The sequence below is a fragment of the Arcicella gelida genome (assembly GCF_034931025.1).
Classification (GTDB): domain Bacteria; phylum Bacteroidota; class Bacteroidia; order Cytophagales; family Spirosomataceae; genus Arcicella; species Arcicella gelida.
On the sequence record NZ_JAYGIL010000004.1, the window covers coordinates 288,358 to 346,028 of the forward strand.

General features: G+C 34.6%; 48 protein-coding genes (1 of these 48 running past the window's edge). 33 read left to right on the forward strand and 15 right to left on the reverse strand.

Annotated elements, in window-relative coordinates; all coding sequences use genetic code 11:
• Positions 1-83: 83 nt before the first annotated feature.
• Positions 84-1,415 carry a DUF58 domain-containing protein gene (locus VB776_RS04905; RefSeq protein WP_407653791.1) on the reverse strand — a complete coding sequence of 444 codons (1,332 nt, stop codon included), beginning with the start codon at positions 1,413-1,415 and terminating at the stop codon, positions 84-86.
• Positions 1,415-1,840 carry a DUF4296 domain-containing protein gene (locus VB776_RS04910; RefSeq protein WP_323326582.1) on the reverse strand — a complete coding sequence of 142 codons (426 nt, stop codon included), beginning with the start codon at positions 1,838-1,840 and terminating at the stop codon, positions 1,415-1,417. Before VB776_RS04910 ends, VB776_RS04905 begins: the two co-directional genes overlap by 1 nt.
• A gap of 108 nt (positions 1,841-1,948) precedes the next feature.
• Between VB776_RS04910 and VB776_RS04915 the strand changes: the two genes are divergently transcribed.
• The 6 genes from VB776_RS04915 (at position 1,949) to VB776_RS04940 (ending at position 8,913) form a co-directional block, all read left to right on the forward strand.
• A complete protein-coding gene (locus VB776_RS04915; protein ID WP_323258309.1) occupies positions 1,949-2,815 on the forward strand; it encodes a DUF58 domain-containing protein in 867 nt (288 codons plus the stop codon).
• Positions 2,816-3,139: 324 nt separating this feature from the next.
• A complete protein-coding gene (locus VB776_RS04920; RefSeq protein WP_323326584.1) occupies positions 3,140-3,955 on the forward strand; it encodes a hypothetical protein in 816 nt (271 codons plus the stop codon).
• 21 nt (positions 3,956-3,976) lie between these two features.
• Positions 3,977-4,969: a VWA domain-containing protein gene (locus VB776_RS04925; RefSeq protein ID WP_323326586.1), complete on the forward strand. Its 993-nt coding sequence runs from the start codon at positions 3,977-3,979 to the stop codon at positions 4,967-4,969.
• A 262-nt stretch (positions 4,970-5,231) separates the two neighbouring features.
• Complete coding sequence (locus VB776_RS04930) at positions 5,232-6,686, forward strand: inorganic phosphate transporter (protein ID WP_323326588.1); 1,455 nt, start codon at positions 5,232-5,234, stop codon at positions 6,684-6,686.
• Between the two features lie 98 nt (positions 6,687-6,784).
• A complete protein-coding gene (locus VB776_RS04935) occupies positions 6,785-7,615 on the forward strand; it encodes a DUF2490 domain-containing protein (RefSeq protein ID WP_323326590.1) in 831 nt (276 codons plus the stop codon).
• 86 nt (positions 7,616-7,701) lie between these two features.
• On the forward strand, positions 7,702-8,913 hold the full coding sequence (locus VB776_RS04940; protein WP_323326592.1) for a porin: 1,212 nt from the start codon (positions 7,702-7,704) through the stop codon (positions 8,911-8,913).
• A gap of 43 nt (positions 8,914-8,956) precedes the next feature.
• On the opposite strand, the gene VB776_RS04945 is transcribed toward VB776_RS04940, so the two are convergent.
• Positions 8,957-10,234 carry a metallophosphoesterase gene (locus tag VB776_RS04945; RefSeq protein ID WP_323326594.1) on the reverse strand — a complete coding sequence of 426 codons (1,278 nt, stop codon included), beginning with the start codon at positions 10,232-10,234 and terminating at the stop codon, positions 8,957-8,959.
• Positions 10,235-10,368: 134 nt separating this feature from the next.
• A complete protein-coding gene (locus VB776_RS04950; RefSeq protein WP_323326596.1) occupies positions 10,369-11,238 on the reverse strand; it encodes an AraC family transcriptional regulator in 870 nt (289 codons plus the stop codon).
• A 155-nt stretch (positions 11,239-11,393) separates the two neighbouring features.
• Between VB776_RS04950 and VB776_RS04955 the strand changes: the two genes are divergently transcribed.
• Positions 11,394-11,951, forward strand: a complete 558-nt coding sequence (locus tag VB776_RS04955; RefSeq protein WP_323326598.1) for an RNA polymerase sigma factor — start codon at positions 11,394-11,396, stop codon at positions 11,949-11,951.
• Positions 11,952-12,367: 416 nt separating this feature from the next.
• Here VB776_RS04955 and VB776_RS04960 read toward each other — a convergent pair whose 3' ends face one another.
• Entirely contained in the window at positions 12,368-12,742 is a 375-nt protein-coding gene (locus tag VB776_RS04960) for a hypothetical protein (protein WP_323326600.1), read from the reverse strand.
• Between the two features lie 161 nt (positions 12,743-12,903).
• Between VB776_RS04960 and VB776_RS04965 the strand changes: the two genes are divergently transcribed.
• The 6 genes from VB776_RS04965 (at position 12,904) to VB776_RS04990 (ending at position 22,056) form a co-directional block, all read left to right on the forward strand.
• Complete coding sequence (locus VB776_RS04965) at positions 12,904-14,109, forward strand: acetyl-CoA C-acetyltransferase (RefSeq protein WP_323326602.1); 1,206 nt, start codon at positions 12,904-12,906, stop codon at positions 14,107-14,109.
• Between the two features lie 300 nt (positions 14,110-14,409).
• Positions 14,410-16,566 carry a 3-hydroxyacyl-CoA dehydrogenase NAD-binding domain-containing protein gene (locus VB776_RS04970; protein WP_323326604.1) on the forward strand — a complete coding sequence of 719 codons (2,157 nt, stop codon included), beginning with the start codon at positions 14,410-14,412 and terminating at the stop codon, positions 16,564-16,566.
• 84 nt (positions 16,567-16,650) lie between these two features.
• On the forward strand, positions 16,651-17,562 hold the full coding sequence (locus VB776_RS04975) for a TraB/GumN family protein (RefSeq protein WP_323326606.1): 912 nt from the start codon (positions 16,651-16,653) through the stop codon (positions 17,560-17,562).
• 98 nt (positions 17,563-17,660) lie between these two features.
• Positions 17,661-18,275, forward strand: coding sequence for a 2OG-Fe(II) oxygenase (locus VB776_RS04980; RefSeq protein WP_323326690.1), 615 nt, complete (start codon positions 17,661-17,663; stop codon positions 18,273-18,275).
• Between the two features lie 524 nt (positions 18,276-18,799).
• Positions 18,800-20,140, forward strand: a complete 1,341-nt coding sequence (locus VB776_RS04985) for a toll/interleukin-1 receptor domain-containing protein (protein WP_323326608.1) — start codon at positions 18,800-18,802, stop codon at positions 20,138-20,140.
• The gene (locus tag VB776_RS04990) at positions 20,137-22,056 is read left to right on the forward strand and encodes an nSTAND1 domain-containing NTPase (protein WP_323326610.1); all 1,920 of its coding nucleotides are present in this window, start codon (positions 20,137-20,139) and stop codon (positions 22,054-22,056) included. The genes VB776_RS04985 and VB776_RS04990 overlap by 4 nt, the downstream gene beginning before the upstream one ends.
• Before the next feature lie 4 nt (positions 22,057-22,060).
• Here the strand turns inward: VB776_RS04990 and VB776_RS04995 are convergent, their stop codons facing one another.
• The 3 genes from VB776_RS04995 to VB776_RS05005 form a co-directional block, all read right to left on the reverse strand.
• Complete coding sequence (locus tag VB776_RS04995) at positions 22,061-22,525, reverse strand: DUF4231 domain-containing protein (protein WP_323326612.1); 465 nt, start codon at positions 22,523-22,525, stop codon at positions 22,061-22,063.
• A gap of 131 nt (positions 22,526-22,656) precedes the next feature.
• Complete coding sequence (locus VB776_RS05000) at positions 22,657-23,391, reverse strand: tetratricopeptide repeat protein (protein ID WP_323326614.1); 735 nt, start codon at positions 23,389-23,391, stop codon at positions 22,657-22,659.
• 262 nt (positions 23,392-23,653) lie between these two features.
• Positions 23,654-24,661, reverse strand: a complete 1,008-nt coding sequence (locus tag VB776_RS05005) for a hypothetical protein (protein ID WP_323326616.1) — start codon at positions 24,659-24,661, stop codon at positions 23,654-23,656.
• Positions 24,662-25,071: 410 nt separating this feature from the next.
• Here VB776_RS05005 and pbpC point away from each other — a divergent pair, with 410 nt between their 5' ends.
• Entirely contained in the window at positions 25,072-27,402 is a 2,331-nt protein-coding gene (gene pbpC / locus VB776_RS05010) for a penicillin-binding protein 1C (protein ID WP_407653792.1), read from the forward strand.
• Between the two features lie 120 nt (positions 27,403-27,522).
• On the opposite strand, the gene VB776_RS05015 is transcribed toward pbpC, so the two are convergent.
• Complete coding sequence (locus VB776_RS05015) at positions 27,523-29,973, reverse strand: OmpA family protein (protein ID WP_323326620.1); 2,451 nt, start codon at positions 29,971-29,973, stop codon at positions 27,523-27,525.
• 289 nt (positions 29,974-30,262) lie between these two features.
• Here VB776_RS05015 and VB776_RS05020 point away from each other — a divergent pair, with 289 nt between their 5' ends.
• The 6 genes from VB776_RS05020 to VB776_RS05045 all read left to right on the forward strand — a co-directional run bounded on the left by VB776_RS05020 (position 30,263) and on the right by VB776_RS05045 (position 35,743).
• Positions 30,263-30,835 (forward strand): ribonuclease HII, encoded by a 573-nt coding sequence (locus VB776_RS05020; protein ID WP_323326622.1) that lies wholly within the window; start codon positions 30,263-30,265, stop codon positions 30,833-30,835.
• Positions 30,836-30,913: 78 nt separating this feature from the next.
• Positions 30,914-32,398, forward strand: a complete 1,485-nt coding sequence (locus VB776_RS05025; protein WP_323326624.1) for a GH3 auxin-responsive promoter family protein — start codon at positions 30,914-30,916, stop codon at positions 32,396-32,398.
• 293 nt (positions 32,399-32,691) lie between these two features.
• On the forward strand, positions 32,692-33,888 hold the full coding sequence (gene uxuA / locus VB776_RS05030; RefSeq protein WP_323326626.1) for a mannonate dehydratase: 1,197 nt from the start codon (positions 32,692-32,694) through the stop codon (positions 33,886-33,888).
• Between the two features lie 162 nt (positions 33,889-34,050).
• A complete protein-coding gene (rpsL, locus tag VB776_RS05035) occupies positions 34,051-34,473 on the forward strand; it encodes a 30S ribosomal protein S12 (protein ID WP_309921726.1) in 423 nt (140 codons plus the stop codon).
• 140 nt (positions 34,474-34,613) lie between these two features.
• On the forward strand, positions 34,614-35,084 hold the full coding sequence (rpsG, locus tag VB776_RS05040; RefSeq protein WP_323326628.1) for a 30S ribosomal protein S7: 471 nt from the start codon (positions 34,614-34,616) through the stop codon (positions 35,082-35,084).
• Positions 35,085-35,416: 332 nt separating this feature from the next.
• Entirely contained in the window at positions 35,417-35,743 is a 327-nt protein-coding gene (locus VB776_RS05045) for a hypothetical protein (protein WP_323326630.1), read from the forward strand.
• A gap of 75 nt (positions 35,744-35,818) precedes the next feature.
• On the opposite strand, the gene purB is transcribed toward VB776_RS05045, so the two are convergent.
• Positions 35,819-37,165 (reverse strand): adenylosuccinate lyase, encoded by a 1,347-nt coding sequence (purB, locus tag VB776_RS05050; RefSeq protein ID WP_323326632.1) that lies wholly within the window; start codon positions 37,163-37,165, stop codon positions 35,819-35,821.
• A gap of 256 nt (positions 37,166-37,421) precedes the next feature.
• Between purB and VB776_RS05055 the strand changes: the two genes are divergently transcribed.
• Both VB776_RS05055 and VB776_RS05060 read left to right on the forward strand, forming a co-directional pair.
• Positions 37,422-38,462 carry a sensor histidine kinase gene (locus VB776_RS05055; protein WP_323326634.1) on the forward strand — a complete coding sequence of 347 codons (1,041 nt, stop codon included), beginning with the start codon at positions 37,422-37,424 and terminating at the stop codon, positions 38,460-38,462.
• 45 nt (positions 38,463-38,507) lie between these two features.
• Positions 38,508-38,927, forward strand: coding sequence for a hypothetical protein (locus VB776_RS05060; protein WP_323326636.1), 420 nt, complete (start codon positions 38,508-38,510; stop codon positions 38,925-38,927).
• A gap of 107 nt (positions 38,928-39,034) precedes the next feature.
• Here the strand turns inward: VB776_RS05060 and prfA are convergent, their stop codons facing one another.
• A complete protein-coding gene (gene prfA, locus VB776_RS05065; protein ID WP_323326638.1) occupies positions 39,035-40,111 on the reverse strand; it encodes a peptide chain release factor 1 in 1,077 nt (358 codons plus the stop codon).
• Positions 40,112-40,339: 228 nt separating this feature from the next.
• Here prfA and VB776_RS05070 point away from each other — a divergent pair, with 228 nt between their 5' ends.
• Positions 40,340-40,597, forward strand: coding sequence for a hypothetical protein (locus tag VB776_RS05070; RefSeq protein WP_323326640.1), 258 nt, complete (start codon positions 40,340-40,342; stop codon positions 40,595-40,597).
• 99 nt (positions 40,598-40,696) lie between these two features.
• Positions 40,697-41,332: a hypothetical protein gene (locus tag VB776_RS05075; RefSeq protein WP_323326642.1), complete on the forward strand. Its 636-nt coding sequence runs from the start codon at positions 40,697-40,699 to the stop codon at positions 41,330-41,332.
• Positions 41,333-41,395: 63 nt separating this feature from the next.
• Here the strand turns inward: VB776_RS05075 and VB776_RS05080 are convergent, their stop codons facing one another.
• Positions 41,396-41,848, reverse strand: a complete 453-nt coding sequence (locus tag VB776_RS05080; RefSeq protein WP_323326644.1) for a hypothetical protein — start codon at positions 41,846-41,848, stop codon at positions 41,396-41,398.
• 290 nt (positions 41,849-42,138) lie between these two features.
• Here VB776_RS05080 and VB776_RS05085 point away from each other — a divergent pair, with 290 nt between their 5' ends.
• The 3 genes from VB776_RS05085 (at position 42,139) to mazG (ending at position 46,062) form a co-directional block, all read left to right on the forward strand.
• Positions 42,139-44,241, forward strand: a complete 2,103-nt coding sequence (locus VB776_RS05085) for a nitrite reductase (protein ID WP_323326646.1) — start codon at positions 42,139-42,141, stop codon at positions 44,239-44,241.
• Between the two features lie 92 nt (positions 44,242-44,333).
• Complete coding sequence (cobA, locus tag VB776_RS05090; protein ID WP_323326648.1) at positions 44,334-45,125, forward strand: uroporphyrinogen-III C-methyltransferase; 792 nt, start codon at positions 44,334-44,336, stop codon at positions 45,123-45,125.
• Between the two features lie 130 nt (positions 45,126-45,255).
• Positions 45,256-46,062, forward strand: a complete 807-nt coding sequence (gene mazG, locus VB776_RS05095; protein WP_323326650.1) for a nucleoside triphosphate pyrophosphohydrolase — start codon at positions 45,256-45,258, stop codon at positions 46,060-46,062.
• A gap of 106 nt (positions 46,063-46,168) precedes the next feature.
• On the opposite strand, the gene VB776_RS05100 is transcribed toward mazG, so the two are convergent.
• Together VB776_RS05100 and VB776_RS05105 are read right to left on the reverse strand one after the other, a co-directional pair.
• Positions 46,169-47,557, reverse strand: coding sequence for an alpha-L-fucosidase (locus VB776_RS05100; protein WP_323326652.1), 1,389 nt, complete (start codon positions 47,555-47,557; stop codon positions 46,169-46,171).
• 63 nt (positions 47,558-47,620) lie between these two features.
• Positions 47,621-48,412 (reverse strand): glycoside hydrolase family 16 protein, encoded by a 792-nt coding sequence (locus VB776_RS05105; protein ID WP_407653793.1) that lies wholly within the window; start codon positions 48,410-48,412, stop codon positions 47,621-47,623.
• 256 nt (positions 48,413-48,668) lie between these two features.
• On the opposite strand from VB776_RS05105, the gene uvrB reads away from it, so the two are divergent.
• From uvrB to VB776_RS05135, 6 genes are all read left to right on the forward strand, one after another.
• Positions 48,669-50,699: an excinuclease ABC subunit UvrB gene (gene uvrB / locus VB776_RS05110; protein WP_323326654.1), complete on the forward strand. Its 2,031-nt coding sequence runs from the start codon at positions 48,669-48,671 to the stop codon at positions 50,697-50,699.
• Positions 50,700-50,759: 60 nt separating this feature from the next.
• Entirely contained in the window at positions 50,760-54,293 is a 3,534-nt protein-coding gene (locus VB776_RS05115; protein WP_323326656.1) for a leucine-rich repeat domain-containing protein, read from the forward strand.
• Positions 54,294-54,334: 41 nt separating this feature from the next.
• Positions 54,335-55,765, forward strand: coding sequence for an amidohydrolase (locus VB776_RS05120; RefSeq protein WP_323326658.1), 1,431 nt, complete (start codon positions 54,335-54,337; stop codon positions 55,763-55,765).
• A gap of 115 nt (positions 55,766-55,880) precedes the next feature.
• On the forward strand, positions 55,881-56,144 hold the full coding sequence (locus VB776_RS05125) for a hypothetical protein (RefSeq protein ID WP_323326660.1): 264 nt from the start codon (positions 55,881-55,883) through the stop codon (positions 56,142-56,144).
• Positions 56,137-56,757: a zeta toxin family protein gene (locus VB776_RS05130; RefSeq protein ID WP_323326662.1), complete on the forward strand. Its 621-nt coding sequence runs from the start codon at positions 56,137-56,139 to the stop codon at positions 56,755-56,757. Before VB776_RS05125 ends, VB776_RS05130 begins: the two co-directional genes overlap by 8 nt.
• 33 nt (positions 56,758-56,790) lie before the next feature.
• On the forward strand, positions 56,791-57,132 hold the full coding sequence (locus VB776_RS05135; protein ID WP_323326664.1) for an ArsC family reductase: 342 nt from the start codon (positions 56,791-56,793) through the stop codon (positions 57,130-57,132).
• A gap of 108 nt (positions 57,133-57,240) precedes the next feature.
• Here VB776_RS05135 and VB776_RS05140 read toward each other — a convergent pair whose 3' ends face one another.
• A protein-coding gene (locus VB776_RS05140; protein ID WP_323326666.1) for a head GIN domain-containing protein crosses the window boundary here: on the reverse strand, positions 57,241-57,671 show its 3' portion. Its footprint extends 295 nt past the window's final position; 431 of the gene's 726 nt are visible here — the last part of the coding sequence; its start codon lies off the right edge, out of view — the gene reads right to left on this strand; the stop codon is at positions 57,241-57,243.

The window sequence follows — 57,671 nt, forward strand, 5'->3', positions numbered from 1 at the left end:
ATTCATTTATCAAGTACTCAATTTTGACATTTAAACTACGTCAACAGACAGACAATTCATCACTCTTAATTCACCACTCTTACTTAAATCATTCCTCTTGATTTTAGTTCTAAATACTTATTAACGGTATTTACGGTTAAATTTTGCGGAGCGGTTAATAATGCTTGGATACCATATTGAGCCAGTTCTCGTACAATTTGCTGTTTTTCATAAAAGTACTTTTCGGCAATCGTTTTATGATATATTTCTTCTGTGGTTTCAGCTGGTTTTTCTAACAATGTTTTCAAGGCTGTATTTTCAAAGAAAACAATCATTAGCAAATGGTCTTTTGCTAGTTTTCTAAAATAAGGCAATTGCCTCCGCATAGAAGCTACCGTTTCAAAATTTGTGTACAATAACAAAAGACTTCGCTGACGAATATGTGTTTTGGTATGTATATACAAAGCTTCATAGTCAGTTTCCATGTAGCGTGTTTTCTGTTTATACAATAAATCCAAAATTTTGGTCATTTGTCCAGCCTTTTTATCGGCTGATAAAACCTGTCCGATTCTATCCGAAAAAGTAATTACGCCTGCTTTATCTTGTTTATTAATCGCAATGTTCGATAGAATAAGCGTAGCATTGATGGCATAATCTAGCAAAGAAAGTCCATCGAAAGGCATTTGCATCACTCTTCCTTTATCAATCAAACAATAAACATTTTGTGATTTTTCTTCTTGATAAGCATTTACCATCACATCATTTCTACGAGCGGTAGCTTTCCAGTTAATACTCCGCACATCATCTCCTTGAACATACTGGCGAATTTGTTCAAACTCTTGGCTTTGTCCAATTCTACGAATTTTCTTGATGCCCAATTCCGTCAATCGGTTTGAAATTGCCATCAATTCGTAAGCTCGCATTTGTAGAAATGATGGATACACTGCCACCATTTTATCTTGAGAAAACTGAAAACGACGCTGCAATAAACGAATAGGACTTTTTACATAAACATTTACTGCACCAAAACTGTACTCGCCTCTTTTGGTAGGGCGAAGTTGATATTCAACAATTTGTTGTTCCGCAGATTTTAGGGAAGTATGAAAGAGTAAATCTCGTTTCTGAAACTGAAAAGGAATTTCATCAATAATTTCAAGTAAGATTGAGAAACTGTAATGATTTTCAATAAAAATTGAAATCGGGTTTTCATCACCATTCGAAAGCCTTTCGGGAACATCTCTTCTGCAAAAAATACCCTTTTTAGCCATGAAAAGAATAATGCCGTCTGCCAACAAGAGCAATATTAAAATCATAAAACACAATTGTGCTATTCCCAACAACCAAGGGAACACAAAAGCAAAGACAAACAAAATGACAATCCCAATGACGAAGTGGAACACCACTTTTGAAAAATATAAGGATTTGAAAAGATGTATCATGGTTGTTTAACAGGTTGGCTAACAGCTACTTTTTTTATTGTATCACTTTTAGCTTTTAGTGTATCCCTTTTTACTTTTTTAGGTTTAATTGTCTGTGCTGCTTTTCGACGGTTTTCTAATATTATTTTCACATCCTCGTACATTGCTTTAAAAGCAGGTGGATGCATAATATAATACTTCAAACTTACTCTAAAAGTAGCGGTATCGGTTTGATGTTGCTTCATGATTTTCCATCGCAAACGTTGGTACGCCAACAAGGAAGAATCTTGCCCACCCAAGTGCATATTATTTACATGAGCTTCCGCCTCATGAACATCTGCCAAGATTTTTGACATTTTATCTTGCTCTATCAAATTTGCGGGCTTATCTTCCGAACCGCAAGCTATCAACAAAGTTGCTAACAACAGAATTATTAATCTCATATTTCAAATTTACAGGGAATTTGGGTAGTTTTAAACTTGTGAAAGTTTTTTAAGTAAAATTATGAAATGATTTTTGTTTGAAGGAAGCTTCGACGAATGAACCAATAGATGACTCCCAACGAATTTTTAGCCAAACTTTACAAATATGAAATTAAAATCCGCAAGGCTGTTACTTCACAGATGCGGGGAAATTTCCATTCTATTTTCAAAGGTTCTGGACTAGAATTTAGCGATTTACGCCAATATCAATATGGTGATGATGTCCGTTTAATTGATTGGAATACTTCAGCTAAAGGACACGGAACTTATGTTAAAATCTTCAAAGAAGAAAAAGAACAATCTGTATTTTTTGTGGTAGATGTAAGTGCTTCGCAAGATGTGGGGCGGTCTGACCGTTCTAAATTAGATACTACCAAAGAAATCTGTGGAGTTTTGGCTTTATCGGCAATCAAGGAAGCTAGTCATGTTGGTTTACTTTGTTTTTCTGATCAAAAAGAAAAATACATCAAACCTGCCAATACTTTAAAACATGGCTATCAGACTATTTTAGAATTATTTAAACTCAAAACAGAATCTACAGGGACTAATTTGAAGAAAATGATTCTTTTTACTTTGGATGTTTTGAAAAGAAGAAGTTTGGTAATTTTGGTTTCTGATTTTATTGATACTGGTTATGAAGAAAACCTAAAAGCCTTGGCTCGAAAACATGATTTAATCGTGATTCACTTATTCGACCAACGAGAAACGAATCTTCCACGCTTGGGAATCATTCCTGTTTATGATACCGAAACTCGAAAAACAATTTGGGTAAATGCTTCATCAAGTTGGTTTAGAAATCGCATGAAAATTTTGTTCGATAAAAATTCACAACAAGTAGAACAAGTCTGTAAACAACACCGAGCAAACTATTTAGCCATTGATGCTTCGGAAGATTATGTTCCTAAATTGATAAAATTATTTAAAGTAAGAAAGTAACAATCTTTCGCTCATTAAATTTCATGAAACCCTTTTTTAATGAAGTACACAATCATCAAATTTTCTGATTCATTAAAAGAAATATCTGTACAGTTTCGTTCCTGCAAAGTTTCAATAATTTTCCAGGCAATAATCTGTGGCTTAAAAACTAGTTTTAGACAAATTCTAGCTCATATCTTTCATCAACTAAACTTTAAATCTAGTATCTCAAGTCACACCTCCTTTAGTCTTATTTCTTTTGTCTTTTCTCTTGTTTCTTTCCTTTTCTTTTCATCAAATATCAATGCACAGAATCAGAATTGGCAACCACCCAAAGGACAATTTTTGAGTGATAGTTTAAAAGTAGGCTTACCGATAAAGTATGCTTTGAGTTATCGACATAAACCCACTGCCGACATTTTCTTTCCAGATTCAACCTATAATTTTGCACCTTTCGAACTCGTTTCGAGAGAATACTTTCCGACAGTTACCAATCCCAAAGGAAGTCTTGATAGTGCTATTTATACCTTAATTTCATTTGAGGTATTGCCTGTACAAGAACTTAGTTTGCCTGTTTTTGTCAGAGATAATCTTGATTGTACTCGTGTTTTTGCTCCGATAGATTATGTTCGTTTGCAAGGTACGATTTCAGCAAGTGGAGAAATGGATACGATGTCTTTGAAAAAAGATACTCAAGTAATTCCGTTACCGCAACAGCCCAATTATCCTTTAATATTTTTATTCATTATTGGTTTAAGCTTTTTAGGCGTATTAACTTTTTGGTTTTTTGGTACTCCTATCAAAAGACAAATTAAATTATTCAGGTTTAAACGTCGTTACGATGAGTATCTAAGACTTTTCCAAAGATTAAGCAGAGCAACCGACGATAAGAAAAAGGGTTTGGAAAATGTAGAAAAAGCAGTAATTCTCTGGAAAAAATATGTTGAACGCCTTGAAAATAAACCATTTACTACTTTTACTACAAAAGAAATTTTAGATAATTTACAAGATAACCGTTTGTCGGATGCCCTCAGAGAAATTGATGCTACTGTTTATGGAGGTATTTATTCTAAAACAACAGCTTCTTCTTTGAATATTCTTCAAGAACTCGCTGAAAGCCTTTACAAAAAACACAGACAAATATTAGTACAAAGTACTTGATGGCTGTTAAATGATTTTTTTATGGAAGATTGGTTTTCAAAATACTGGTTTTTACCTTCTACCCTTTCAAGTTTTGACTGGGCAAATCCTTTCTTTCTATATAGTTTACCCATCATTCCTTTATTGTTTATCATCAGAAGTTGGTTGCGTGGCAATGCGATTCAAAAACTAAATATTGCTTTTCCTGCCAACGATATTCAGTCCAACTGGATAAGTTACTTGCGATTTGTCCCTGCTATCTTTTTGTTATTATCAATTACCTCAATGTTTTTAGCCTTGGCTCGTCCGCAAAGAGTAGTTTCTGAAACAGAAGAGTTTTCTGATGGAATTGACATTATGTTGGCATTGGATATTTCAAAATCAATGGATAGCAAAGATATTCCACCAACAAGGCTGGCTGTTGCACAAAGTGTAGCCAAGAAGTTTATCAGTGGTAGATTGTACGATAGAATCGGTATGGTTATTTTTTCTGGAGAACCTTATTCTTTATGTCCACTTACGACAGACTATGAAATGCTACAAGAGTATGTAGATGAAATTTCGTCTGACTTAATTAAAACCTCTGGAACTGCCATTGGTAACGCTTTAGGAATGTGTATCAATCGTCTAAGAGAAATCAATTCTAAAAGTAAAGTAGCCATTCTGATTTCGGATGGAGACAATACTGCTGGAAACCTCGACCCCGTAACATCAGCACAACTTGCCAAAGCTTTTGGCATTCGGGTTTACACGATTGCAGTAGGAAGTAATAAAAACGTAACCGAAAAAGTAGATGAAGGAACACTACGTGAAATTGCGAAAATAAGCGAAGGGAAATTCTTTAGAGCAAAAGATGCAAAATCTTTAGAAACGATTTTTGAAGAAATTAACCTTTTAGAAAAAGTTGAAATCAAGCAAAATAAATCTAGAAATGTACGTGATTTTTATCATCCTTATTTAAGGTGGTCAATCGCTTTTTTACTTTTATCCTTTGCTTTTAAGAATACTTTTATGGGAAACATTTTAGAAGATTAAGCTAATCGATTCATAATCATTACTATACACAACACCAAAATGCTATAAAAACTAAGATAAGTATAAATATCAATGTATATTTTTTGTAAAAAATAGATTTAATAATTCCTTAACATTGCGATAACTAAGTATTTATACCTTTGTGGCGAAATTACCAATATGAAAAACCACGATAATTGAAGATTTACTTATTACTGTAAAGGTTTTGTAAATTTTCATATTAACATTAGAGTGATTTATCGCTCTTCAAATCAATAAAATAATGTTCGGATTAGAAACTTCTCTATTCATTTTACTTTTCCTGTGTTTGTTTTTGGCTTGTGCCTTTGAGTTCGTCAATGGCTTTCATGATACAGCAAATGCCGTAGCTACAGTAATTTATACAAATTCATTAAAACCTACGCAAGCAGTAGTTTGGTCTGGATTGATGAATTTCTTAGGCTTACTTACTGGTGGTGTTGGTGTAACGATGTCGATTATTGGTTTACTGCCTACAGAGCTACTCATAGACCCCAACGTTTATCATTCCATGGCAACAGCATTAGCAATGTTGATTACTGCTATTCTTTGGAACTTGGGTACTTGGTATTTTGGTATTCCTGCTTCGTCTTCTCATACTTTAATTGGTTCTATTATTGGTATTGGTGTAGGCTATGCACTTTTACCTGAAAATAAAGCAGGTTTAGAAACAGTAAACTGGGACAAAGCCATCGAGATTGGTAGAGCACTTTTGTTATCTCCATTATTCGGTTTCGCAGTGGCAATCGTATTGATGTATATCATGAAAAAAGGAATCTCTAACAAAGATATTTTCAAAGAACCTAAAAAAGATACTCCTCCACCAATGTGGATTCGTGCCATATTATTCACTACTTGTACTTTAGTAAGTTTCTTCCACGGTCGTAATGACGGGCAAAAAGGAATCGGTTTAGTAATGATGATTCTAATTGCTTTTTTACCAGGTTATTTTGCTATCAATACTGATGTTGACCCTTTTAAATTGCAAGCAGAAGTAAATACTGTTCAACAAGTAATTACGAAAATTGATACTACAAAATTATCAGCGACAGAGAAAGAAGGTTATCATAAAATCATTAAAGCAACTACTGGTTTAACTGCCATTTTAGAAGACAAAACACTTACTAATGATAATTTAACAGTTGAGAAAAAATTAGAAATTCGTAAAGATGTTTTATCAATCAACAAATTCGCTAAAAAATTATCTGAAAGTGATGCTGTTACTTTAAGTAAAGATGATAAAAGTGCTTTGAAAAAAGCAACTGCTGGTTCTTCTCCCCCTTTCTTTACTTTTGGAAACTCAACAAGTGGATTATCATCATTAACAGACTTTGCACCAACTTGGGTAATGTGGATGATTGCACTTTCTTTGGGTTTAGGAACAATGATTGGCTGGAAACGTATTGTAGTAACAGTAGGTGAAAAAATCGGAAAGCAACATTTATCATATGCACAAGGTGCTTCTGCTGAATTAGTTGCTTCATTTACCATTGCATTATCTACTATTTACAAATGGCCTGTATCAACTACTCACGTACTTTCTTCGGGTATTGCAGGTTCGATGGTAGCTTCAAAAGGTATTAAAAACTTACAAGGTGGTACTGTAAAAAGTATCGTAATGGCTTGGGTACTTACTTTGCCTGTTACGATTTTAGTATCTGCCACAATATTCTATTTACTTCGTACAATTATCGGTTAGTATTAAAATTTCAAAAGAGCGTATGGAAACAATTTCATACGCTTTTTAAGTACCCGCTTACATTGCAATTGCCCCAACTACCAATATAGAAAATCCAAATGAAAAACGTTATCCTGTCTGCAATTTTATTGCTGACCTTGCCAAACTCGTCCTTTTCTCAAAGTCCACGGCAGTATTATCATATTTCTAATGGTTGGACTGACATCAATATTTCAGGAAAAATTGCTGGACAATTTACTTGGCAATTAGAAAATCAGCATCGTCGTGAAGATATGCAAGGAGATTATAATCCCCAAACAACAACTGGAGACCCTTATAATAACCTAAATCAACACGTTTTTCGTCCTTGGTTACATTACCAATTCAATCCAAACATTCGTTTTTCTTTAATGCCTTTAGGTTGGATAGGTTCAAATCGTTTTAAAGAGGGTGAACCGTATGCTTTCTTTTCAGAAATCCGTGTTTCTCCACAAGTAATGTTCACTCAAAACTTCGGAAGAGTACGTATAGATAATAGATTGCGTTATGAATTCCGCTGGTTCGGACAAAATCAAGATGTAAACAACAAAAGCTTTTTGTATGGTGGCGATTTTTCTACGACTACTTTCAAAGAACGTTTTCGTTATCAGCTAAAAGTAACTGTGCCAATCAATCATGCTAAAATGGACGATAATACGCTGTACGCCCAAACTTACAATGAACTATTTGTGAATACAGGCGAGCAAGTTGCCAACACAAATCTATTAGACCAAAACAGGGTATTGATTGGGCTTGGCTATAAATTCAATAAGTATTTAGCCGTTGAAGCAGGTTATATGCAACAGACAATCTTTAAGTTTAACAATGCTACCCAAAGCAATGTTGACATCAATAATATTATTCAGCTAAACTTAGCTGTCAGTAATTTCGAACAGTTATTTAAGAAGTAAATTTTGTATAATTTTATTTGAGGCGGCTTCATTGTCTCTAATATTTTTTTCATTAGCCCAACTACCAATATAGAAAATCTAAATTAATGAAAACTTTCAAGGGACTATTTGTTCTGGTGACTTTGTTTGTCATCAGCAATTTAACTATTGCACAAAGCTCGGTAAATGAGCCTAAAAAAGAAACTCTATCTCCTAAAAAATGGTTTGAGAAAATCTCATTAAGAGGTTATGCACAGGTTCGTTATAACCGTTTATTAGAAACTAACGAAAAAGTAAAGTGTGAACAATGTGATAGATCTTGGGGCGAAAATGGTGGATTTTTCATCCGTCGTGGACGATTAATTTTCTCTGGAGATATTTCAGATAGATTATATATTTATATTCAACCAGATTTTGCTTCTAGTGTAAGTAATTCTTTTCAGCACTCTTTCCAAATTCGTGATGCTTATTTTGATTTAGCCCTAGATGCTAAAAAAGAATCTCGCCTTCGTATTGGGCAAAGTAAAGTTCCTTACGGTTTTGAAAACATGCAGTCTTCACAAAACCGTTTGGCGTTAGACCGTGCTGACCCAACTAACAGCCCAGTTTCAAACGAACGAGATTTAGGAATTTTCTTTTATTGGGCTAAAGCCGAAATTCGTAAGCGTTTTGCTTACTTAGTTAGCTCAGGATTAAAAGGAAGTGGAGATTATGGCGTTTTTGCTTTTGGGCTTTATAACGGACAAAATGCCAATAAGACTGAACAAAACAATCAACCCCATGTAGTTTCAAGAATTACGTATCCATTTAAACTAAAATCTGGACAAATCATTGAAACAGGTATTCAAGCTTATACAGGGAAATTTGTCATTGAAAAAAACACTAAAAACAAAGCGACTGAATCTTCTTTTATCGACCGTCGTGTAGCCGCTACATTGGTGGTTTATCCACAACCTTTTGGTTTTCAAGCAGAGTATAATGTCGGAGAAGGACCAGAGTTTAACCCAAATACAACCACTACTGAAGTAAAAAGTCTAAATGGTGGTTATGCTCAAGTAATGTATCGAAAAAAAATTAATGAAAATCATATTACACCATTTATCAAGTATCAATATTATAATGGTGGAAAAAAACATGAAATTGATGCTCGTAGATACATTGTAAAAGACTTAGAAATTGGTGCAGAATGGCAACTAAAAGATTATTTTGAACTTACAGCAATCTATACAATTTCTGATAGAACTTTTGAAGATGTAGCCTTGCCTGATAATCATCAAAAAGGTAATTTATTGCGACTTCAAGCACAGTTCAATTTTTAGACACAAAAAGAGTTGTCAGTTTCGAATTGACAACTCTTTTTATTTACGCTCGTTTTAATTCAAAAACGGTGATTTCTGGTGGCATTCCAATTCTGCCTGGATAGCCGATGTAACCATAACCACGGTTTACATATAATTTTTGGTCTCCTTCTTCATATAAACCTCCCCATTGTTTATAAACATATTGTGCTGGCGACCACGTTTCGTTGCCAATCGTAATACCAAATTGTGTTCCGTGTGTATGTCCTGAAAACATTACATCAATATCTTTGAATTTGGTATTTACTTCCTTGTCCCAATGGGTTGGGTCGTGTGAAAGCAATAATTTTACAGGTGCTTCCTCTGTTCCTTTCACTGCTTTTGATAAATCGCCATAAGTATGAAAACGATTTTGTCCACTAATATTTTGAACACCAATAATGGCTAATTTTTCGCCGCCTTGTTCAATGAATCGGTTTTCATCCATCAATAAATCGTAGCCCATTACTTTGTGTGCACGCATTAAATCATTTAGATTTTTTTGTTTTCCAATTAAGTCATTATCCCAACGTACATAATCGGCATAATCGTGATTCCCCAAAGTACTGTAAACCCCCAAAGGAGCTTTTACTTTATTGAAAATATCAATATATTCCTGTACTTCTGAAGCTAAATTATTCACTAAATCTCCTGTGAAGAAAACCACATCTGGTTTTTCTTTCATCAACATTTCTACACCACCTTTTACAGCAACACGATTGAAAAAAGAACCAGAGTGAATATCAGAAATCTGAGCAATCGTCATTCCATCAAATTGCTTTGGTAAATTTTTCAACGCTAATTTTACTTTGCGTACTCTATAATCATGCGCTCCAGAAATAATTCCCCATGTCAAACCTAAAGCTGGCACAGCACCTGCAATCACAGCGGTTTTCATCAAAAACTCACTTCTTGTAATCGGAGTATTCAGTGCAGAAGGCTGGTCGGGCGTTGAAATGGATGTGGTAGAAGTACTTGAAAATTTAGAAACAATCAAACGGAACAATCTAACGATATCGTCTATCAATAAAAAGAGTACCACAAATATTTTAGAGAAGTAATTAATAAAAACACCAACCATAATAATGGTTCTTAGGTTTTTACCAAGCCATTCTGGAGGAGTAAAATTATAAAGCCACATGCCAAGCATCGTGATTGAAGTAAGCCCCCAAAAAATGTATTTTGTAATATTCTGAGTATTAGCAGAAGTATTTTGAATAGATACTTTTACGGCTTGCCAAACGTACCAATCAATCAATAAAAGAACAATTGATACAATTGGAATAATAATTAATTTATTCATTGAAGTATAAGGATATTTTTATCAGAAAAGAGTATTCAATAGTTTGTTTTAACTATTTGATTAAACCCTAATTCAATGACTTGGGTTCTGGATGTACTTATTTTTATGATAAACGGCAAAATGCTGTACAAAATTTACTTTTGTCGATATAACCTTTGGTAAGCCTGTGGCTTCATTTGCATTAAAGATTTGAAGGAACGATTGAAATGTGAAAGATTATTAAAGCCACTTTCAAAGGCTACTTGCGAAATACTGAGTTTCTCGCCTGCCAATAATTTACAAGCATGTCCGATTCTGAGTTCTTGCAAAAACTGAAAATACGTTTTCCGAGTATGGGTTTTAAAGTAACGACAAAAAGAATTCACGCTGATATTGGCGACTTCGGCTACTTCTTCTAAAGTAATTTCTCGGGCAAAATTATTCAGTGAAAAAGAGTAAATCATGTCAATTCTTCTAGTATTATACTCATCTAAAGAAACATTAAATTCTGTTTTTGATAAATCCGAAACATCATCTGAACTGGCTATGTAACTCAAAATATTCAATAATTGAATTACTTTATCAATTCCTGTTGTATGAAGCATTTCCTCCATCAAAATACCAACCTTTTCACGAACAGCACCGCCAACCAATAAACCTTTCTTCGCTTTTTGAAATAATTCATTCAATGAAACAGATTCGGGTATTTTCATAAAACCATCCCCCCAAAAGTTCGGGTTGAAGTGAATTACAACCGAACGTGACATTAAAGTAGAATTTTGTTCAAAATAATGTGGGTCGCTTCTAAAAAAGTGTGGCACATTGGGTCCAATCATGATTAAATCATTTTCTTTGAAACTCCTTACACCATTTCCTACCAAAAGCGTTCCTGTTCCTTCAAAAATATATACAATTTCAATCTCAGGATGATAATGCCAGTGATTATAGAAAAATGGGACAAAATCTTTATTAACACTGAACGATTGCTCAGGCATTATCTGAACTTTTCTGAATAATGGCTTCATTGTATGTAAATTATTACCGAAATAAAGTATTCAATAAAATTAATGCTAATATAGTATTAAAATGTACTAATAACGGAAAAGTTTATGTAAGAAAAATACGCTCTCTTTGTAATGAAGTTTTTTAATAATTTATTGTAATAAAAATAGATTTAAAGATGATTAAGCGTCAACATTACGATAATTTTGAGCTTTGGCAAAGATTTAAGAAAGGAGATCAGCAGGCTTTTCACTTGATTTATAAATTAAATCATAAAGTTTTAGTCAATTATGGTAGTAAAATAACACAAGACATAGAACTTGTGAGAGATACCGTACAAGATTTATTCGTGAATTTATGGCTTAGAAAACACAATCTTGCCGATACCGACAATATTGAACCTTATTTAAAAACTTCATTACGCCATGATTTAGTTAGAAAAATTACTGAATCAAGAAATGGTGTTCCATTCGATAACATTTCTGAACTTGCTCATCAGCTTGAAAAATATCATTTTTCGTATATTCATGAAAATGAAGAACGTGAAGAGATGTTTGTAAAACTTGAAAAAGCATTATTGTCATTGCCTAGCAGAGTTTCGCAAGCATTGAAAATGCGCTATTTTGATAAGATGGGTAATCAGGAAATAGCTTCGAAGATGTCAATCAATTATCAATCGGTTAACAATAATATTCATCGTGGAGTAGAAACGCTCAGAATTGCGATGACCCAATAGTCTATAACTTATCTATCCATTTGATTAAAGTAAACAATAAAGTGGATAGATAAGTATAAAAGTATTTTACACACAATTCTACAGAGAAATTCAGGCAAATTCACATTCTTTTTTCTGATTTAAAATTCTCAATTCCCAAAATTCATCTCTAATTTATCTCGAACAAATACGAAATATCTCTTTAATCTAATATTGGACTTATTTACTTCATTATCTTTTGATAATGCGTGTATAGACACATATATTTGTTTCAAATAAATAACTAATCACAATTTACCCACTAAATTTCTTTATTGTTTACAGAAACAATAAAGTATAAACGACAGTACAAAACTCCTGAATTTTAATCTTTTTGGTCTGAAAAATCATGGTGGCGGCTTTGGTTTTTTGAAACCAAGATTAACACAGGAGTTTTTTTATTCCTTTGTTCCTAGTAATTCTTGTCCTTGAACTAGCACTTTAATGCCTGTCACTAAGCCCTCTGTACGTACAAAAATTATTTGAGCACCAAAATTACCTTCTTCAAACTCATCATCTTTTTTGCGAATTAATTTGGTTTCAGGATAGTCTGAAGCTTGTCCGAATAACTCCCCTGCCTTGAAGTAAACTTTCATTTTTTGTACATAGGGATTTTCTACCATTTTGTAGCTTCCATAGTAATCTTTGAAGTCAAGGGAATCTAGGAGTCTAATCTGCACTCCCACACTTAAATTAACCTTTTCTGAAGTTTTTGCCTGAGTGGCTAAACATAATGCCGACAATAAAATGCCGAATAGTAAACTCTTTTTCATGTTTATTTAGTAAAGTTATACATCAAAATAATTAACCTAGAAAATAGATTAATGTTTGATTTTTCAAATTTTACCTAAAAATATTATAATAATATTATGCTAGCATAATGATTTTATTAAATTCGTAATATTATTATGAACATTTATAAATCATCTTCAACATGAATGTAGCCTATATTTATGATGCCGTTCGTACTCCTCGTGGGCGAGGAAAATCAGACGGTTCATTGCATGATATTCAACCTGTTCAACTAGCACAACAAGTATTACAACAACTCCGAGAGCGAAATCAATTAGATACTTCGCTGATTGATGATGTAATTCTTGGTTGTGTTACGCCCATCGGTGAACAAGGGGCAGACATTGCTCGCACGGCAGTTTTGGCGTCTGGTTACGACCAAAGAGTAGCAGGTGTACAAATTAATCGCTTTTGTTCATCGGGACTCGAAGCCGTAAATATGGCATCTGCTTACATCATGTCGGGGCAACAGGAACTGATTATTGCAGGGGGAATCGAGTCGATGTCGAGAGTTGCTATGGGTAGTGACGGAGGAGCGATGATGATAAATCCGCAATTAATTGCCGAACACAAATTTGTACCTCAAGGAATCTCTGCTGATTTAATTGCCACAAAATATGGCTACTCTCGTGAATTATTAGATAGCTATGCCGTAGCTTCTCAGCAAAAAGCTGCCTCAGCACAGCAAAATCAACGTTTTTCAAAATCTATGTTTGCTGTAAAAGACGACATCGGACAAGAAGTATTGACTTTCGACGAAGGTATGCGACCCGATACTTCATTTGATTCTTTAGCGAAATTAAAACCTGCTTTTGAAACCATCGGACAAATGGGCTTAGACCATCTGGCTCTGATGAAATATCCAGAACTGAATGAAATCAAACATTTGCATCATGCAGGGAATTCTTCTCAAATTGTAGATGGTGCGGCTGGTATTATAATTGGAAATAAAGCCATTGGCGAAAAACTGGGATTGAAACCAAGAGCTAAAATTACTGCCTTCGGTGTTTCTGGTTCTGAGCCAACCATTATGCTGACTGGGCCAATTCCTGCCACTCAAAAAGTACTCAAACGCAATGGCATGAATATTAATGACATTGATTTATTTGAAATCAACGAGGCTTTTGCTGCCATTCCTTTGTTGTTTATGGACGTGCTAAATGTTGATGCTTCAAAAGTAAATGCCAATGGCGGAGCAATTGCCCTTGGTCATCCACTTGGTGCGACGGGTGCCATTATTTTAATGACGCTTTTGGATGAATTAGAAAGAACTGACAAAAGCACTGGTTTAGCAAGTTTATGTATCGGTGGCGGAATGGGAATTGCTACGGTTATTGAAAGAGTTTAGCTTGGGAATTGAGGATGTTGGACTTTAGGACTAAAAGACTTTAAGACTTTAAGACTGGGAGACTTTGGATTTAAAGATTAAAATATTAATTCAAACCAGTTTTATTACTAACTCCTCAATAAAGTCACAGAGTCCAACAATATCATAAGTCTCAAAATCCTAATTTTTTAATCATCAAATTTAAAAGTCCAATATCCTAAAGTCACTTAGTCTTAAAGTCCGACCTCCTAAATTCCTTTAATCCGCAAATCCATCATCATAAAGTCCTTTAGTCCATAATCCTAAAGTCCCCTTAAAAAAATGCTCTCATACAATCTTTTACATAACGTCGCCATTTTAAGTATCAATGTTGCGAATCAGGCAATGAATGTCTTGAATGACGAATCAATTCCTGCACTTGCTAAGGCATTGGAGCAGGCATATTCCGACCCAGAAGCCAAAGGAATTATCATTACTTCCGAGCGACCAGAGTTTATCGCTGGTGCAGATTTACGCATGATTCTCAATAATAATGGCAAAGCACCCGAAGAACTCTATCAGCTTTCAAGGTCATTGAATACCATTTTCCGAAAAATGGAAACCAACGGAAAACCCATTGTAGCCGCCATCAACGGCACAGCTTTGGGCGGTGGCTATGAAGTATGCTTGGCTTGTCATCATCGAGTAGCCATTAATAACCCTAAAGCCTTAATTGGTTTGCCAGAAGTAACGATTGGTTTACTGCCCGGCGGTGGTGGTACGCAGCGTTTGCCACGTATGATAGGCTTAGAAATGGCCGCTCCACTTTTATTAGAAGGCAAAAAAGTATCGCCAAAAGATGCTCTTGCACTTGGCATGATAGACGAATTAGTAGATTCGCACGAGGCGATGATGGAAAAAGCTTTTGCATGGATCAACGCCAATCCTGTTGCTTTACAACCTTGGGACGAAATCAATCGAAAAACTGGGAAAATTCAGGCAAAAGAAAATTATAAAGTACCCAACGGGAATATCCTAAGCCCCAAAGGAGTACAATTAATGATGGGCGGAACTGCCATGACGATGACTAAAACCAATGGAAATTATCCTTCCCCAATCGCTATTATGTCTTGCGTGTATGAAGGACTATTAGTGAATATCGACCGTGGACTTATCATCGAAGCTCGTCATTTTGTAAAAGTTGCCAATTCTTCAGTGGCTAAAAACCTGATTCGGACGATGTTTTTTGGGCTAAATGAAGTAAATAAAGGTGTAAACAGACCCAAAAACATTGAAAAAACCGAAGTAAAGAAACTGGGCATTTTGGGTGCTGGCATGATGGGTTCGGGTATTGCTTACGTTTCGGCAATGGCAGGAATTGAAGTTGTATTAAAAGATGTCTCGCTCGAAGCTGCCGAAAAAGGAAAACAGTATTCACGGACTTTACTCGAAAAAGCCATCAGTAAAGGCAAGATGAGTCCTGAAAAAGCAAATGGTATTTTAAGTCTTATCAAAACTACTGATAATTATGCCGAGTTTGAAGGAGCTGATTTAATCATCGAAGCAGTATTTGAAAATCCTCAATTAAAAGCAGAAGTAACTAAAGCAGCAGAACTTTTCTTGCAAAAAGATTCGGGTGTTTTTGCTTCAAATACTTCTACTTTGCCTATTTCAAATTTAGCCAAAGCGACCATTCAGCCCGATAAATTTATTGGTATTCATTTCTTTTCGCCGGTTGATAGAATGCAATTGGTAGAAATCATCATGGGAAAAGAGACTTCTGATTATACGCTTGCTGTGGCAATGGATTTTGTCAAGAAGATTCGTAAAACACCAATTGTCGTAAACGATTCTCAAGGTTTTTATACTTCCAGAGTATTCTTTACTTATACTTCCGAAGGCATAGAATTATTAAAAGATGGTGTAAATCCTGTGGTTATCGAAAACATCGCTAAACAAATGGGAATGCCCGTTGGTCCTTTGGCTGTTTCCGACGAAGTAGCCTTAGACTTGGCTTATAAAATCGCTCAAGCGGGAGTAGATGAAGGTCTTTTGTCTGAAACAGATACTACTTATCAAGTCAGCAAACAGTTTACTGAAATGGGACGTTTGGGCAAAAAAGCCAAAGCTGGCTTTTATACTTATCCAGAAAACGGCAAAAAGTATTTGTGGGAAGGCTTAGCTGAAATTTTTCCTTTGAAAGAAGAACAGTTAGCCGTAGAAGAAATCAAGAAAAGATTACTGTACCGACAAGCATTAGAAACCGTAAAATGTGTGGAAGAAGGCGTAATTCGTAAGTATTTGGATGCCGATTTGGGTTCTATCTTCGCTTGGGGATTTCCTGCATATTTGGGTGGAACACTTTCTTTTGTGGATACTGTGGGAATCAAAACCTTTGTAACCGAAGCCGATCGTTTAGCTGATACTTATGGCGAAAGATTCAGACCAACCGAAAAACTCAGAGCTATGGCAGAAGCTGGCAAGGGTTTTTATGAGTAATGATTTTTTAATTTGATTCAGTATTTTTGAATGCAAGTCGTCACTGACTTGCATTATTTATACCATAATCCCAATAATTAAACGATGAAATTAATTTACAAACACCTGGCTTTTATTTTGCTACTTTTTTACTCAACAAACTCCTCCGCTCAGTCTGTTTTATGGATAGTAGAAGGTAATGGTTTAGAAAAACCTTCCTATATTTTTGGTAGTGTTCATGAAATGTGTAAACAAAATCTCAAGTGGGACATAGAAATAGAAAATATAACCAAAGTTACTAACAGGGTATTCTTTGACCTAAACCTTAGCCTTATTATGCAGACATTCAAACACAAAGGGTCTAAGAAAATGCTTTATGGTTATTCTTTAAATGACTTGTATTCTGAAGAAGACTACAAAGAGGTATCTGAATATTTTGAGGGAGAATATAAAATTAATATTGAGAAGGAAAAAAGATTTTCTCCAATGGATTTGATGTTTAAAGCCATTCAAAAAGGGAAAAAAGGAAACTGTAAAAAGAAAACATTCTACCACTATAAGATTACTAAACTATATAAAGAGTCATATTATTTGCCATTAAATGTCAATCAAGTACCTAAACTGGATAGTATTCCTGAGCGAGACTTTTTTATGATAAAAAGACACTATCAAAAATATGCTGATGTTCTACTTCAAATGATTAGAAAAGATAAACTCAACAAAACTTTTCCTAATACAGATGATAACCAACTGATTGATTCATATTATAAAATGGATATTGATGAAATTAAAGAGATTTCAAATAAATACCCTAGTATGAACAATTTTGAAGATTCTATTGTAAGCGAAAGAATCAAAATATGGTTAGGTATTATGCCTTCGATTATGGAAGAAAAACCAAGTTTTTTTGTTGTAGATGTTGCTCATCTAGGTGGTAATAATGGCATAATTAATTCATTAAAAGATGAAGGTTATACAGTACGCCCCTTAAAAATGACTTGGGATAAGAAATTATAGTTTCACGCCAGAACTTATTCGTTCAACTTTCATTACCTTTACGAAAACCCCAAAAACCCTTGTAAATCCGCAAGATTTACAAGGGTTTTTTTGTGGTGATGCAAAGTCAGGAAGAAAAGTTTGAAGGCCTCATTGCAGGCATTGTTGCCAATGGCTACGGCGTTTGTGATGATTTTTTGAGTACGGAAGAAGTAGCAATGCTAAATGCAAGATTTACCGAAAGGTTTGATGATGGTAATTTTAAAGAAGCGGGCATCGGCAAGCAAAGTGAAGTACATCAAGCCAAAGAAATCAGAGGCGATAAAATACTTTGGTTGGAAACTAACACAACAAACATTGCCGAAAGAATACTTTTGGATAAAAATCAAGCATTTATTAATTATCTCAATCAAACCTGTTATTTGGGTATCGTTGATGCAGAAATACACTTTGCCAAATATGACATTGGTAAATTTTACCGTCGTCACCGAGATACTTTCCAAGCTCAAAAAGGTAGAATACTTTCCGTAATTTATTATTTAAACAATCATTGGCAAGCCGAAAACGGTGGTAACTTATTGATTTATACCCAAGAAAATAATATTGAAAAAACAATTAGTATCGCTCCTTTAGCAGGAAGATTAGTCTGTTTTGAAAGCGATAAACTCGACCATGAAGTAAGCGAAACTTTTAGAGAGAGATTGAGTATTACGGGGTGGTTGTTGAATTGCTAAGTTTTGGTTTTGACAACTTTTGAGGGAAATCAACAGTAGGTCGAGTTTCCAACTCGACCAAAATTGCAAGAGCAAAAAAGCAATCCATCTTTTTTACACGCAATCCCATCTAAAAGAACCAACAACTCATCTCCAAGATAAAGAAACCCATCTTTTTCATAAGACGAGCTATCACCGAGATAGGTTGATGAGTATTTTTTGCGGTTTTTTGCGTGAAAAAGATAGGAAATCCTATCTCTGAGATGGAATTTCCTATCTTTTTCACGCAATTCTCTATACAAAAACGAAGAAAACCGCAAAACAATCAAGCCTAATTTATCTTCGTACCAAGGCTTATCTCCCGACCGATACTTCTTTTTTGTGGAATGGTTAAGAAACCAGTTACGGAGATAAACTAATTAATCTATCTCAATACACTCCACTAAATACCGCTTAATAAGAATAAGATGATTTCTTTTGATGTCGTTTCGAGTTTTGGTATATTTCTATCAAATTTATTATCAGATGCTTAACTCATAAATTTTATGGATGATTCGCTCGTTTTTGAAGATTGGGACTTAATTATTGAAGACATTCAAAATCAGAAATGTATTGTCATTGTTGGGCCAGACATTATCGAGTATGATGGCTATGCTAGTTTCTTTGAAGCAGTTTCCAATGAATTAATTGATAATAAATATATCAGTCAATCTTTTGTAGAAGAGCAATTATTCCAAATAAAAATCAGCAATCCTGTTAGAGCTAAAGCCGAAAAAAATGACGGTATTCGCCACATTGCCAAGGCGATGCAAAGGGTAATTGAACAGAATCAAACTAAACTTGATGCGATTGCAACGTTATTAAAAAAATTGCCTTCGCAATTAATACTTTCTCTAATTCCCGAAGAAGCTACTTTCTCTCGCATTTTACAGACGCCCGTTCGATATTATCATAAAAATAAAACCTCTGAAAAAGAAGCACTCCCTCCGCTCAGTCCCGATTCGCCAACGGTTTATAATATCTTAGGTTCATTGAGTCAATCAGAATCATTAGTTTTTACTTATGATGACTTGTTCGAATATATTTTTAGTATTCTAGGAGACAATCGTTTGCCTCAAGAATTACAAATTGCCTTAAAAAGTGCCGAACGTTTTATTTTTCTAGGAGTCAATTTTAATAAATGGTATATGCACTTATTATTGAAACTCTTGGCTTCTGATAAAAATGTTTTGGCGATAGATGCCCACATTCCCGAAGCTTCACGCACCTTTATTATGAATCGTTTATCTTTAGAAATGATGGATTATACACCTTCAGCTTTCTTGGATAAATTGACTTGTAATTGTCATGATGCGACAAAACCTAAAGAAGATACTTCGCCCAAAATAGTTGTTCAACCGATTAGCACTCCTATTTCGGTTAATAAACCTAAAAATACTCCTGTAAGGATTTTTCTTTCTTATGCCCATGTAGATGAAGAATTCAAGAAAGAGTTACTCATTACTTTATCGCCTTTGATTAACCAATCGAAAGAAATAGAAATTTGGGAAGACCGACAAATTGTGGCTGGACAAGAATGGGGAAAAGCTATTACGACCGAATTGAAAGATGCTGAATTAATGATTTGTTTGGTAAGTAGAAATTTCCTGAATTCTAAATACTGTATCGAACAAGAAGTAGCAAACGCTATCAATCAACAAAAACACGTTTTACCAGTTTTGCTTAAATCTTGTGCTTGGAAAGACTTCCCTTTTCTGGCATCTCGACAAGTAATTCCCAGAGATAATAATTCAATTATAAGCTTTAAAGACCAAGATGAGGCTTATCAAAGTATTTATGAAGAAGTAAAACGTTTAGTTACATTGATTAAATCTGAAAGAGCATGACAGTCAGTAAAAATCGTTATCCTGGTCCTAAACCATTTAGAACAGACGAAAAAGATATTTTCTTTGGAAGAGATACCGACATTGCCGAATTCTATAAGTACATTTTTTTACACCAAAGCGTAGTACTCTTTGGTAAAAGTGGCTATGGTAAAAGCTCATTAATCAATGCTGGGATTATTCCTTTATTGGCAGAAAAAAATAAACAAGTACATTTCTTCGAAGTAAAATTTGGTCCTTATGTTTCTGGTTCGGATAGGTCAACACCCATCGAAAGAATTAATGCCATCATCAAAGAAAAATCAACAGAAGAGTCTTCATTGATTTTAGAAAAATACTTTGAAACAGATAATTCCTTTTGGCATACACTCAAAAATTATCAGATTAGCCACGAAGCCAACGAGATAATTTTCTTTTTTGACCAATTCGAAGAACTATTTACTTATCCTCAAGAACTTATTTTTGAGTTTAAGCAACAATTGGCAGATGTTTTGTACACAACCGTACCAGCCTTTTTTAGAAATCAAGAAGATTTATTAGACCAAGAAGGAATATCAGAAGAATTCAGGCTTAATTTCTATCAAAAACCAGAAATCAAAGTAGTGTTTGCCATTCGTTCGGATAGGTTAGCCCAATTAGAAGAACTTAAAGATTTTCATCCAGCCATTCTAAAAGACTGTTACGAATTAAAAGGTTTGGATAAAGAAGGTGCTTTAGCTGCCGTTGTAAAACCTGCTACTTTGCCAGATGAACCAGCAGGAACATTTAAAACCCCAACTTTTGAAATAAAACAAGAACTCGCCGAACAGCTAGTCAGTGAATTACAAGATAGAAATGGACGTATTGAAACTTCTACGCTACAAATCATCTGTTGGCAAGTAGAAGATAAATTTGTTCCTGCTTGGATACAAGGCGATGAAAAATTTGTACTGACTTTCGAACAAATTGATATTGACCAAGACGGACAAATAAAAGGAGACATCGAAACCGTTTTTGATAATTATTATAAAGATACTATTGAAACCAAAATTGATGCACCCTTCCGTGAAGCTGCTTATCGTTTGGTTGAAGAAGTATTGGTTCAGAATGGACAAAGAATCCCTTTTGAACACCATTATTTGATGTTTGTGGTTTTAGTAGAACAATTACATATTCCTGACAGAAAAATTGCCCAACAAATTTTAGATATTTTACGAGAAGCATCTTTATTGAAAGTAGAACAAGATTCTCAAAGACGCTTGATGTATGAATTAGGACACGATACTTTGGTTGACCCAATTAGTAAAGCAGCAAAACTCCGTGAAGAAAGAGATGAACAAATACGAGTATGGGAAGAAGCCGAAAATGCAAAAGAATTAGCCCAGAAAGCTCAAGATGAAAAAGATAGAGCCAACGAACAAGCAGCACAGTTTTTAGTGTTGAAACGCCGAGCAGAAGTACGCTCAATCATTGCTTTTGTTGGTTTTATCATTGCTTTTATCGTTGCCTTTTATGCTTATTATCTAAAAAGAGAAGCTGACGATTTAAGTTTAAAACTCAAATCGGCTTATTTAATAACAGAACAAGCTAAAACGAAAGTACAAAGTCAGCTAGATACCGCTCTAACTACCATTGCTCATGATGTGATTGATAAAAGTATCAAAAAGACAGAAGTAGATAGCGATAATAAAAAGCCCACCTCCCAAAAATCTAGCTATGATTCTGCCATCGCAATTTTAGCTAAAATAAAAAATACAACCCTAAGAACACAAGTAAAGAAGGAACTTCAAAAAGCGAATACTTCAAAGAAATATGATGAATATGATACAAAAAGTTTAGCACCTATCAGTTCAAAATATTCGCCAAAGGAATTTGATTCTAGTAAAATCAAACCTGTACTCAGACCTAGTAAATTGATTGAGAAAAAAATCTTACCATAACTTTTTACTTCTCTTCTCCTTCTTTAACATCAGGATTAACTTGATGTGAATTTTGCTGTTGATGATTATTCAAATTAAACCATTCCGCATTTTCTGTTGACATAATGGCTTCAATATTCGTTACGAATTGCTGAAAAGGAGGATTTCCTTGATATGGGCCTGATTTTGTTAAATACAAGAATTTTTCTCTTTTGAGTACCTCTCGTACTTTTCGGTAATTTACCCAACTTTCATGATAATTAAAAAGTGCGTCTAAGCCACTTAAAATAGCGATTAATACACCTATAAAACTTATTATTGCAGGAAATGAAGGCACGTCACTATACTTTGTTGCCAAAGGTAAAGACGCTGAAAGAACTATTATTAACACCTTGGTTCTAACATAGTTAGTTTTATTAATCTTACTTTTCTGAGCAAAGAAATTCATTTGCTCATCTAGTCTTTGTTCGATATATTCTTGTTCTGTCATGGTTATTTAGGAGTTTGGAGATATTAACCATAATTTAAAAATATCTTGATGAAAGAACAAATTTCGATAGAAAATATAAAACAAAAACGCCTGTCTCTAATGCTAGAAACAGGCGTTTAAAATGTCTTTGTTTATTTGAAAACTCCTAATGGATCTTCTTTTTTAGCGATTAATTCTTGAAGGAAATTCATATCTAGAAAAGTAATATCTAGTATTCTACACTTATGAAAATATTCCCAAGCTTTGTCAAAATGTTCTAATTGAAACTCGGCGATGGCATATTTTAACCAACCATTTGCATTGGTTGAATCAATTTTTAATGATTTCTCCAACAACATTAAAGCGTCGTCGATATCATCACATTTTTTTTGTTCTTTAAAACAAGCCAATTGCACTGTAGCAACGTCAATCATTAAGGTTGGATTTTCAGGTGCTAAAGCCAATCCTTTTCTCAATAATTTAGCTGACTCTTCGTAATTTTTTCTTTGATAACTTATCGAACCTAATCCCCAATAAGCTTCAACATTATTCTGGTCGAGTAAAAAACTAAGGTTGAATCGGTAAGTAGCCGTATCCAATAGACCCTCACTTAAATACTCCCAACCTCTTTCAGCAAAAAACTTACTTGCTTCAGCACGATCTTTGAAGTTTTGTTCACATTGAGCAAAGAATTCTTTAGATTTCAAAATCTGTTCATCCACGGTCTTTTTGCTACCAAAAAGTGGGATATACTTCACATCTTGACTATCAACTGCAAGTTCTTTTTTGGGAGCTTCTTTAGTACTAGCCAAAGGAATTGGTTGAACCTGAGCTAATAATGACTGAAAGCTAGACGATAAAATAAATATATATATTAACTGCTTCATAATGGTGGTAACAATACGAATCTTATAACGATGTTTAATAATAATTATTGTTTTGTACAAAGCTTCTTTCAAAAACCAAGCCTAACTAGCATTGAATGATAAATTATGCTAATCAAGAATCATAAATATCATGAATTTATAAATACTATCAACTTTATTAGCATTTTTTTTATGCTATTCAATGTAAAAATAGCAATATCTAGCACAAAAAAAGGACTGATTCTAAAGAACCAATCCTTTTTAGCAATTAAAAAAATTTTTTTTAAGGTAAATCAAGTAGAAAACCAATGGTAAAGTTTGCGTCCCAGTCAAACACAAATTGTTCGCAACTTGTTGATTCTGCAATGGCTTTGTAAATATTCAAGCCTGCTTTCGATTTAGCATTATCTAATTGATAAGCAGAAGGTGCATCCAAAACAGTATAACGTTCTTTGTCTTTTCTTACTTTCTTGGCTAATTCAAAAGGTACACCACCGATGATAAAACAAGTTTTGCGATTGGCTTCCGGAATTTTTTTAGACTTTTCGCTAACTTCTTTGCTTACAGTTTCATCACTTACACCATTCTGAAAATACTTCGCACCATACGATTCTACGGAAGTTAATTTGCCATTTTCTTTCCAAGAGATTTTAGTATTTCCAGAACCAATATCTGCTACAAATGAATTATCAGCATATTCGGCAGGTTGTACACATTTCAAACCTAAAATTCCTTCTTGTTCTGGTGTTACGGTATTCACAAAGTATTTTAAAGATTTCAATACTTTAATAATTTTCTGTGTGCCTTCAGCTTTTACAGCTCCAGAACTCACTACAAAGTGAATATCTTTTCCACTTACACCATAATCCAACATTCCACCGATGTATTTTTTCAAGCCCGCTCTGATGTCGTCATCACTTGCCATGTTTTCAATCACCAAGCTGTTTCCGAATTCTGCTTTTTCAAGCTTCCAACGTTTGTCAGCATCAATTCTGATAATAAATGAATTGAAACCACTTGCACCTAATTCAACTACTCCTTTCAGTTTCCCTGCGATTGGACCAGGAGGAGTATAATCAAAACTCTTTTTTTCTCCTTCAACAGTTGCTGAAGAACTTTCTTCCGAAGAAGAGGATTCATTAGAATCAGAAGTATTACTTACAGAAGCTGTTGTTGCTGGAGCTAATTTTTGGAGTGCTTCTTGTCCTCCGAATTTAGTAAAACCATAGTAAATTGCTCCTACGATAATGGCGGTAATCAATAATCGTCCCGCTACGGTTAATCTTTGCATTGTTTTTGAGGGTTTAGTTTGAATTGCTGTAAGCTGTATGCTTTAGGCTGTAAGCTATGAGCCGTGAGCTTTGAGCTTTTTTTATTTCTTATATTTATAATTTTAATTATAAACTCAAAAAGTTAAATTCTTGTGTCTTGCATCCTGCATCTTGTCTCTAAAATCTAAAATTCCTAAAGTCCTCCAGTCCTAAAGTCTCCAGGTCTAAAATCTTGTCTCTTGCTTCTTGTCTCTAAAATCTAAAGTCCCAACAAAGATATTCAAAGCCCCAAACCTCGCTATTTTTATTTGGTTATGTGGTAAAAGTAGGCATTCATTTTGTAAAAATTGAGGATGAAATTGAAAAGCCTAAAATTGTTGCCGAAGTAAAAACCGAATTCATATCTTTACAAAAATCTCTTTTCGCTACAATGTTCAAGCAAAAACTCATCAAAGCCTTTCAAGCAATCATCAAAAACAAATACTTTAAAGGAATAGCCAGCCTTTTTATTCTTTTTGTTTTGTTAGATTTGATTTTCCCGTTCAGAATCAACCCCAATTATTCTACACTCATTACCGATTCAGAAGGAAAATTGCTACACGCTTTTTTGAACAAAACCGACAAATGGCGGATGGAAACCGAGCTAAATGAAATTACGCCAACCCTCGAAAAAGCTATCGTTTTCAAAGAAGACCGCTGGTTTCGTTGGCATTTTGGCGTAAATCCTTTTGCCATGATGCGGGCAGGAGTAAGAAATATTTTTACAGGTAGAAGAACATCTGGAGCAAGTACGATTACGATGCAAGTAGTCCGTTTGCTGAATCCTCAGAAAAGAACTTACTTCAATAAATTCATCGAAATTTTTCGGGCGATACAATTAGAATTACATTATTCAAAAGACGAAATCTTACAGTTTTATATCAATCTTGTGCCTTATGGTTCAAATATCGAAGGCTTAAAATCGGCTTCAATTCTGTACTTCCAGAAGTCGCCTAATGTGTTGAGTTTAGCAGAAGTAACAGCTTTGACCATTATTCCCAACCGACCTTCAAGCTTACGTTTGGGCGTGAATAATCCTTATATTTTACAAGAAAGAAATCGTTGGTTACAGAATTTCAAGGAAGAAAAAGTATTCAATGCACAAGACATCGAAGATGCCATGCACGAACCGCTCAATGTAGTTCGCCACGAAGCACCGCATTTAGCTCCGCATCTTTCTTTGCGTTTGAAACAAGAAAATCCGACAAAATCTATCATCAAAACGGCTTTGGTTCGTCATAAACAATTGACGATTGAAAACATTGTGCAGAACTATGTCAGTCGTTTGTACTCCATGAACATTCATAATGCTGCCGTGATGGTGATTAATAATAAAACGCATCAAGTAGAAGCTTATATAGGTTCGGCAGACTTTAATAATCCGATTGATGGCGGACAAGTAGATGGTATTCGTGCCATTCGTTCGCCGGGAAGTACGCTGAAACCATTACTCTATGCAACGGCTTTCGACAAAGGAATTATTACGCCCAAAACCGCTATTAACGACGTACCGACTAATTTTGGCGGTTTTGAACCTGAAAATTTTGATAAACTTTTTCATGGGAAAATCACGATAGAATACGCTTTGGCGAATTCGCTGAATATTCCTGCCGTAAAGATTTTAAAAGAAATTTCTACGCCTGTTTTAGTGGATAAACTCAAAAAAGCAGATTTCCAGACGGTCAAAAAGAATTCATCAAAGCTTGGACTTTCATTGGTTTTAGGCGGTTGTGGCGTTACTTTAGAAGAATTGACAAATTTATTTTCGGCTTTTGCACAAGAAGGAAATTTCCAGAAAGCTACTTATACTTTAAATACTGATACAAAATCACGAATCAAAAATGAAATCATTTCTAAAGAATCCAGTTATTTGATTACCCAAATTTTGGCACAAATTACTCGTCCAGATTTACCCAATAATTACGATTATACTTACAGAATGCCCAAAATTGCTTGGAAAACGGGTACCTCGTTTGGCAAAAAAGACGCTTGGAGTATAGGTTATAATGCAAATTACACGATTGGCGTTTGGGTTGGGAATTTTTCTGGCGAAGGCGTTCCCGAACTTTCGGGAGCAAATATTGCTACGCCTTTACTTTTTGATATTTTCAATACTGTCGATTATAATTCTTCTTCCAAATGGTTTAAAGCTCCCGAAAATATCGCTTACCGAAAAGTATGTGCCGAAAGTGGCGATGTGCCGAATGATTTTTGTACGCATCAGATTGTAGATTATTATATTCCAAGTGTGTCTAAAATGACGAAATGCCAACACGCCAAGTATATTTATGTAAGTACGGATGAAAAAATAAGTTACTGTTCGCATTGTTTGCCCGAAAGTGGAACGGTGCAGAAACTTTACCCTAATTATGCTCCAGAATTATTGAGTTGGTTCGAAAGCAAACATATTCTTTACGAAAAAGTACCTCCGCATAATCCGAAATGTGAAAGAGTATTCAATACCAACGCTCCGCAAATTGTGTATCCTGTAGATGGTTCGGAGTATTTTTTAGCTAAAAATGAAGACCAAAAACTGATGCTGAATTGTCAGGTTGGCAATGAAGTAAAAACGGTTTATTGGTACATTAATGATAAATTACTGCAAAAGGCTTCACCGAATACAGAGGTATTTTTCAGACCAGAAGCTGGCAAAATCAAAATTTCATGCAGCGACGACAAAGGACGTAATTCGGATATTTATGTGGAAGTAAAGTGGGAATAAATGCTATTCAGCAAGTAATTTTCAGAATTTATTAGAAAATTAAAAAGGCTCATGTTTTAACTGAGCCTTTACAAATAAATAAACAAAGTGGTAATTAACATTGCGTTGAAAGCGTTTATACTACTTAATCTTAATGATTTTTACCGTTGTTCTGCGGTTTTGCTGGTGTTCAATTTCTGTACAACTTACGCCGTCGGCACAACTATTCACTAATTCGCTTTCGCCGTAACCTTTCGCTAAAATTCTATTGCGACTGATTCCTTTACTAACTATATAGTCAACTGCAGCTTGGGCTCTTTTTGTTGATAAATTCAAATTGTCTTGTGCATCGCCACGACTATCAGTATGCGAACCCAATTCTATCACCATTGTTGGTGTTTTTTGAAGTGTAATCGTCAATTTATTTAATTCACGCATGGCATCTTTCCGTAAAGTAGCACTACCCGAATCGTAGTAAATTTTATTCATCGTGATTAAATCGCCTTCTTTAAACAAACTCAAATCCTGTGAAATTACTTTGGCATTGCCTTTTTTTACTTTCTTGATTTTATTAACATTTTTGCCATAACCACTTTTTGAAACTTCGATGGTATAATCGCAATCTTCATTCATGTAAAAAGTATAACTACCGTCGGCACCCGTAGTGATTTGCTGAATGCTATTATCACAAACATTGATGAAAGAAACCAAAACGCCTTCCATGGGTTTCTGGTCAATTTCACTTTTCACAAAACCCGTAAGCATGGATTTATTTTTGAGATTAGCAGGATTTAGGTTTTTTGGGGTTGAAGTACTATTTTTCGACGTAGAAATTTGTAATTCAACAGGTTCTTGTTTAACTAAATTTATTTCTAACGTTGATGATTCTTTATCTATTTCTCCTTTGGTAGAATAGCCAATTGTTTTAACGACAAAGCCTTCCTTTTCAATTTTGAAAGAATAATCGGTGTCTTGTGTGGTACAAAAAGTGATATTGCCATTGACATCTGTCTTCTTGCTTTCTAAATGGTTATCAGCAGAAGTAATCACTACGACAGCATTGCTGATTGCTTTTTTAGTTTTTGTATCAAATACAATAATTGTCATTTCTCGACAATCGCTGATTGTCTTTTCAACTGAAAAGCGATAAATATCATCATCTTCGCCCAATTTTCGGTTAGAACTAAAATAACCTATTTGCCTATTACCATCGCTTATAATTCCAAAATCATCAAAAGGAGAATTGAAAGGTTTTCCTATATTCGAAGCCTTTGAAATACTTTGTCCTGCATTCATTTCAGCAAAGAAAATATCCAAATCGCCTTCGCCACCTTGCCCGTTTGATGAGAAGTATAAATTCCCATTTTCATCCACAAATGGAAATACTTCAGAGCCTTTTGAATTAATATTTTTTCCTAGATTTTTCGGTACAGCCCACTGCCCATTATTATAGCTCACCGCCCAAATATCCATTCCTCCAAAACCACCTGGTCGGTCAGAAGCAAAGTAAAGTATTTTTTCATCTTTAGACCAAGCAGGGTGTGCTGTTGAATATTCGTTATCATTGAAAGGCAATTCTATGGCTTCTTCCCAATTACCATTAATGTTTTCAGAAATATATAGTTTCAATTTGCTGATATTATCTTCACTGAGTCCTTTTCTATTGCCTGTAGAATTATTACGAGTAAAGATAATTTTAGAAAAATCATGGTTGAAAGTAGCTGGTCCTTCATGGAATTTAGAATTGAGGGCTTTGCTGAAACTTTCAGAATTGGCAGGTTGATTACTCTGTTTTTCCTCTTCTCCACTAAAGTAATTGAGTGTTTTTGTATCGTTAGAAGTCTGTCTGGAATAATAATCGTCTCCCAATGCTTTTGAGTTCTTCGTAGTATTTTTACGTTTTCTTTTGTCAGCATTCGGCTCTTGGCTTTGTTGTACTTTCTTCAAATCGTCAAGGTAATACAAATCAAGTAAGCTACCTTTATCATTTATTAATTTGGTAGAAGATTCTTTCTCTGAACAAAAAACAATACCATCTTTGTAATACATTGGGCTAAATTCTGGTCCAGAAGTATTAATATCCAGATATTCAATTTTATAATTAATGGTATTATTAAAAGTAGCAGTCGATTTTTGCGAAGTTGGGCTACTCATATTTTGTGGAGTATTTCCAGATTGACTTTTAGTACTTTGGATGTTTTCCGATAAAGACAAATATTCTTGTGCTTCTTGGAATTTTCCATTGTTGGCTAAAACCTGAGCAAAATTTACATAAGCCTTGGCATCGTCACTAATAAGTTTCGGGAAAGTGCTAAATGCTTGTCTGTAAAGGCGTTCAGCGTTTACTTCATCTTTGTTTTGTTTATAACTATAAGCGAGTTTTAGCAAAACTGAAAGCTTATTTTTGGCAGAAAGCGTAGCATAGCCATTTTTTATAAGCTGATTAAAAGCCTGAATCGCTTTGGGATATTGTTGTAATTCATAAAAACGGACAGCATTATTGAGAGGAGTATCAACATTCTGGGCTGCCAAATAACAATTTGACATAACAATCAAAAAGAATAAAAGTACATTTCTTTTGAGTTTGAGCATGTTGTTATTTAAGAATGGCATTGTAAAAATAATTCAAAATTTCAGCTTATATAACTTCCGAATTTGGGTTTTATAAGTATGTTTAATAGTTGTTTCAACGTTCGAAATGTCACATAAATCATGCCAAAAACTAATTAAAAATTAGAAATATATTACTTGATGTTAACATTTGTTAATTGATAAAAATACTTGTTTTTCAGAAGAAAACAATAGTGTTTTGACTGATTTGGACTAGAATGAACATTCAGAATTAAGAATTATAGGTTTTGGCAGTATATTAAATCAAAAAATGTTAAAAAGTTTTTATAATGAAAACCTTATTGAAGCAGGTTTAGACGAAGCTGGACGTGGGTGTTTGGCCGGTCCAGTTGTTGCTTCAGCGGTGATTTTACCAAAGTATTATACGCATTCCTTGTTGAATGATTCAAAGCAATTGAGTAAAAATCAAAGAGAAATTCTTAGAAAAGATATTTTACAAGATGCACTCGCTTGGGAGATAGCTGAGGTTTCTAATCAAGAAATAGATGAAATTAATATTCTAAAAGCCAGCATGAAAGCGATGCACTTGGCTACGGATAAACTAAGTATTCGACCAGAACATTTATTGATTGATGGCAATCGTTTCCCTAATTATCCATTAATTCCGCATACTTGTATTGTAAAAGGCGATTCAAAATTTTTATCCATTGCAGCAGCTTCTATTTTGGCCAAAACGTATCGTGATGATTTAATGGAAGAATTAGCCCTAACATTCCCTGAATATGGCTGGGAACACAATGCGGGTTATCCAACGCCCAAACACCGAAAAGCCATCAAAGAGTTTGGCGTAACGATTCATCATCGTTTAACATTCAGGATGTAAATCATCAAAAATTTGTTTTTAACTTTACTTGTGTTTGGAGTAACACGTCAAAAATTAAATTATAAACCTTAGTACTTCATGGGCTTTCGTTCAATTCTGGCAAAACCATTTGCTTCTTTCGTAGTACAAAACCGCCAAAAGTGGGAAAAACAGGCCGTTGAAACACAACTAAATTTAATGAAAAGTTTAGTTGCTGATGCTTCGCACACGCTTTTTGGGAAAGACCATCGCTTTTCAGAAATTTCAGATTATCAAAGTTTCAAAGATGCCATTCCTGTACAAGACTATGAAAACCTGAAACCTTATATAGAAAAAGTAGTAGCTGGCGAAAGTGATATTTTGTGGAAAGATAAACCGCTTTATTTTGCGAAAACTTCAGGCACAACTTCGGGCGTAAAGTATATTCCTATTTCAAAAGAATCAATAGGTTTTCATATCAACGGTGCTAGAGACGCTTTGTTGAGTTATGTACATGAAACGGGGAATTCTCAATTTTTAGATAAGAATTTAATTTTTTTGTCGGGTTCGCCAGAAATGATAAAAAAGAATGGCGTATTCACAGGGCGACTTTCGGGCATTGTGAATCACCATGTGCCGGGTTATTTAAGAAGTAATCAATTGCCAAGTTATGAAACCAATTGTATTGAAGATTGGGAGACAAAATTGGAGAAAATTATTGATGAAACCATCGACAAGCCTATGTCTTTGATTTCAGGTATTCCACCTTGGGTACAAATGTATTTTGACCGTATTCAAGCCAGAACAGGAAAAAAAATCAAAGATGTTTTTCCAGATTTTTCACTCTTCGTTTACGGTGGAGTAAACTTTGAACCTTATCGGGCTAAACTTTTTGAATCTATTGGCAAAAGAATAGATTCTATCGAAACTTATCCAGCTTCCGAAGGCTTTATTGCTTATCAAGATTCGCAAGAAGCAGAAGGACTTTTATTGTTATTGAACTCGGGTGTATTTTATGAATTTATTCCTGTAGAAGATTACTTCAAAGAAAATCCAAGACGTTTGCATATTGGTGAAGTACAATTAGGCATAAATTATGCCGTAGTGATGAATACCAATGCTGGACTTTGGGGCTATTCAATTGGCGATACCGTAAAATTTGTTTCGTTGAATCCATACAGGATTATTGTTTCTGGAAGAATCAAGCATTTTATTTCAGCTTTTGGCGAACACGTAATTGGCGAAGAAGTAGAAAAAGCCATGCAATTTGCCATGCAACGTCACCCAGAAGTAGAATTGGTAGAATTTACGGTTGCACCACAAGTAACACCACCAGAAGGCGGTTTACCTTACCACGAATGGCTTGTAGAATTTGCCAAAGCACCACAAGATTTGAATACTTTCGCACAAGACATCAACCAAAAATTGGCAGAATTAAATGTTTATTACGATGATTTGATGACAGGTAATATCCTTCAGCCTTTAAAAATAAGAATGTTACCAAGAAATGCTTTTATAGATTACATGAAATCGCAAGGAAAATTAGGTGGACAAAATAAAGTACCAAGATTATCAAACGACAGAGCAATTGCAGATAAGATTTAAATTTCATCTGCAATTGCAGTTTGTAAATATACTGGCGTAAGCATTTGCCGAAATTCTACTGTTTGAGCGTTAGCGAGTTTAGAATTTCTTGATTTTCTTTTACGGTCCGCCGTTGCGGTTACTTTTCTTGTATCAAGACAAGAAAAGTAAGGACTTAAAATGAGAAGATTTCCTTATTAGTCACAAAAATAAATTTAACTTATCATAAGCTATCGCTATTAATAATGGGTAAAAAAAAGACCCCAATAGCTTTATAAGTAAAAATCTATCAATATAATATTTAACTGAATAAAATGCCTTTAGAACAAACATTTCGCTGGTTTGGAACAAAAGACCCAGTTCCATTAGCACATATTCGTCAAGCAGGAGCAACGGGTATCGTTACTGCCTTGCACCATTTACCTAATGGAGTAATCTGGACGGTTGAAGAAATTCAGAAACGTAAAGCTGAAATTGAAGCTGCGGGATTAACCTTATCAGTAATAGAAAGTGTACCTGTTCATGAAGACATCAAAAAACGAACAGGAAATTATCGTGAGTATATTGAAAATTATAAGCAATCATTAATCAATCTTGGTAAGTGTGGTATTGATACCGTTTGCTATAATTTTATGCCCGTGCTAGACTGGACACGTACAGATTTAGACGCTCCGATGCCAGATGGCTCAACAGCCTTGCGTTTTGATGCAACCGAGTTTGCCGCTTTTGAAATTTATATCTTAAAAAGACCAAATGCTGAAGCGAGTTATACAGCCATTCAATTAGAAAAAGCCAAAGCTTGGTTTGAAAATTCTACCGAAGCTCAGCGTGCAAAACTTACTCGTAATATCATCGCAGGTTTGCCGGGAAGTGAAGAAAGCTTTACCGTTGAAGAGTTTTTAGTAGTTTTAGAAGGTTATAAAGAAGTAGGCGATAAAGAGTTAAGAGCGAATCTTTATGAGTTTTTAAGAGAGATTACGCCTGTAGCCGAAGAAGCAGGCATTAATTTAGCCATTCATCCCGACGACCCACCGTATCCAATTTTGGGTTTGCCGAGAGTAGTAAGTACAGAAGCCGATGCAAAACAAATTTTGGAAGCCTACGAAAGTCCTAATAATGGACTGTGTTTCTGCACAGGAAGTTATGGCGTTCGTGAAGACAACGATTTGGTTGGCATGGTAGAAAGAATAGGCGATAGAATCAATTTTGTGCATTTAAGAGCCACCAAACGTGATGCTGAAGGTAATTTCCATGAAGCAGACCACCTTGCTGGCGATGTGGATATGTACGGAGTGATGAAAGCTTTGGTAATTGAACAACGCAAAAGAATAGAAACTGGAAGAGAAGATTACCGCTTGCCATTCCGTCCAGACCACGGACATAGAATGTTGGATGACCTCAATCCAGAGAAAAGAACCAATCCAGGTTACACTGCCATCGGTCGTTTAAGAGGCTTAGCCGAGCTAAGAGGCTTAGAATTAGCCATTGAGCGAGGTTTAGATGAGAAATAAATTTAATTAAACCTTTTGTATCTCAGATACTTTGCGTAATTTTGCACCCCTGATTTTGAGGTAATTATACGAAATCTTTCATCGTTTGAATTTATTCTTCTTTGTGAGATTAGCTAAGTGTTTAAAAATCAGCAATGTGTATCTCTATTAAAACAACACAAAATGCCAACTATACAACAGTTAGTAAGAAATGGCAGGGAGCAAATGACTTGGAAGTCAAAATCTCCTGCTCTTGATTCTTGTCCGCAACGTCGTGGCGTGTGTACAAGGGTTTATACTACTACGCCTAAGAAGCCAAACTCGGCAATGCGTAAAGTAGCCCGTGTACGTTTAACAAACGGCAAAGAAGTAAATGCTTACATTCCAGGTGAAGGTCACAACTTGCAAGAACACTCAATCGTATTGATTCGTGGTGGTCGTGTGAAAGATTTACCAGGGGTACGTTACCATATCATCCGTGGTGCTTTAGATACTGCAGGTGTAAATGGTCGTCGTCAACGTCGTTCTAAATATGGTGCTAAACGTCCTAAACCAGGTCAAGTGGCAGCTCCAGTAAAAGGCGGAAAAGGCGGTAAGAAAAAATAATTTGACATTCGTTAATTGAAGAATTTGAAAGTGTAACATTTTCAAATCATCAAATTTTCAAATCATCAAATTACAAAAACAGTCCAGTATGCTTTAGTTAAGGGCAGAAGATGGGCTAAACTTAAAATCTTAACAATCCAATGAGAAAGTCAAAACCAAAAAAGAGATACGTATTACCTGATCCTAAATTTAGGGATGTAATGGTAACCAAGTTTGTTAATAACTTGATGTACGATGGTAAAAAATCAACAGCATTCACGATTTTTTACGGTGCATTAGACAAAGTTGAAGATAGAACCAAAGAGAAAAACGGTTTAGAGCTTTTCAAAAAAGCATTAAACAACGTTATGCCAACGGTAGAAGTAAAAAGCCGTCGTGTAGGTGGTGCTACTTTCCAAGTTCCAACGGAAGTACGTGCAGACCGTAAGTTATCAGTAGGTATGAAATGGTTAATTCTTTATGCTCGTAAGCGTGGAGATAAAACTATGGTTGACCGTCTTGCTAACGAAATCATGGCAGCAGCTAAAGGTGAAGGTGCAGCAGTGAAGAAGAAAGATGATACGCACCGTATGGCAGAAGCTAACAAAGCATTCTCTCACTTCAGATTCTAATTCAATTATTAACAACAACGAGATACACACAGCACAAAGAGCGAAAATCGAAAGGTTTTCGCTCTTTGTGTTTTTAGGACTTTTCCACTATATTTATGCAAAGCAATATTTTCTAAAATGAAAATTCTTATATCATGGCATTGATAATTTTCTCACTGGTATCATTAGAATTAATAGTTACAAGTCTCAGCTTTATATCCTACTTGTATTTTAAAAAACTGTTTCCCAAATATGCCAAAACAATAATGGTATTACATATATTATACTGTCTTTTACCATTGGTACTTTTCTACATTTTCTTTTTTAGTTAACCTTTAAATTCTTCCCACAAAATGAAACAGATGCTAAGTACTTTACTCTTTTTCTATTTCTTTATTGCTTGTAAGGAAAAGGAAACAATCAAACCATTCAATAACAAAATTGGCATTGAGGCTGTAAGCTCGCTTAGAACAGCCTTTATTGATATTGAGACAGTAGATACGCTTGCAGTTTTTATAAAAAATAAAGAAGTTTTCAAAGCGACGAATACAATGCCACGGTTTGAAGAGCATTTCATGTATGTAAATGGAAGCAATTTTGACTTAAATAATTTTCACCAATCTTCATTATCTGTTCATCAAAATAAAGTAACATTGTTCAAGCTTTTTCTGAAAGAATAAGAGGTTGAATGACAAACAAAAAAGGCTTTAGACAAACAGAAGTCTAAAGCCTTTTTCAAATAAATATTTTATAAATTACTCCAATACACCCACATAATTGAATGGAGTAATTCTCTTTAATTCATATTTTACTTTATCACTGATTTCTAAACCGTCGATAAACTCAGCAATGGTTTTTTCGGTGATTTTATCGTTTTTACGAGTCAAGGCTTTTAAAGCTTCGTAAGGTTGTGGATAACCTTCTCTTCTCAAAATCGTTTGAATCGCTTCTGCTACAACTGCCCAATTATCTTCTAAATCTGCATTGATAGCTTCTTGGTTTAATTCTAATTTATTCAAACCACGCAACAAAGCCGTTAAAGCAATTAATTGATGCCCAATCGGCACGCCCAAATTTCTAAGTACTGTTGAATCCGTTAAATCTCTTTGTAAACGAGATACTGGTAATTTTGCAGCCAAAAATTCATACAAAGCGTTAGCAATACCTACGTTTCCTTCTGAATTTTCAAAATCAATTGGATTTACTTTATGTGGCATTGCCGAAGAACCTACTTCACCAGCTTTGATTTTTTGTTTGAAATAACCCATTGAAACGTAAGTCCAAACGTCACGGTCAAGGTCTAAAACGATGTTGTTCAAACGTTTTAAATTATCCATCAAAGCCGCTAAGTTATCGTAATGTTCAATCTGAGTAGTGTATTTGCTACGAGTTAATCCTAAAGATTTTACAAAGGCGTTTCCAAACTCAACCCAATTATTTTCTGGATAAGCTACATTATGAGCATTGAAATTACCAGTTGCTCCACCGAATTTTGCAGAATATGGAATGGTTTTCAATAAATCCATTTGGCGTTCCATTCTTTCAACGAACACCATGAATTCTTTACCCAAACGAGTTGGCGAAGCTGGCTGCCCATGTGTATGTGCCAATAATGGAATATCTTTCCATTCTTCAGCCAAAGCTTCAATTTTGGCAATTACTTCTTCTAATTTTGGTACTAATACTTCGCTCATCGCTTCTAATAAAGACAATGGAATGGCTGTATTATTCACATCTTGAGAAGTAAGACCAAAGTGAATGAACTCTAAAGAATCATTAATACCAAACTTATCTAATTTGTGTTTGATAAAATACTCAACCGCTTTCACATCATGATTGGTTACTTTTTCAGTCTCCTTAATCCAAAGGGCATCTTCTTCAGAGAAATTAAGATAAATATCTCTTAAAGCCGTAAACAAATCTTTATTAATCGATTCTAATTGAGGTAAAGGTATTTCGCAAAGGGCGATAAAGTACTCTATTTCAATACGAACACGATATTTGATAAGCCCAAATTCAGAGAAAAAAGGAGCAAGACTTTCTACTTGCTTGCGGTAACGCCCATCGATGGGAGAGATTGCGGTTAATTGATTGAGTTGCATTTTTAATGAGTGATTGAGTGATTGAACGATTGAGTGACGATTCTTACTCAAAATTCAATGCCTTCAATATGTTTAAGGAAAGAACAAAGGTACAAAAGAATTATTGAGCTACGATTTCGGAAATCATTTTCATATTCATTTTCCTAAATTTAATACAAATTATCGCCAAAAAACGTGAAACTTGCATAAGGATTACCATGCTTTACACTTTTAGAAAAGTAAAAATCCTTTTATCAAAAACGAATTAGGTTTTCTCATGCTTCTGAATCCCAAATTGTTAGCCACTTTGTTGGCTATTGTCATCGCTGCTTTTATTACTTCTTTTCTTTCTTTTCTGCCCGAATCGAATGCCAATGTACTATTCGTCAGTTTTATTGCGACGCTGATTGTGGCGGGAATTCTCATTTATTTTGTGTTGGATTACTTGGTATTTCAAGAAATCAACAAAATGTACGATTCTATCAACCGACTAAAAATCAAAGATTTCGGTGTAACCAGAAAGAAATTATACAAGAACAATAATCCACTCAAGAAACTGAATGATGAATTGTTTGTCTATGTTTCTAAAAAGGAACAAGAAGTAACAGAATTGAAACGTTTAGAAAAGTATCGTCGTGAATTTTTAGCCAATGTTTCGCATGAATTGAAAACACCGATTTTTGCAGCACAAGGTTTTGTGCATACTTTATTGGATGGAGCGATGGATGATGAAAATGTTCGTGAACGTTTCTTGATAAAGGCTGCTAAAAGTTTAGACGGTTTAGATATTTTAGTGAAAGATTTATTGACGCTATCGCAAATGGAAACCGGCGATATTAAGATGAATCGTGCGAAGGTTGATATTAAGCAAATTACCAAAGAAGTATTTGAGCAATTGGAAGGAAAAGCGAAAGAGAAAAATGCAACACTTCAAATTAAGTCGCCACAATTACAAGTTTGGGTAAAAGCGGATGCCCAAAGAATCGGACAAGTAATGACGAATCTCGTAGAAAACGCCATTAAATACGGCAACGAAAACGGAACGGTGATTGTAAATTTTGAAGAAGATAAAAAAGATTGGAAAGTTGCTATCAAAGATAATGGTCCAGGCATTGCACCAGAACATTTGAACAGAATTTTTGAAAGGTTTTATAGAGTAGATAAAGCCCGCAGTCGCTCAGATGGTTCATCAGGCTTAGGTTTAGCCATTGTAAAACACATTTTAAATGCCCACAGAACCAAAATTTCAGTAGCCTCAAAGCCAGAAAAAGGCACGACTTTTTCGTTTAAATTGGAGAAAGCTGAAGTGGCGGTTTAGATTTATTACTTATTTTAATTTTTAACAACTCTGTTCTATCATAACATGAAAAGACGAAAACTTCTTGGTGTCTTGGGCATATTGCCCCCTATCCTTTTTTCTTGTGGGAAAGATGAATTTCCTGACCGTGATACTATCATTACTGGAAAAGTAATTGATGAAAACGATATGCCTGTCGTAGGTTTGAAATTTCAATTTGAAGCAGATTATGCAAAGGGTCTTTCTCGTATTCCTATATTTGATGTAATTGGAGAAACCAATAAAGATGGAATTTATACTATTGCATATATGGTTACCTATGGACAAACTACATTCAAACCATTTAGTGACTCAAACTATGATTTAAATAGTCAATATAATATTTACGTTTGGAAAAATAATCAATATGAGCAAGTGGGGAATCCAGTTGGACCAATAATTTATGGAGAAACAAATACTTTTAACTTTCAACTTAGAAAAATATGATACAAAATAATTAACCCCCAAATTCATTTTTAAAAAGAATTTGAGGGTTAGGAAACAAACTGGTCAGAAACGAATTTTAGGCAATGCCAAAGGACTACTCATCACTTCTACAACGCTCCAGCTCCTTCTTTCAATTTCTCAGCATTTTCTGCAATTCTTAATTGTTCGATAAAATCACCAATTTCACCATCCATTACTACTGGTAAATTATATACAGTATAACCAATACGGTGGTCGGTTACTCTACCTTGTGGATAATTATAAGTACGGATTTTATCTGAACGGTCGCCCGAACCAACCATTGAACGACGGTCGCCAGCGATAGATTCTTGTTGTTTTGCTAATTCAATATCGTAAAGTCTTGAACGTAAAACGGTCATAGCCTTTTCAAAGTTTTTAATCTGCGAACGCTCATCCTGACACTGTACTACTAAACCCGATGGTAAGTGAGTAACCCTAACAGCAGAATAAGTTGTGTTTACAGACTGTCCACCAGCACCAGAAGAACAGAACGTATCTTTACGAATATCACTCATATTGATTTGAACATCCACTTCATCCACTTCAGGTAAAACAGCCACTGTAGCCGCCGAAGTATGGATACGTCCTTGAGATTCTGTAGCAGGCACACGTTGTACACGGTGAACACCCGATTCAAACTTCATTTTGCCATATACATCTTCTCCTTGAATGTTGGCAATGATTTCTTTATAGCCACCAGATGACGCTTGCGTATAGTCCATCAACTGAAATTGCCACCCTTGGTTAGCACAAAAACGTTGGTACATTCTGAAAAGGTCTCCTGCAAAAATTCCCGCTTCATCTCCACCCGTTCCAGCACGAATTTCCATGATGATATTTTTAGAATCATTAGGGTCTTTTGGAATCAACATTTCTTTAATTGTCTTCTCATACTCTTCTTTCTGAGGCAACAATTCTTCTAATTCACCTTTTGCTAAAGCACGGAATTCCTCGTCTTTTTCTGTAGCAATTACTTCTTTTGCACCTTCGATATTGGAAAGGATATTCTTGTATTCATTATATTTTAAAACAATCTTTTCAAGGTCTTTATACTCCTTACTGATTGTTTTATATTTTTTCATATCCGATACTACTTCGGGTTGCGTCATTTGCTGAGCAACTTCTTCAAATCGTTCACGGATGGATTCTAATTGTTCTAACATATTTTTTCTTATTTCGGAAAGTTCAACAGCTTGATATTAGCGAGTATAGCCGAATATTTTGGCAAAGTAAAAATCAGGGTGCAAAGATACAAAATTCTTTATATTCAATGGGGGTAAATGTTTATCGGATTGTCTTTTGCTTAGATACCCAAGTAAATAGCACTACACTTATTTTAAACCTTCTTCGTTATTTAATCTCTAAGTACCATATTTTAAACTCCATACGTCATGAAAAAGCTAAAAATTCATAGAACATTTCAATTGCTTTTTTTATCATTAGCAATTATTCTATTGGTAGCGTCTTGTGGACCTTCTTATGTGAGAGTTGATAGCCGCCGCCCTTATCCATATAGATATGGCTATTCTTATCCTAGATACCGTTATGTAGTGCCTCCGCCAAGAAGAGTAATCGTTGTACCAAGAAATGCTCCGCCAAGGTATCGTCACGATAATGGAAGACACAATGGAAGAAGAGGAAGATATTAAGATTCCTTCATAAAATAATCAAGGAAGTCGTGGTAAGTATCACGACTTTTCTCATGTTTCAGCCCTATCTTTACACAAATTATCAGATTAGGTCAAAACATGAAACAGAAACCTTCATTTTTCTCATCAATTACCCAATATTTTTCTTTACTATTTTTAGCAAATGTAATGTTCATAAGTTGCGATTTTAGCAAACGTATTGATACAACAGCCGCTGTAAAGGAATTACACGAACGAGAAGTAAAACGGATTACGCCAGCACAATTTACAGCACAAGTAGATGAGTGGGGAAGTATGATTGTCAAAAAGCTGAATGCAGATTTATCTAAAAACCTTCAAGATTCTTCTTTGAAAGATTCTTTAGCTAAAGCTTATAGAGTAGAAATTGTTTCGGGAAGTCCACTACAATTGAAAAATCCTGCTTGGGATAAAAAAATTAACGAAACACTAGATGCTTATCAATACAATGTTGAACATAATATTCCTCAAATTGATAATATTCAGAAGTCGGAAGATGAAGCCTTTTTTTACTATACTTCTCCGATTACAGCAAATAAAAGTTTGTTGAAACTGGATAAAAAACAGCTTAATGCAATCGGCGAAAAAGCGAAGATGGATAGTTTAGCGTTTAAAAAAGACGGAGCTTTTCTGGGCTTATGGTTAATTAAGTTTTCTAAAAAAGAAGTAGTAAGATTAGCCGACCCAAAACATTTAAAGATTTTGAGCGAAAAATAATTTATTTACACATATAAAAAGGGATTTCAAATAGCGTTGAAATCCCTTTTTATTATGTTATTCTTATCTACGACGACGCTTTTTGCTTCTACTCACAGTCCTTGTTTTCTTGGTACTTTTTGCAACTCTCACTGTTTTTTGTCTAGTTTTTTCTTCTAATTCCATAATCACAGAAGCCGCATTTTCTTTACTGGTTTCATAGGCTTCGTTTAATGATTTGTATGACGTTTGTAATTTGGTATAATCATCTAATAAACGATTATACTTCAATGACAATGCTTCAAAAGTTTCTTTGCTATCTTCTTGACATTTTAGGTACTCTTCGTTTTTCTTCTTAAACTGACTTTCTAAACTAAAACGAAAACTACTTAATTCTGAGTTTTCTTGTCGTTCTTTCGCTATTTGACTTTCTTGACGACGAATTTGGTCTTGTAGTTCGGCAATTTTTTTGGTTTCAGTACAAGCAGATAGACTAATTGTTAAAAGAGCCATCAAGGCAAAGAAGCTTTGTTTCATGTTTTTCAGGGTTGTTTTAAGTCAAATACACTTACAAATATAGTATAATTCTTACTGTATTTTAGTCCCTGTAGAAAGGCTATTTTAGCTAAATCCCTTTCTGTCATATTTTTTTAAAGCCAATAATTATGAAGGCTTTAGCAAAAAAAGTAAACATTTTTTTCTAAAAAAATCTTGCTTGCCGAACTTTCTTGATTAATTTTGCCTTAAATCTATATAATTAATAGAGTAATAGGAAAGCTTTTTATCCTCTCCTGGAAAAGTAAAAAGCTAAAAATATCAAGAAAATCATGCAAAGTTTCAGAACTGAACTCGAAAATCCACTTGTAGAGAAAGATATTATTGATTTGGCTCGCAAAATAGAATTATTCCGTGAAGGAAAAATTCACGAGGAAAAATTCCGTAGTCTTCGTTTGGCAAGAGGTGTATATGGTCAACGCCAACAAGGTGTACAAATGATTCGTATTAAATTGCCTTATGGAAAAATGACTTTCAAACAGTGGAAACGTATTGCTGATATTTCAGATGAATATTCTACTGGAAATCTTCATTTAACTACTCGTCAGGATATACAAATTCACTTTGTTTCTTTAGATAGAACGCCAGAATTATGGTCGAAATTAGAAGAAGACGATATCACCCTTCGTGAAGCTTGTGGAAATACTGTAAGAAACGTAACGGCTTCGCCTTCAGCGGGTATCGACCCTAACGAACCTTTTGATGTTACTCCTTATGCAGATGCAACTTTCCGTTATTTCTTGAGAAATCCTATTTGTCAGGAAATGGGTAGAAAGTTCAAAATTGCATTTTCAAATACTGATGAAGATACTGCCTTAACTTATATGCACGACATGGGTTTTATTCCTAAAATCCAAGATGGCAAACGTGGTTTTAAAGTAGTATTAGGCGGAGGATTGGGCGCACAACCAATGTTGGCTAAAACGTCTTTCGAATTTTTAGCAGCTGACCAAATCATTCCTTTCTTAGAAGCAACTTTAAGAGTATTCGACCGTCACGGCGAAAGAAATTCTCGTCACAAAGCACGTATTAAATTCTTGATTCAAAAAATTGGTTTTGAAAAACTAACAGAATTGATTCAAGCAGAATGGAAAGCTTTAAAAAGTAAGTCTTTTGAAGTAGATACAACAACTGGGAAATGGAACGTAGAAGCTGATGCGATGCCTTCTAAAACAGCTTCAGTTGAAATTGCTAACCAAGAAGCATACGATTTGTGGAAAGCAACGAATACTTTTGAACAAAAGCAAGCTGGTTTCTATGGTGTTTATGTTAGAATATTAAACGGAAATATTCATTCAACAACTTCTCGTTCATTAATCGAACAATTAGAAGGTTATATTGGCGATGACGTTAGAGTAACTATCAACCAAGGTTTGATGTTGAAATTCGTTCCAGAAGCTAATTTACCATATATCTATTCAGTATTAGAAGCCCACGGTTTTGCAGCGGCAGGAGCTAATTCAATGGCAAATATTACTGCTTGTCCGGGAACGGATACTTGTAATTTAGCGATTTCAGATAGTACAAATATTACTTCTAAATTAGAAGCTGTTATTACAGAAGACTTCCCTGAATTGATTCATAATAGCGATATTAAAATCAAGATTTCTGGTTGTATGAACTCTTGCGGGCAACACGGTATGGCAAATATCGGTTTCCATGGTTCGTCTCTGAAAGCAGCAGATAAGCGTGTTTTACCTGCTCTTCAAGTATTATTAGGTGGTGGAACAGTTGGAAATGGCGTTGGTCGTGTGGCGGATAAAGTGATTAAAGTACCATCAAAACGTGGACCACAAGTATTAAGAGTTGTATTGAATAATTATGAAGAAAACGCTAACGAAGGCGAATACTTTAATGATTATTATGACCGTCAGGGTGAAAAATACTTCTATAATTTATTAAAACCAGTAGCTGATTTAACTACTTTGAAAGAAGATGATTTTATCGACTGGGGTGCGTCTGAACAATTCCAAACAGAAATTGGTGTTGGGGAATGTGCTAGTGTAATTATAGATTTAGTAGCTACTTTGTTATTAGAATCTGTAGAGAAAATGGATTGGACAAAAGCTGCTTATGACGAAAATCGTTGGTCAGATTCAATCTATCATGCTTATAGCGTATTCGTAAGTGCAGCCAAAGCTTTGTTGTTAGATAAATCAGTAAGTGCTTCGACACAAAGTGGCGTAATTGATAAATTTGACGAGCAATTTGTGGCAACGGGCGAAATTTCTTTGAGTGGCAAAACATTTAAAGAATTGGTTTTACAAATCAATCAAAATGAGCCTTCACAAGAATTTGCTACAAAATATGTAGAAGATGCTGAGGCTTTCTTGGCATTGGCAAAGACATATCGTGACCAATTAACGTTGGCATAATTTTCCTTTTACAATAGAAATCAATCATCAATGGTGAGTGAATAGGCTTTATTCTGAACCTATTTATTCACCATTTGTATTTATCAATAATTATGACTGGTTTAGAACATTTTAATACTTTAGACCCTAAACCAAAACTAACAGTAGTTGGTGCTGGTCCGGGCGACCCAGATTTGATAACTGTCAAAGCCATTAAAGCTTTGAAAGATGCAGATGTGGTGCTGTATGATGCCTTAATTTCGAATGAATTATTAGATTATTGTAAGCCTGATACAGAAAAAATATATGTGGGTAAACGCCCAGGCGAAAGTCATTCACAAGATGCCATTAACTTTTTGATTGTTGAAAAAGCTTATATGTACGGACACGTGGTACGCTTAAAAGGCGGTGACCCTTTTATCTTTGGTCGTGGTATGGAAGAAATAGAATACGCAAAAGGTTTTGGTTTAGAAACAGCGTATGTTCCCGGTATTTCTTCTTCTGTTGCTGCTGCTGGTTATGTTAATATTCCTTTAACAACCAGAGGAGTAAGCGAAAGTTTTTGGGTAATTACAGGAACAAAAACAGATGGTTCGCTTTCAAAAGATTTAGAAATGGCATTGCAAACAAGTGCTACAATTGTAGTCTTGATGGGAATGAACAAATTAAGCCAAATGGCTGAAATTTGTAAAGCGATTGGCAAAGAAAATTTACCTGTAGCCATTATCCAAAACGGCACTACGAGTCAGCAAAAAGTAGGTGTCGGTGTGGCAAAAGATTTAAAGGAAATAGCTGAAAATAATCAATTATCAAATCCAGCTGTGATTATTCTGGGAGAAGTAGTGAAATATGCTAATCTTTCTGAATTATCCACTTTATCTAAAAATGTTGGGGATAATCAGTAATTTCTAATAAAATTATTTTAAGAATCTCTCAATTGACCATTTGTCTATTGAGAGTTTTTTTGTTTAAAACCTACAAGGTTTCCATTTAACCATTTGAATCCATTACTTTTGTACTTATAAAATACAACTTATGGATTTTGATACTTTATCAGCAACACGACAATCACAATTAATTGCTTTCGACCGTCTGCTTACGGTGATGGACGAACTCAGAGAGCAATGTCCTTGGGATAAGAAACAAACAATTGAATCGCTCAGACATTTAACGATTGAGGAAACTTATGAGCTTTCAGACGCTATCATTAATGGCGATATGAAGGAAATTAAGAAAGAAATTGGTGACGTTATGTTACACTTGGTTTTTTATTCAAAAATTGCCTCTGAAACAAATACTTTTGACATTGCTGATGTAATAAATAGTCTTTGTGAAAAGTTAATTCATCGTCACCCACATATTTATGGCGATGTGAAAGTTGAGAACGAAGAGCAAGTAAAACAAAATTGGGAAGCCTTAAAACTCAAAGAAGGAAATAAATCGGTTTTAGAAGGAGTACCAAAATCACTTCCTGCGTTGGTAAAAGCGATGCGAATTCAGGAGAAAGCAAGAGGTGCTGGTTTTGATTGGGAAGAGAAACATCAGGTATGGGAAAAGGTTGAAGAGGAAATGGATGAATTCAAGAATGAGTTTAACGTTGTTGACAACCAAGCAATTAACATTGAGAAAGCCGAAGCAGAATTTGGAGATTTACTGTTTTCTTTGGTAAATTACGCAAGGTTTATCAATATCAATGTTGAAACAGCGCTTGAAAGAACCAATAAAAAATTTATCAAGCGTTTTCAGCATTTAGAATTAAGAGCAAAAGAACAAGGCAAAGCCTTACAAGATATGACCTTAGCTGAAATGGATGTGTATTGGGAAGAAGCCAAACGCCTCTAATTAGTGAAGGACAAAAAGTCAAAATTTAATTTTGAGAGTGAAACAAATAAACCCGTCAGTCTTTGACCGACGGGTTTTTATTTTAATTTCAAATCACTACTTCCCTTTAAAGTACATTCTCAATTTTATAAACCCAAGCATAATCACAAGGATTTTTAGCTGGCGATAATGCTGGCGGAATAATGATTAATTTTCCAGCTTTTACACTACTTTTTACCGTTCTATCAAAACCTAATAATTGTACTTTTCCTGATTTTATGCCTGAAACTGTTATTGGTGAATCTTGCCATTTGGTCGTAATTACATATAAATCTTTTCCTTTGGCTGTGAAGTAAATTGTATTCTCCTTTTCAATTTTAGGAGCATTAGTCCATTTTCTTGTTCCATAAATAGCATCGCCGTTTATTTTCAACCACTTGCCAATATCACGCAAACGTTGTTGCATTATTACAGGAATTGTTCCATCGGCGGCAGGACCAATGTTCAACAACAAGTTCCCTCCTCGAGCCACTTTATCCACCAAAATATGAATCAATTGTTCTGAAGTAGAGTAATCATCTAGCATTTCATTTCTACTAAAACCAAAAGAAGAACCAATGCCTCTACATTCTTCCCAAGGATGGTTAATTTCCATGCCTGTAGAATTTTGGTCATGTACTAAATCGTACTCCGTTGTATAAATTCCACCGTGTTTTGCTCTTGTTTCTTTGCCCCAACGGTCGTTTACAACGATGTCATTTTTCGCAGGAGATTCATTATAAAGCCACGAAAGAAAAGCTGTACTCTTCCAAGTTTCCGAAGGATGATCCCATTCGCCGTCCGTCCAAAGTACATCTGGTTTATAACGATTTACCAAATCTTTCATTTGCGGAATCATGTGTTCGTCAACATACTTGTCAACATCTTCTTTGTAAAGTGGATTAAACCATTCGTACAAAGAGTAATAATAACCCATGCGTAAACCTTTATCACGTACCGATTTCATTAAATCGCCCGCTAAATCACGATGCGGATTCAAATCAACTGAATTCCAATTCCAAGCTTCTTTACTTGGCCAAAGGGTGTAGCCTTCGTGATGTTTTGATGTTAACACTACATATTTTGCACCAGCATCTTCAAATACTTTTGCCCATTCATTCGGGTCAAAAAGTTCACATTTGAAGTCTTTTGTAAAATCTTGATATTTAAAATCTTTTCCAAAAGTATTATTATGAAACTTTGTAAAGGCTGCATAACTTTTGCGATTCGGGTCAGAAATTCCTTTCCAATACCATTCAGAATAACGGTCATAAATACCTACGCCATCTTTGGCAGTTGGTCCCCAAGCAGGAACAGAGAATAATCCCCAGTGAATAAAAATACCAAACTTGGCATCTTCAAACCAAGTTGGTACTGGTCTGGAATCTATGGATTCCCAATTGGCTTCGTACTTTTTTTGTGCTTGTAAATCGCTAAAAATTAGCGAGATTAAGAACATAACGAATAGTTTTTTCATAGTTGATTAAATATTTGTTTTAGAGTTTTACTCTTTCTAAAGTTTAATATTCTTAAAAATACTCTACTTCTTTAAAGCATAAATTCTCACGTAATCAACTTCCATTTTTTGTGGAAAAATACTTTCATCCACTCCTTTTGAGCCACCCCAATTCCCGCCAACAGCAAGATTGAGTAATAAATGAAATTTTTTATCGAAAGGATATTCTGCAAAACCTTTCCCACTATTTTCAAAAGTAAAGTACAGTTTTGAGTCAATGAACATTTCTATTTTTTGTGGAGTCCAATCTAAACGATACTCGTGGAAAGCTGTATCAAAGTCATTCACCATCATTTCTGTACCTTTTTGTGTTCCGATTACATGGTTGAATGCTTTTGTATGTACGGTAGCATGTACATTGCCTGGGTCGTAGCCAACATGTTCCATAATGTCTATTTCTCCATTATCAGGCCAATACTTATCGCTGTAAGTTTGTTCACTTGCCAACATCCAAATAGCTGGCCAAGTACCTCTTCCGAAGGGAAGTTTTGCTTTTATTTCAAAACGTCCGTACAGAAAATCACCTTTTCCTTTTGTCACCAAACGAGCAGAAGTATAAGTATTTTTATCGAAATTCTCTTTGATGGCTTCGATGATAAGTTTGCCATTTTCTACTCTGGCATTTTTCAGGTTTTCTTTAGTATAATATTGTAATTCATTGTTTCCCCAACCTTTTCCGCCAACATCATAACTCCATTTTGTAGGGTCGGGCAAGCCCTTGTAATCAAATTCGTCCGACCAAATGGGTTTACTTTCGAAATGATAAACAATTGGCAGCATTTCTTTTGGCGTTGAATGTTTGACTGATTGTGCCATCACACGATTTGAGTTGCTGAAAGAAAGCATAATTGAAATGCTAGAAAGTATGCAGTATTTTTGTTTGTTCATAATTAAATGTTTTGAGATTGAGCTTTAATTTACCAATAAACTATCAATTGACTATCTGTGTTTGTTTTGTAAAGCTATCTTTTTTAGGTGCTTTTGTGTAATTTTAAGAATGCTTTTAAATAAACTTTAGTTTGGAACTTCATCAAAAATCATATTATCCAAAAAATTTATAGAAGAATAATTCATGGACTTTAAACTTGTTTCAGAATATAAGCCAACGGGTGACCAACCACAAGCAATTGTAAAGCTGGTTGAAGGCGTTCAGAATGGCGAACAATCACAAACGCTTCTTGGAGTAACGGGTTCTGGGAAAACTTTTACGGTTGCCAATATGATTACGCAACTCAACCGCCCGACTTTGATTTTAAGCCATAACAAAACATTAGCGGCACAACTTTATGGAGAATTTAAACAGTTTTTCCCCGAAAATGCCGTAGAGTACTTTGTTTCTTACTACGATTATTACCAGCCCGAAGCTTTTATCGCTTCTACCAATACTTATATCGAAAAAGACCTTGCCATCAATGAAGAAATTGACAAACTTCGTTTGGCAACTACTTCGGCTTTGATGTCGGGACGTAGAGACGTTATCGTTATTGCTTCGGTTTCGTGTATTTATGGTATGGGAAATCCGGAGGAGTATCGTAAAAGTATTCTTCGTTTTGGTGTGGGCGAAATCATTTCTCGTAATCAATTTCTTTATCGTTTGGTCGAAATTCTGTATGCTCGTACCGAAGTAGAATTTACTCGTGGTACTTTCAGAGTAAAAGGCGATACCGTGGATATTTGCTTGCCTTATGCTGATTTTGGCTATCGTGTGATTTTCTTTGGCGACGAAATTGAAGCTATCCAACGCATCAATCCACAAACGGGCAAGAAACTTTCGGAAGAAAAAATGATTGCGATTTTCCCTGCCAATCTTTTTGTAACGGGTCGAGATGTGTTGATGAATGCCATCAATTATATCCAAGATGATTTGGTAGCACAAATCAAGTTTTTTGAAAGTGAAAACCGATTATTAGAAGCCGAACGCATTAAACAAAGAACAGAGTTTGATTTAGAAATGATGCGAGAATTGGGCTACTGCTCAGGCATTGAAAACTATTCTCGTTACTTCGACCAACGCAAGGCTGGGCAAAGACCTTTCTGTTTATTAGATTTCTTTCCAGAAGATTTCCTTTTGGTCGTTGACGAAAGCCACGCAACAATGCCACAAATTCGTGCGATGTGGGGAGGCGACCGTTCCAGAAAAGAAGCTTTGGTGGATTATGGTTTCCGTTTGCCTTCTGCGATGGACAACCGTCCGCTTACTTTTCAAGAGTTTGAAAATATTACTGGTCAAACGGTGTTCGTTTCAGCCACGCCAGCCGATTATGAATTAAGACGTTCGGAAGGTGTGGTGGTAGAACAAATCATTCGCCCGACAGGATTACTCGACCCAGAAATAGAAGTACGACCAAGCTTGAATCAGATTGATGATTTATTAGAAGAAATTTATCTCAGAATCGAACGCAAAGAAAGAGTATTAGTAACCACTCTGACCAAAAGAATGGCGGAGGAATTATCGAAATATTTGGATAAAGTAGGCGTAAAATGCCGTTACATTCACTCGGAAGTAAAAACCTTGGAGCGTGTAGAAATCCTACGAGAACTCAGAATGGGCGTTTTTGATGTGCTTGTGGGCGTAAACTTATTGCGTGAAGGCTTGGACTTACCAGAAGTATCTTTGGTAGCCATCATGGATGCAGACAAAGAAGGTTTCTTGCGTGATATTCGTTCCTTGATTCAAACAATAGGGCGTGCGGCTCGAAACGACCAAGGCAAAGTATTGATGTATGCCGATAGAATTACGGGTTCGATGGAAAAAGCCATTGATGAAACCAACCGCAGAAGGGCAATTCAGATGGAGTACAATACGCTACATGGCATTACACCAAAAACCATTTTGAAATCGAAAGAGAAAATTATGGAGCAAACTTCTATTGCGGATGTAATGGGTAAACCAACGAAGAAAACCAATTACTACAACGAAAGCCAAGAAGTAGCCATGGCAGCCGACCCAGTAATGGCTTATATGAGTAAAGATGAACTACAAAAACAATTGAAAAAAGTAACAGCAGACATGGAAAAAGCTGCCAAAGAATTAGACTTCGTAATAGCCGCTAAATTACGTGATGAAATGTTGAGTTTGAAAAAGATGATAGCGGAGAAGTAGTAAGCAGTAGGCTTTAAGCTTGAATAAAGAAATAATTAAATACTCCTAAAACTAAATACAATGAGCGAACTTGCCCTACAATTGATTGCTGAAAACAAAAAGACTAAAAGCCCCTTTTTAGATTTGGGAAACTGCGGTCTTGAATATTATCTACCTAATGAGCTATTGGATTGTGTTTGGTTGAAACAACTAAATCTAGGTAGTTTATATTATAATATTTCTAAACAGAAATGGGAAGAGACATCTAATAGACAACAGGGAAATAGATTCTCTGGAAGTGAATTAATAATTTTAGAAAAATTAACTAATTTAAATTCATTAGATCTTAGTGATAATAAAATTACAGATATCAGATTTTTAGAAAAGTTAACTAGTCTAAAGTCATTAGACCTTAGTGATAATCAAATTACAGATAACAGATTTTTTGAGAAATTAACGAATTTAAATTCTTTAGACCTTAGTAGTAATAAAATCAAGAGCATTCGGTTTTTAGAAAAATTAACTAATCTAAATTCATTAACCCTCATTAATAATCAAATTACAGATATCAGGATTTTAGAAAAATTAACTAATCTAAATTTTTTAGACCTTAGAGAGAATCAAATTACTGATATTCAATCTTTAGAAAAGCTAACTAATCTAAAGTCACTAGACCTTAGTGATAACCTAATTACAGATATTAGTTTTTTAGAAAAATTAACTAATTTAAATTCTTTAAACCTCTTTAATAATCAAATTATAAATATCGGATTTTTACAAAAATTAATTAATCTAAATTCTTTAGATCTTAGTGGAAATCAAATTACTGATATTCAATCTTTAGAAAATCTGACTAATTTAAAGTCATTAGACCTTAGTCGTAATCAAATTACAGATACTCAATCTTTAGAAAAATTAACTTCTCTAAATTCATTAGACCTTAGTAATAATCAAATTACAGATACTCAATCTTTAGAAAAATTAACTTCTCTAAATTCATTAGACCTTAGTAATAATCAAATTACAGATACTCAATCTTTAGAAAAATTAACTTCTCTAAATACATTAATACTTAGTCGTAATCAAATTACAGATATTCGAAGTTTAGAAAAATTAACTAATCTGAATTCATTAAATCTTAGTCGTAATCAAATTACGGATTTTCAAGTTTTAGAAAAATTAACTAATCTGAATTCATTAAATCTTAGTCGTAATCAAATTACGGATTTTCAAGTTTTAGAAAAATTAACTAATCTGAATTCATTAGACCTTAGTGATAATCAAATTACAAATATTCAAATTTTAGAAAAATTAACTTCTCTAAAGTCATTAGACCTTAGTCGTAATCAAATTACAGATTTTCAAGTTTTAGAAAAATTATTCACCCTAAAAAGATTAGACCTTAGTAATAATCAAATTATCGATATCCGTTTTTTAGAAAAATTAACTTCTCTAAATTCATTAAACCTTAGTAGTAATCAAATTACAGATACTCAATCTTTAGAAAACCTAATCGAATTATATGACTTAAATCTTAATCATAATCAAATTAATGATATTACTACATTTCTATTATTAATACAAAATGGTATGTCTATTTCACTTAAAGAAGATAGTTATTATAATAGTATTCAACTCTATAACAATCCAATTTCAACCCCTCCTTTGCACATAATTGAGCTTGGAAATGAGGCGATATTGAGATATTTTAATGCCGGTAACTTTAAACCATTAAATGAATGTAAATTAATATTTGTAGGTGAAGGGGGTGTGGGGAAAACTTGTTTGATGAAGCGTATTGTAGAGAATACCTTTGATGATAATGAAAAGCAAACACATGGAATTAACAAAATTGCTTGGGAAGAGATTAAAAACAAGAATGGAGAAAATGTAAAGGTTAACCTTTGGGATTTTGGAGGACAAGATATTCAACATTCGTTACACCAATTCTTCTTTACTGAGCGTGTTATATATGTACTAGTACTTAATCCACGGAATGATGAAAAAGCTGCTTATTGGTTGGAACAAATTGATAAATTAGGAGCAAACTCAGAGGTTTTAGTGGTATATAACTGGAAAGACCTAACAGATTTGCAAGCACCCTACATGAGTAATTTTTATGAACTCCGTAAAAAATATAGTAAGCTACCAGAACCATTTGTATTGTCTGTAAAAACAGGTGAAGGAGTTGATGATTTTAGAGAAAAAGTAAAAAAAGCCATTCTTCAAAACGAGGGTCTTGTACAAGAGTATCCTGAAAAATGGTTTAATATCAAGCAGAAGTTAGAAGAAAATGTATCTATCGGTGAAAACTTTATCAATTATGAAACCTATGAAAATTGGTGTAATAATTTTGATTATAAAGATGAATCAGACCAAAAAGCACTGCTAGTGACTTTAGATAAAATAGGATCAATTGTATTTTTTAATAAACCCATTTTAAATAGTCTTCAAGTACTCAATCCTGAATGGATTACAACGGGGGCTTATGCGATTCTAACCTCAAAACTAACAAAAGAAAAAAATGGTCATTTGACAATAACTGATTTGACGAAAATATTTAAAGAAGAAAAAGAAATATTTTCAAATAAAGAAATTAAGATAAAATATAATGAACATCAATTTCAGTTTATTATTCAATTGATGCTATCTTATGATTTGTGTCAAGAAAACCCATTTAAAAAACACGAGTATTTGATTCCTGCTGCATTTGGTGCTAAACCAAATAATAATTATGATGCTCATAAACAAGATGCAAGGAATTATCGCATACAATTTGACTCCCCTTTTGAAATGTTGATTATGCATCGCTTTATCGCTAAAAACCTATCAAAAGTACAAGGCAAAGATTATTGGCAGTCGGGTATTTTTATTAAAGATAATAGCAGTAACACTTTTGCTTTAGTTGAAACAAACCTTCACTCTTCAAGAATTGATTTCTGGATTAAAGGTGATAACATCAGAGGATTTTGGGAGGCTATGCGTAGAGACTTTCAAGAGATTTTTAGTATTTATAAAAAATTTAGTTATAGAGAAGAAGTATTGTACAAACAAGATAACCGAGAAGTATTTTTGCCCTATCAAGAAATGTTGGATAGTTTACTAAACAAAGTTTCAATCATTTCATATCATCCAACATATCAACTAAAAAACATTAATGTTTTGGCAGTCTTAGATTTATTTGAAGATGCTAAAGCCACTGAAAGAAAAATTGAAAAAGAAAGAACTATGGCAAATAAAGGAGATACATTTATTATTAATGGGAATTTTGAAAGCTCACAATTGGGAGGAAGGAGGAATAGACAAAAAAATAATTTTAATACTCAATTGAGTGACCTTAATGAATTTAATGAGATTAAAGAGATTCTACTGGAGTTGAAAGAAGCCAATGTACATAATGAGCTTTGGAAAATTACTTTAATAAAGTGCTTGGATGAGTTTAGCAAATTAGATGAAGTGGAAGATAAATCTACACAAAAGGGTATTATTGATACTTCATTCACATTCTTGAAAGATGTAAAAGATGTTATTGATGTGAGTTTTCTACCTCTTACAGTTAATGAAAACATCCATAAATTAATAGAATTATGGAACGCATTTAAAGTAAATCATTAATAAGATTATTATTACCTTTCATCATCAACCAAAACTAAATAATGAAAAAATCCTTACTCCTCCTCGCTTTTTGTGTGTTTATGGGTCGCTTGGGTTTTGCCCAACAAGAAATTGTGAATGAACTCAACCAGAAGTATGCAAAATACACGGCTATTTCTGATAAAATTTGGCAATTGGCAGAACCGGGTTACTTAGAAGAAAAAACCTCAGAATTATTGATTGCAGAACTAAGCAACGCTGGTTTTGAAGTACAAAGAGGCGTTGGCGAAATGAAAACCGCTTTTGTCGCCACTTATGGTTCGGGCTATCCGACGATAGGTATTTTGGCAGAAATGGACGCTTTGCCCGGTTTGTCGCAAGAAGCTGTTCCTTACAGAAAAGCCAAATACGTAAATGCCTATGGACACGGTTGCGGACATAATCTTTTTGGCGTAGGTTCGGTAGCGGCAGCGATTGCTACCAAAAACTGGATGGAGAAAGCCAAAATCAAAGGAATAATTCGCTTAATCGGTACGCCTGCCGAAGAAGGTGCTGGCGGAGGCAAAACTTATTTGGTAAAAGAAGGCGTATTCAAAGACATTGATGCGGTTTTGCATTGGCATCCGGGCGATAATAACAATGCAAGTCCAAATTCTTCATTAGCGTACAGAGTAGCCAATTTTAGTTTTTCTGGATTGGCGGCACACGCTTCGGCAAGTCCCGAAAAAGGACGTTCGGCTTTAGATGCCGTTGAAGCCATGAATTATATGGTGAATTTGATGCGTGAACATATTTCTCCTGAAACAAGAATTCATTATGTGATAAAAAACGGTGGACTTACCTCGAACATCGTTCCTGATTATGCGATGGTGGAATACACTATCAGAAATCCAACGGCTCAAGGTTTAGAAGAAATTTGGAAAAGATTAATGAAAACCGCAGAAGCCGCCGCTTTGGGAACAGAAACAAAAATGAGCTACGAGATTTTGGCTGGTCTTTACAATTTATTGCCCAACGATGTCTTAGCCAAAGAAATGCAAAAGAGTTTAGAGAAAATTGGCGGCGTAAAATACACTCCAGAAGAAACAGAATTTGCAGAAAAAATTCGTTTGACCGTCAATTCACAAAGTCTTGCTCCACTTACTGCTGCACAAGAAGTAAAACCATATACTTCTGGACTAGCATTTCCAGCTTCAACAGATGTAGGCGATGTTAGTTGGGTTACACCAACCGCAGGTTTATCAACCGCTACTTGGGTGACGGGTGTTCCTGCACACAGTTGGCAAGCTGTTGCTTGTAATGGCATGAGTATCGGTCATAAAGGGATGATAAACGCCGCTCAGACGATAGCTTTAACGGCTCAAAATCTCTTCAAAGACACTAAATTAATCGAACAATCGAAAGAAGAATTATACCAAAGACGTGGCACCAAAGTTTTTGAATACAAATCCTTAGCAGGAGACCGAAAACCACCTTTGGATTATAGGAAATAATTGAATTTAAACAACTCTCTGTGTTTTTATCTACAATAGAACACAGAGAGAAACAATAATCTTTGATTAAAAAAGGGATATTTTTTGTAATTTGCTATTAAAATAATTCAAGGATATGCAAACACTCACATATAATTTTGATAAGCGTATAGAGCAGTCTATTATGATGCTTCGTCAACAAAAACACCTTGCAGGTTTTCCTTTTATGATTGAAGGGAAGGGGGAATTATCTTTAAATCAAGCCTACATGGAATACCCTGATGGACATATTGAAATTGTGGAATTTAGTGAGGATTTTCGAGACTATTCAACAATACGACAATTAGATAAATTAGAAATGTCTATTATTCGCTCAAAATATCACCTTGAAAATGCTTAATTTATTTGTTATAACTGGTGCAAATGGAGCAGGTAAATCAACACTTTCAAAAGACTTACTTCCTCTTGAGTTTTCCTTATTAGAGGTTTTCGATGGGGATAAATTCTTTGTTGAAAAGTTAAAAACAATATTCCCTTCTCAAATAAAATCACCCAAATATGCAAGAGATTCAGCCTTTCAAGCAACAGTTGAGGCTTTTGAAAACTTAGTAGAAAATGCTATAAAAAACAAAAAAGATTTTGCTTATGAAGGACATTTCAGCACACCTGCTCCATGGGCAACTATTGAACAATTCAAAGTAGCAGGGTATAGAATTACAATGTTCTTTCTGATGGTTAATAATGTAGAATTATCTCAAAAAAGAGTATCAGAACGGGTTAAAACAGGTGGACATTATGTTACTTCTAAAGAAATTGAGAAAAACTATTATGGAAACCTTATACAACTAAATACTCATTTTAACTTATTAGATGAGCTGATTATAGCTGATAATTCACAACTTAATTCTCCAAGTTTATTATTCCATAGTTCAAATCAAGAGCAATTATTTAAAAATATAATATTGCCTAATTGGTTTGAAACATATTTGACAAAGATTTACTCTCTTTCGTAGCATCACCATTCACACATTCACAATTAATAAACCATGTACAAAGTTTACGGCATTGCCAATTGCGACACGATGAAAAAAGCCATGACTTGGCTAAAAGAAAATGATATTCCTTTCGAGTTTCACAATTATAAAAAAGAAGGTCTTACAAAGGAGAAAGTACAAGAATGGCTTACTCAAAAGCCTTGGGATGTATTAATTAACCGTGCAGGCACTACTTGGAAAAAACTCAGTGACGAAGAAAAAGCAACCAATGCAGAAACGGCAACGGAATTAATGTTGGCAAAACCTTCCATGATTAAACGACCAATTATTGAAGGCAACAATATCGTCATGATGGGCTTTAATGCTGATAGTTATCAAGAAGTTTTTAAGTAAAAAACTTCCTTTTCAGCAATAAATCTGGAGTAAATAAACAAAGGTTACAGAAAATGGATACAATACCATTTTCTGTAACCTTTGTTGTTAATGTTCAAGCTTATTAAATCAATTAGAGCGAACTTCTCCCCCTAAATTCGATTTAACGTTTCTCTGGGCAGGATTCCCTTTATAATTAATCGTTCCACCCGTCCATGCTGAAGCATCTAATGTTTTGCTTGCACTTACTTGAGCAACGCCTCCTGTATTGGCTTTTATTTCTATGTCTTCACTTACTAAATTATAAGCATACAATTCGCCCCCTGTATTTACTCTTGTTTGCTGAAATTGTGCTTTACCTTCTAGGTTTACAATAGCACCTTGTACACTTGACAATTCTAAGTTATTAACATTTACGTTCAATTTTACAGTTGCTCCAGATGTAGCATCTATCAATAACCGATTGCCCGATAATGTCTGTTGTGCTTCCAATTCTGCACCACGCCCTACTTTAATACTCGATAATTCACTGATATATTCTACTCTTACTTTAAATAATT

What these genes read in the sequence shown, in the direction of transcription:
- VB776_RS04915 (WP_323258309.1), top strand. Translation starts at nt 1,949, where the DNA reads ATGACTCCCAACGAATTTTTAGCCAAACTTTACAAATATGAAATTAAA.
- VB776_RS04990 (WP_323326610.1), top strand. Translation starts at nt 20,137, where the DNA reads ATGACAGTCAGTAAAAATCGTTATCCTGGTCCTAAACCATTTAGAACA.
- purB (WP_323326632.1), bottom strand. Translation starts at nt 37,165, where the DNA reads ATGCAACTCAATCAATTAACCGCAATCTCTCCCATCGATGGGCGTTAC.
- VB776_RS05020 (WP_323326622.1), top strand. Translation starts at nt 30,263, where the DNA reads ATGTTAAAAAGTTTTTATAATGAAAACCTTATTGAAGCAGGTTTAGAC.
- VB776_RS04975 (WP_323326606.1), top strand. Translation starts at nt 16,651, where the DNA reads ATGAAATTAATTTACAAACACCTGGCTTTTATTTTGCTACTTTTTTAC.
- rpsL (WP_309921726.1), top strand. Translation starts at nt 34,051, where the DNA reads ATGCCAACTATACAACAGTTAGTAAGAAATGGCAGGGAGCAAATGACT.
- uvrB (WP_323326654.1), top strand. Translation starts at nt 48,669, where the DNA reads ATGGACTTTAAACTTGTTTCAGAATATAAGCCAACGGGTGACCAACCA.
- cobA (WP_323326648.1), top strand. Translation starts at nt 44,334, where the DNA reads ATGACTGGTTTAGAACATTTTAATACTTTAGACCCTAAACCAAAACTA.
- VB776_RS05080 (WP_323326644.1), bottom strand. Translation starts at nt 41,848, where the DNA reads ATGAAACAAAGCTTCTTTGCCTTGATGGCTCTTTTAACAATTAGTCTA.
- VB776_RS04925 (WP_323326586.1), top strand. Translation starts at nt 3,977, where the DNA reads ATGGAAGATTGGTTTTCAAAATACTGGTTTTTACCTTCTACCCTTTCA.
- VB776_RS04985 (WP_323326608.1), top strand. Translation starts at nt 18,800, where the DNA reads ATGGATGATTCGCTCGTTTTTGAAGATTGGGACTTAATTATTGAAGAC.
- VB776_RS04945 (WP_323326594.1), bottom strand. Translation starts at nt 10,234, where the DNA reads ATGAATAAATTAATTATTATTCCAATTGTATCAATTGTTCTTTTATTG.
- VB776_RS04940 (WP_323326592.1), top strand. Translation starts at nt 7,702, where the DNA reads ATGAAAACTTTCAAGGGACTATTTGTTCTGGTGACTTTGTTTGTCATC.
- VB776_RS04950 (WP_323326596.1), bottom strand. Translation starts at nt 11,238, where the DNA reads ATGAAGCCATTATTCAGAAAAGTTCAGATAATGCCTGAGCAATCGTTC.
- VB776_RS04910 (WP_323326582.1), bottom strand. Translation starts at nt 1,840, where the DNA reads ATGAGATTAATAATTCTGTTGTTAGCAACTTTGTTGATAGCTTGCGGT.
- VB776_RS05105 (WP_407653793.1), bottom strand. Translation starts at nt 48,412, where the DNA reads ATGGCACAATCAGTCAAACATTCAACGCCAAAAGAAATGCTGCCAATT.
- VB776_RS04970 (WP_323326604.1), top strand. Translation starts at nt 14,410, where the DNA reads ATGCTCTCATACAATCTTTTACATAACGTCGCCATTTTAAGTATCAAT.
- VB776_RS04965 (WP_323326602.1), top strand. Translation starts at nt 12,904, where the DNA reads ATGAATGTAGCCTATATTTATGATGCCGTTCGTACTCCTCGTGGGCGA.
- VB776_RS05125 (WP_323326660.1), top strand. Translation starts at nt 55,881, where the DNA reads ATGCAAACACTCACATATAATTTTGATAAGCGTATAGAGCAGTCTATT.
- VB776_RS05000 (WP_323326614.1), bottom strand. Translation starts at nt 23,391, where the DNA reads ATGAAGCAGTTAATATATATATTTATTTTATCGTCTAGCTTTCAGTCA.
- rpsG (WP_323326628.1), top strand. Translation starts at nt 34,614, where the DNA reads ATGAGAAAGTCAAAACCAAAAAAGAGATACGTATTACCTGATCCTAAA.
- VB776_RS05130 (WP_323326662.1), top strand. Translation starts at nt 56,137, where the DNA reads ATGCTTAATTTATTTGTTATAACTGGTGCAAATGGAGCAGGTAAATCA.
- VB776_RS05120 (WP_323326658.1), top strand. Translation starts at nt 54,335, where the DNA reads ATGAAAAAATCCTTACTCCTCCTCGCTTTTTGTGTGTTTATGGGTCGC.
- VB776_RS04955 (WP_323326598.1), top strand. Translation starts at nt 11,394, where the DNA reads ATGATTAAGCGTCAACATTACGATAATTTTGAGCTTTGGCAAAGATTT.
- VB776_RS04935 (WP_323326590.1), top strand. Translation starts at nt 6,785, where the DNA reads ATGAAAAACGTTATCCTGTCTGCAATTTTATTGCTGACCTTGCCAAAC.
- VB776_RS04980 (WP_323326690.1), top strand. Translation starts at nt 17,661, where the DNA reads ATGCAAAGTCAGGAAGAAAAGTTTGAAGGCCTCATTGCAGGCATTGTT.
- VB776_RS05060 (WP_323326636.1), top strand. Translation starts at nt 38,508, where the DNA reads ATGAAAAGACGAAAACTTCTTGGTGTCTTGGGCATATTGCCCCCTATC.
- uxuA (WP_323326626.1), top strand. Translation starts at nt 32,692, where the DNA reads ATGCCTTTAGAACAAACATTTCGCTGGTTTGGAACAAAAGACCCAGTT.
- VB776_RS05135 (WP_323326664.1), top strand. Translation starts at nt 56,791, where the DNA reads ATGTACAAAGTTTACGGCATTGCCAATTGCGACACGATGAAAAAAGCC.
- VB776_RS05015 (WP_323326620.1), bottom strand. Translation starts at nt 29,973, where the DNA reads ATGCTCAAACTCAAAAGAAATGTACTTTTATTCTTTTTGATTGTTATG.
- VB776_RS05055 (WP_323326634.1), top strand. Translation starts at nt 37,422, where the DNA reads ATGCTTCTGAATCCCAAATTGTTAGCCACTTTGTTGGCTATTGTCATC.
- VB776_RS05115 (WP_323326656.1), top strand. Translation starts at nt 50,760, where the DNA reads ATGAGCGAACTTGCCCTACAATTGATTGCTGAAAACAAAAAGACTAAA.
- prfA (WP_323326638.1), bottom strand. Translation starts at nt 40,111, where the DNA reads ATGTTAGAACAATTAGAATCCATCCGTGAACGATTTGAAGAAGTTGCT.
- VB776_RS04930 (WP_323326588.1), top strand. Translation starts at nt 5,232, where the DNA reads ATGTTCGGATTAGAAACTTCTCTATTCATTTTACTTTTCCTGTGTTTG.
- VB776_RS05070 (WP_323326640.1), top strand. Translation starts at nt 40,340, where the DNA reads ATGAAAAAGCTAAAAATTCATAGAACATTTCAATTGCTTTTTTTATCA.
- VB776_RS05025 (WP_323326624.1), top strand. Translation starts at nt 30,914, where the DNA reads ATGGGCTTTCGTTCAATTCTGGCAAAACCATTTGCTTCTTTCGTAGTA.
- VB776_RS04960 (WP_323326600.1), bottom strand. Translation starts at nt 12,742, where the DNA reads ATGAAAAAGAGTTTACTATTCGGCATTTTATTGTCGGCATTATGTTTA.
- VB776_RS05005 (WP_323326616.1), bottom strand. Translation starts at nt 24,661, where the DNA reads ATGCAAAGATTAACCGTAGCGGGACGATTATTGATTACCGCCATTATC.
- VB776_RS04995 (WP_323326612.1), bottom strand. Translation starts at nt 22,525, where the DNA reads ATGACAGAACAAGAATATATCGAACAAAGACTAGATGAGCAAATGAAT.
- pbpC (WP_407653792.1), top strand. Translation starts at nt 25,072, where the DNA reads ATGTTCAAGCAAAAACTCATCAAAGCCTTTCAAGCAATCATCAAAAAC.
- mazG (WP_323326650.1), top strand. Translation starts at nt 45,256, where the DNA reads ATGGATTTTGATACTTTATCAGCAACACGACAATCACAATTAATTGCT.
- VB776_RS05085 (WP_323326646.1), top strand. Translation starts at nt 42,139, where the DNA reads ATGCAAAGTTTCAGAACTGAACTCGAAAATCCACTTGTAGAGAAAGAT.
- VB776_RS05045 (WP_323326630.1), top strand. Translation starts at nt 35,417, where the DNA reads ATGAAACAGATGCTAAGTACTTTACTCTTTTTCTATTTCTTTATTGCT.
- VB776_RS05100 (WP_323326652.1), bottom strand. Translation starts at nt 47,557, where the DNA reads ATGAAAAAACTATTCGTTATGTTCTTAATCTCGCTAATTTTTAGCGAT.
- VB776_RS05075 (WP_323326642.1), top strand. Translation starts at nt 40,697, where the DNA reads ATGAAACAGAAACCTTCATTTTTCTCATCAATTACCCAATATTTTTCT.